The following is a 57,028-nucleotide window of genomic DNA, read 5'->3' on the forward strand; positions in this document are numbered from 1 at the left end:
AGAATTTCGAGAAGCTTTCTTGAAAAGTCACTTGTATTCAAAGGGATTGACGCCATTGATGTTCCCGCCGTTAACGGGTCATTAATCATATCTGGGCGCGCAAAGAGCAAGAATTATCAAAAATTTTTGACGTATTTGAATTATTAAGGTTAACGGCCGCGGATAAATGACCTTGCTTCGATGGCGCCAATTCCCCTATCAGGCAACCTTGCTGCGGCGGCGCTGGGTGACGCGGCGGCTGAGCGCTTGCGAAAGGATGCCGATCTCCTTTGAGGGGACGGGCGGAGAAAATACATATCCCTGCACGAGATCTGCACTGCGATGCTTGTTGAGCAATGCCAGTTGCTCGACAGTTTCCACACCTTCGATGACGATCTTCAGGCCAAGCTCGCGGGCGAGATTGACAGTACCGCACAAAAGCTTCAGGCGGCGCGTGTCTTCGGCGATATTGCGAACGAAGGAGCGATCGATCTTGACGATGTCGAGCGGCAGCGTGTCGAGGTAGCTAAGGCTGGAGAAGCCCGTGCCGAAGTCGTCGATCGCTATGGTGATGCCGTGGGAGCGCAACTCCGCGAGGATGGCGCGCACCGCCGCAGGCTCGTCGATGAGACAGCTTTCCGTAATTTCCAGATGCAGCCGCGACGCCTTGAGGCCCGATGTCGAAAGCGCTTCCGAAACGACGGCGAGGATATCGTTGTCACGCAGGTCGCGTGCCGAGAGATTGACCGAAATCGCAATGTGGTCGGGCCAGGTCATGCATTCGCTGCAGGCCTTGAAAAGGATGAACCGCGTGATGTCCGATATGATGCCCATCTCTTCGGCGAGGCGGATGAAAACGTCCGGCGGAATGGCGCCTTTTTCCGGGTGGACCCAGCGCGCCAGCGCCTCGGCGCATTCGATGCGTGCCCCATCGGCTTTGAACATCGGTTGAAACGCAACGCTGAGCGCGCCCGCAGCCACCGCCTCGCGCAAGTCCGCCTTCAGCTTCTGCTGCTCGATGTAGCGTCCATCCATTTCGTGCTCGAAGCCGGTGATGCCGCCGCGCAGTCGTGACTTGCTTTCAAAAAGGGCGAGGTCTGCCTTGATGCTCCACTCCTCCATTGCAAATGCATTGCTTTCGAGGATTGCGTAGCCGGCGCTGAGCGACACAAGGAAGGTGACCTCGTCCACTGCGTAATTGCCCTGAACGTCGCCATGCATCCGGCGGATTTCGGCATCGAGCGCTTCGTTGTTCCTGGCATGCGGGAAGAAGATGACGAACTGGTCGCCCATGAGGCGTCCGACGATGGCATTGCCTGCTTCGTCCTTGAGCCGCGCGGCAATTGCGCAGAGCAGGTGATCGCCGGTGATGTGGCCGCGCATGTCGTTGACGTGCTTGAACTCGTCGATGTCGAGGACCATGAAGCCAAGCGGCCCACGCCTTTTCGGATGGCGCTCGATATATTCCTTTACGAGATGACCGAAATATTCGCGGTTCGGCAGTCCGGTCAGCGCATCGAAGCGAACCATATGCAGGATCTTCTGCTCCGCCTTGACGCGGCTCGACACATCCTCGAAGATCAAAACTGCGCCGCCGTCGGCACGACGCTTCGCGGAAAATTCCAGCGACAGGCTCTCAGGAAAATGGATCAGGGTGCGCGACAGGCCCTCCTCGGCAACCTGTGTCAGCTGCCGCAGAATCAATTCCGGCTGCGAGGCATCCATGAAGCTGTAGCGCGCGCCGTAGCGCAGCACGGCACCGAGGTCGCGATCTTTCAAACGGTCCGGTTCGCCGATCTTGAGAAGCTCGCAGGCCTTCCGGTTGATCACCTGGATGCGGTTCGACGCATCGACCATCACGAGACCGTGCGGCATATTGTTGAGCGCTGTATCGAAACGATCGGCAATCAGCGAGATCTGCCGGTGAGCGATGACATTCTCATAAAGAAACTCGCGCACACCGTTCGCCATCGCCCGCGTTGTCAGCCAAAAGGGAATGAGGAAGATGGAGAGGATGCCGCGATAGAAATCCAGCGCCATCAGGCTGCCGACGATCATCGGCAGGCAGCAGGAGAAAGTCTGCAGGTCAACTGCCAGCCGCGAGCCGTAATTGCGGCCGACGACGGAAACCATGGTCGCCATGGTGACGGAAATGCAGGCAAGCTCGGCGAAGGAATCATGCACGACGAAGATGGCATAGCCGCTGCCGATGCCGAGGATGGCTGTCGTGCAGGCGGCGCCGGCAACCAGGACCCGCTCCCAGCGCTCGATTCCGGCGCGCGACAGTTTCTCTTTCTCCACGCGGTCGAAGCGCCGGAAGGTGATCATGCGCACGCAAAAGACCAGCAGGGCGGCTGCCGACAGCAGAACATAGACAAAAGACTGTGTTTTGGCTGCAACCGCCAGGAAAGTTGCGACATGCACGACGACGCCGGCGAGCAGCGTCATGCGGTTCCCCGAAAGAGAACTCACAAACGACAGATACACGTCGATAGGGACCCTGTTCGGGTTATGTGGTTTCATCCATACTTTCCCTGTGCGCCGGGATGATACGGGGAACCTTTTAAAATTTGATTGCCTGGAGCCTATCTATTTGGTTGTTTTTTCTAAAACCCAAGAGAGAGTTTGAAGATCAATGCGGAATTTCACAGCCAATAAGTGAAGTTTGTGGAAAAATGATCCACGCCTAAGTTGCTTATTGTACAGGATGCATCTTAACCGTCGCATCCGAAGTCTACGACTAAAATCCTAAACGGCCGTTTATTCTTTCAATTTCGCGGACCGTAGTTTAGACAAATTTCAAAAGGGAGAATTTGCCGCAAAGGCAGAGTAAGGGGAAAGGCATGCCGGCGTTCCTAAGCGTCAGCCGGCTGATCGACAGCGTCAGCCAATTCATCGGGAGAATCGCGGATTACATGGTGCTTGTGTGCTGCTTCATCAGCGCCGGCAATGCAATCGTCCGCTATCTTTTCAATTACAGCTCGAATGGTTGGCTGGAGATCCAATGGTATCTCTTCGCCTACGTCGTCGTGCTCGGGGCAGCTCATACGCTGCGCAACAATGAGCACGTGCGCGTCGACCTCATATACGGTTCGGTTTCCGACAGGGCCAGAATCTGGATCGATATCATCGGTTTGATCGTCTTCCTGATTCCGGCCTGCTCCTTCCTGGCTTACCTTTGCTGGCCCTATTTCGTGATCGCCTTCCAGCAGGGCGAGGTATCCGCCAATGCCGGAGGGCTCATCCGCTGGCCGGTCAAGCTTGTTCTTTTTGCAGGTTTCGCACTCCTGGTGCTGCAGGGTATTTCGGAACTCATCAAGAGGATCGCCGCGGTGAGCGGCTACATCCAGCTCGAAACGAAATACGAAAAGCCCCTGCAATAAGGCTCTCCGGGAGGAACGGACTTGTTTGACTTCGGTATCATTCCGCCGGCGATGTTTCTGGGCATGGTCATCTTCATGCTCTACGGCTTTCCGGTGGCCTTTTCACTCGCCTCCGTCGGCCTGTTCTTCGGCGTCATCGGCATAGCAACCGGCCATTTCAGCGAGGCCTTCCTGCAGGCCCTGCCCCTTCGCATCTTCGGCATCGTTTCCAACGACCTGCTGCTCGCCATACCCTTCTTCACCTTCATGGGCGCCATTCTGGAAAGATGTGGTCTGGCTGAGGATCTTCTCGAGGGAACCGGCAAGCTCTTCGGCGCCGTTCCTGGCGGTCTTGCCTATGCCGTCATCCTCGTCGGCGCTGTTCTCGGCGCCATCACCGGGACGGTTGCGGCATCGGTCATCACCATGGGCGTGATTTCGCTGCCGATCATGCTGCGCTACGGCTACAACCCGCGCCTGGCGACCGGCGTCATCGCCGCGTCGGGCACGATCACCCAGGTCATCCCGCCCTCCCTCGTGCTCGTCGTTCTCGCCGACCAGCTCGGCAGATCGGTCGGTGACATGTATCTCGGCGCCATCGGCCCTTCGATCCTGCAGGTCGCGATCTTCCTTGGCTTCATCCTGTTCCTGTCCATCGTCCGGCCAGGCTTGATGCCGCCGCTGCCGAAGGATGTGCGCGGCGAGTTCAACTGGGCACTGCTGATGAAGGTGCTGGCCGGCATGGTGCCCTCCATTATCCTCATCTTCCTCGTGCTCGGCACGATCTTCATGGGGCTTGCAACGCCAACGGAAGCCGGCGCCCTGGGCGTCGTGGGCGCGATGATGCTTGCAGCGCTCCACCGCCGCCTGACCTGGCCGCTGGTTCGCGAAGCCATGACTTCGACGATGCATATCACCTCGATGGTGGTGATGATCCTGATCGGCTCGACCTGCTTCAGCCTCGTTTTTCAAGGAATGGATGGTTCGCGCTGGATCGAGCACATGTTGTCGGGCATCCCGGGCGGGCCGGTCGGATTCCTGATCTTCGTCAACCTCTTCATCTTCGTCCTCGCCTTCTTCCTCGATTTCTTCGAAATCGCCTTCATCGTCATCCCGATGCTGGCGCCCGTCGCTTCGGCGCTCGGTATCGATCTGATCTGGTTTGGCGTGCTGATCTGCGTGAACATGCAGACGAGCTTCATGCACCCGCCCTTCGGCTTCGCACTGTTCTATCTGCGCTCCATCGCCAGCCGTGACGTGAAGACACGGGATATCTACATGGGCGCGATCCCATGGGTCGTCATGCAGCTCATCCTCGTCGCGATCGTGATATTCTGGCCGCAATCGGTGACCTACTGGCTGAACAAGGGTCCGGCCGTGGACCTCAACACGATCAAGATCGAAATACCCGGCTTTGGAGGCAACCAGCTTTCGTTGCCGCCCGCGGGCGCACCCGGCGGCAACGGCTCGCCGCAGATCCCAGGCCTCACCCTGCCCTCCCTGAACGGTCTGCCAGGCCAGCAGCCAGCGCCTCCTGCCAAGCCTGCGCCCGGTAATCCGGCGCAACCGACGGCACCACCAGCCGATCTTAGCCAACCGCCGCAGATAAAATAATTGAATAAAAACAAGAAACCCCGGATGAAAATCCGAGGTTTCTTGTTTGCACATGCATATGGAAGCTTGCCGGCAGCTGCTCAGAGCTTGCCCGAGCGCTGCTGGATCATCATGAAGGTATCGAAGGTGTATTCGGAAAGCTGCATCCAGAGGTAAGCGTCGCGCTTGAACGCAGTCTGGTCGTCGTAGATCTTCTTGAAATACGGGTTTGAAGCCGAAAGCTCACCATAGAGACCCATCGAAGCTTGGAATGCTGCTTCCAGAATTTCCTGGCTGAAGGGACGCAGCGTTGCACCTTCCGCGACGAGTTGCTTCAGCGCCCTCGGATTCTTCATGTCGTACTTCGCCAGCATGTTCGTGTTGGCGAAGGCACAGGCATCGGTCAGAGCCGCCTGATAGTGCTTGGGCAGGCTGCTCCACTTTTCAAGATTGAACAAGCCGTGCACCGTCGGGCCGCCTTCCCACCAACCCGGATAGTAGTAGTACTTCGCCACCTTATGGAAGCCGAGCTTCAGGTCGTCATAAGGACCGACGAATTCCGCGGCATCGATCGTACCCTTCTCGAGCGCGGGGTAAATATCGCCGCCGCCAATCTGCTGCGGAATGACGCCGAGCTTAGACATGACCTGCCCCGCAATGCCCGCAATGCGCATCTTAACGCCCTTCAGGTCGTCCAGAGTATTGATTTCCTTGCGGAACCAGCCGCCCATCTGCGCGCCGGTATTGCCGGCTGGCAGGCCGTACATACCCTGCGTGGCAAAGAATTCGTTCATCAGCGCATTGCCATTGCCCTGATAATACCAAGCATTCGTCAGGCGGCTGTTGAGGCCGAACGGAATGGCCGTACCGATGGCATAGGTCGGATCCTTACCGACGAAATAATAGGCAGTGGTGTGAGCTGCCTCGACCGTTCCTGAGGTCACAGCATCGGCGGCCTGCAGCGCCGGGACGATCTCGCCGGCCGCGAAAGGCTGGATCGTGAAATTGCCGCCGGTGGCATCGGAAACATGCTTGGCGATATCTTCCGCGCCGCCGAAGATCGTGTCCAGGCTCTTCGGGAACGAAGAGGTCATGCGCCAGGAAATTTTCGGATTCTCCTGCGCGATCGCCGGGGCGGCGAGTGCGCTCGCGGCAACGGCACCTGCCCCCGCGGTTCCGGCCTTCTTAATAAACGAACGACGATCCATCAAAAACCTCCCGTATAGATGGCATGCGCGGAAATTACATCCTTGCCCGCGGCAATGAGGCGAGCTAAGCATGTGGCAGTCCGGGTTTCAAGCTTTTGTCGATCAGACTTTGGCATCAGGGCAGCAATTTGGCGAATGTCGCGTTTCCATCGAAAATCAGGAGTTTAGCATGGTCTTGATGCTTGAATGGAGCAGATCGGCCGCAATTTGGCCCGCCATTGCGCCGAGAAGTTGACTTGAGACCGATCTCGGTTCTCACAATAGAAAAAACGAGAGCTTACCGGACGAAAAATGATGAAGCCGATCGTCGCCGTTCCTGCCGATACCCGCACCCTCGATGGCGCCGACTGGCATGCCGTCCAGCATCAATATGTACGCGCGGCGCTCAACGCTGCAGGCGTCATGGCCTTCATCATTCCTGCCTTCGAGAAGGGCTATGAAACGGACCAGATCCTTGACCGAGTGGATGGCCTGCTGGTTTCCGGTTCTGCGAGCAACGTCCACCCATCGCTCTACGGTGCCGAGGCTCGCGAGAGCGATGGCCCCTTCGACCCCGCCCGTGACGCAACGGCCATACCCCTCATCCGCCGTGCAATCGACCGAGCCATCCCGCTCCTGGCGATCTGCCGCGGCATACAGGAGCTGAACGTCGCGCTCGGCGGTTCCCTTGCCAGTGAAATCCACGAGCAGGATGGCATCTGGGACCACAGAAAGCCGGCCGATGTCGATCGCGACGGCATGTACGCTATCCGCCAAAGCGTTTTCGTCAAGGAGGGCTCCTGCATCGCCCGCATCATCGGTCCAGGCGAAGTCCTGGTGAACTCGCTGCACCGTCAGGCAATCGCCAAGACGGCGCCCCGCCTACAGGTGGAGGCGATCGCGGAAGACGGGACGATCGAAGCCGTTTCCGTCATCGACGCCAAAGCCTTTGCCGTCGGCGTGCAGTGGCATCCGGAATACTGGGCCGAAACCGACAAGCCGTCGAACCAGATCTTTGCCGCCTTCGGTGATGCGGCACGGCAATATGCGGAGACCAAGAATGTCTCCATGACGGTTAAGGCTTAGGCGCTTCGGTTGCACGACAAACGACAGGTATCGACAGCAGCTCACGGCGGGCAGATCAACCTACGGCTTCTCGGCCCTGAGGAAATCGAGGCTTTCGGCAATGCAGGCCGAGCCCGCGTCATATGCGAGCACCGCCGCCGATCGGGAGAGCCTGACAAACGATGGATGGCGTCACCGCCTCGCGCGAACAATGCCGTGTTCGTCGCATTTTAGCGAGGAAAACCGGTTGGCATGTGGGCCTGATGCGACAGCAATCAAGCAAGATGGCCCACCGCGCCACGATCAATGGTTTGCCGTAAGCGCGCAGAACTCCGCTTCTACGAGCGAGAGGGATCCAGCCAAATCTTGCAAATTCCGGGCGGGATTGACGACGGCGAGGAAATCCATGACGTCGTTATGGCGCGGCACGATCGTTGACTGAGCCTTTTACCTTGCCAAAGGCGTCTCCGGCACCGGGGTTAGCGGCCTGCCCTCCTCGAACCAACCGATGAGATTGCCGGCAACGAGATCGGCCATCGCGTTGCGCGTCGGGATCGAGGCGGAGGCGACGTGCGGCAGCAGCACCGCATTCGGCAAGGCGAAGAGTTCCGCCGGGACCACCGGCTCACCGTAGAAGACATCGAGGCCAGCAGCACCGAGTGCGCCGCTCTTCAGCGCCGAAACGAGCGCTGCTTCATCCACCGTCCAGCCCCGGCCGACATTGATCAGGATGCCGTCGGGGCCAAGTGCAGAAAGGATCTCCGCATCGATCGTCTTGTGGGTGTGAGGCGTCTTCGGAACGATCGCAATCAGCGTATCGACAGCGTCGGCGAGACCTTTCAGCGTCGGGTGGTAATCATAGGCGATATCGGGATGGATCGTGCGCGTGTGATAACTGATTTTCACCTTGAACGGTTCGAGGCGCTTGGCGATCTCTTGGCCGATACGGCCGAGACCGTAAAGACCGACATGCCGTCCCTTCAAGGAAAAGCGCGACAATGGATAGGCCGAACCCATCGTCCAGTGGCCCTCACGCAGCCAGTTCTCGGCTCGCGGCAGCTCGCGGACGGTATTGAGCAAAAGGCCGATCGCCGTATCGGCGACCTCGTCGTTCAATACATCCGGCGTGTTGGTAACGACGATTCCTTTTTCCGCAGCATGCCTGACGTCCACGGCGTCATAGCCGACGCCGAAGCTCGCGATCACCTCAAGGTTGGGCAGTTGATCCATCCACTTTGCGGCAAACGCGCCGCTAACAGCTGCGCCGCGAATACGGTTTGCGGTTGTAGCGTCGAGTTTCAACGTCTCGTCTTTGTCGACCGCGACAACATCGAAACGGTCATTCAAGGTCGCAAGAACACGCTCGTGTATCTTCCCGGGCACGAGAATGGCAATGCGGGACATGGCTTTTCCTCTTGTCTTACTGGCGGGGTCTGTAAGGGCTTGTCGACTGGCGGATGCGCATCTCGGGCTTGATCAAGTGGATGCCGTCCGGCTCGTGACTGCCGGCCAAGCGATCGAGAAGGGCCCGGGCGGCAAGGCGGCCGACTTCAGCCTGCCCATTCCAGACCGTGGTCAGCGCCGGTGTCGAGAGCGAGGCTTCCTCGAGATCGTCATAACCGGTCACCGAAATGTCCTTGCCCGGCACAAGACCGGCACGGGCAATGCCGTTCATGAGGCCGATGGCAACGAGATCGTTCCAGCAGACGGCGGCCGAAGGCTTTTGTGGCAGCGACAGGAAATGCACAGCCGCTTCGAACCCGCCCTGCATCGAGCGCGGACCGGGAATGCGCAGGTTGGGATCGACTTCGATCTCCGCCTTGCGCAGCGCATTGACATAGCCTTGATAGCGGTCGCGGCCGGTCGAGGTCTGATCCGTTCCGCCGATCATGGCGATCGAACGGTGCCCGAGCCCGATCAGGTGATTGGTGGCAAGCGAGATGCCATAGCTGTCGTCGCCGCGATAGGTCGGCAGGTCCATCCCCTCCATCGAGCGAGCGACAAGGATTGCCGGCATGCCGTTGGCCTCGGCAAGCTGCATGTCTTCCGGCGGCGTGCCGATTGCGGGCGACATGATGACGCCATCGCCGCCGAGCTGCAGCAGCGTCTCGATGAAGGTGCGCTGCTTCTCGACCGAATCATAGTGGTTGGACAGGATGAATGTATGACGGCTGCGATCGAGCTCGCTCTCGATCGCCTTCAGGATTTCGCCGTAGAACGGGTTCATGATGTCGTGCACGACGACGCCGACGATGCCCGAGCGAGACGTGCGCAGGCTTGCGGCCCGGCGGTTATAGATATAGCCGAGCGCGCGCGCCTGTTCCTTGATTTTTTCTCGCGTATTGCCCGCAACGAGAGGGCTGTCGCGCAAGGCAAGCGATACCGTTGCCGTTGAAATGCCGAGTGTTTCGGCAATTGTCGAAAGTTTTATCTTTTGAGCCACGCATCCTCCCCAGGCAACGCGCGAGATGGTGGAGCGCATCGCAAACCGTAAGAGAGCGCCCCTTAAAATGTTTAATTAAAAGATTAAACGCAGGGAGGCAAACCGAATTTTAATCGCCCGTCAAATTTCGTCGGCTTCTTCGAACGGCACTGCTTCGGCCTGGAGGTTGTTGTCGATCGCCTTTAGAAGGCGCACGAGGTTGCGGATATCTTTCTCCGAAAAATCGAGCGTAGCCGTCCGATCGCAGGCCGATGCCGCCATCTCGATCGCCTTCACGCTGCCGCGTCCGAGTTCGGTAAGGTAGACCTTCGTCAGCCGCGCATCTTCCGCATCCGGCTTGCGCTCCAAAAAGCCCTGGGCTTCCATGCGGCCGATGGTACGGGTCATGGTCGGTGCCTTGACGCCAAGTTTCTGCGCAAGCCCGCCTGCCGTCATCCCGTCGGTTTCAGCAAGCGAAAGAATGACGCCGTCCTGGCCGGCGTAAAGCCCGCTTTCAAGCAGATTACGGGAAAGCACCGTGCGCATGGAACGCGCAGCCTGCGTCAAAGCCGGCGACAGATCGGCAAGCGTATATTCGGTCTGGTCCTTTTTCCTGGACTTGTTCTTCTTGCCGTCTTTGTGCTTCTTCCCCATCGCCATCCCTTTGATCTTTAAGCCGTGACAACGCTGCGTTATGACATTGCGCAGGTTCACGTCATAAACAAGGGGCATTGAAACCGGATGACAGCGCCTGCCCGGAACTTCGCAGACAACGATGCCGCACTTTCGGCCGAAGACCGCCGCAACTGGATCGCCGTTCTGCCGCTCGGCGCGCATGAGCAGCACGGCCCGCATCTTCCTTTCGAAACCGACACCTTGATTGCCGAAGGCATCGTCGAACGGCTAAAGGCTGCCCTGCCCCCCACATTGCCGGTCACCTTCTTGCCCACAGAACCGGTCGGTTATTCGATCGAACACAGCGACGTCGAAGGTACGAAGACGCTGACCTATAACGAAGCGATCGACCGCTGGCTCGCAATCGCCCGGATGCTTAGCGATATCGGCTGCCGAAAACTGGTGATGTTGAACGCCCACGGCGGCAATTCACCGCTGATGACAATCGTCGCGACCGAGGCGCGGGTGAAGTTCAACATGTTGGCCGTTGCGACCGGTTGGACCCGCTTTGGCGTGCCGGATGAGGTGATTTCAGCTGAAAACAAGGCGATCGACATCCACGGCGGCGATATCGAAACCTCGGTCATGCTGGCGCTGCATCCCGGTAGGGTCGCCATGTCCAGGGCTCAGAACTTCGCTTCACGGCAGCTGGAATTTGCCAGGCGATTCAAACATCTACGGGCCTACGGGCAGCACGCCTTCGGCTGGAAGATGTTCGATCTGAACATCCAGGGCGCGGCCGGAAACGCCGCGGCCGCAACCGTCGAGAAGGGCGAGGCGCTGGTCGGCCATGCGGTGAAGGGGCTGATGGAACTGCTGCAGGATGTGGATGCGTTCGACACATCCGAATTCACATAGGCAAATCCGACGGCGATGTGATCTTATAACATTATAAAAACCTTTGAACTGACGCGTCCAAATCCTTATATGGAACCGACCGTTGAAAGCCCCCTCGGCGGCAAGCCCATTCTTCGAGGTTCTCATGACCGACGCAATTTTGACTCAGCAGAAGCCCATCCCCGTCACCGTGCTCACCGGCTATCTCGGCGCCGGCAAGACGACGCTGCTTAACCGCATCCTGACCGAAAACCACGGCAAGAAATACGCGGTCATCGTCAACGAATTCGGCGAGATCGGCATCGACAACGACCTGATCGTCGAGTCGGATGAGGAGATCTACGAGATGAACAACGGCTGCGTCTGCTGTACCGTGCGCGGCGACCTGATCCGCGTCGTCGAGGGCCTGATGCGCCGCCCCGGACGCTTCGACGGCATCATCGTCGAGACGACCGGACTTGCCGATCCGGTGCCGGTCGCCCAGACCTTCTTCATGGACGACGACGTGCGCGCCAAGACGGAACTCGACGCCGTCGTCGCCCTTGTGGATGCCAAGCACCTGCCGCTTCGCCTCAAGGACAGCCGCGAGGCCGAAGATCAGATCGCCTTTGCCGATGTCGTCCTCATCAACAAGACTGATCTCGTCTCGCCGGAAGAACTGGCGCAGATCGAGGACATCGTCCGCGCTATCAATCCGTCGGCTCGCGTCTACAAGACGAGCCGCTCCGGCGTCGATCTCGCCCGCGTGCTTGATCAGGGCGCTTTCAACCTTGAACGCGCGCTGGAAAACGACCCGCACTTCCTGGAGCAGGATCACGACGATCACGTCTGTGGCCCCGATTGTGATCACGACCACCATCACCATGCGCATGACCACGACCATGACCACCACCACCATGATCACGACCATGGCCATCATCATCACGGCCGGGTGTCGCCGATCCACGACGTGACGGTGCAGTCAGTGTCGCTCCGCGGCGGCGAGATGAACCCCGAGCGCTTCTTCCCCTGGATCCAGAAGATCACCCAGACGCAGGGTCCAAACATCCTGCGCCTTAAGGGCATCATCGCCTTCAAGGACGATGCCGAGCGTTATGTCGTCCAGGGCGTGCACATGATCGTCGAAGGCGATCACCAGCGTCCTTGGAAGGATGGCGAAAAGCACGAGACGCGCCTGGTCTTCATCGGCCGCGAACTCGACCGCGAAAAGCTTGAAGCCTCCTTCAAGGCGTGCGAGGCCGCGGCCTGATGCCGACAGTTGCCCCGCTTGATCTCGACGGCCACATCCTGGCCGTCGAATTTTTAGGTGATGTCCCCTTTTTCGCGAATGCCGCCGGCACGCTACACCGGCTGGATGGCGGCGAGAAGGTTTGCGAAGCCCATCAGGGCATGCTCACCTGCATCCGCGATCCCTATAGCGAAAGCCTGATTTCGAGCGGCGAAGACGGCAAGGTGTTGCGCATTGCAGCCGACGCCAGCGTCAGCGAGATCGCCAGCGCGCCGCGCAAATGGATTTCGCAAGTGGCCGCCGGCCCGCAAGGTGCCGTCGCCTATGCCTATGGAAAGAGCGCCTTCGTTCGTCTTTCGACTGGCGACGCCAAGGAATTCACCGAGGAGCGGACTGTCGAAGGCCTTGCCTTTGCACCGAAGGGACTGCGCATCGCTGCAGCGCGCTACAACGGCGTGTCGCTGCACTGGGTTGGCATGAACGCAAAGCCGGTCGATCTGGAGTGGAAGGGCGCACATACCGGCGTCACATTCTCGCCCGACGGCAATTTTCTGGTGACGACCATGCAGGAAAACGCCCTGCACGGCTGGAAGCTTGACGCCAAGCCTGGCGCTGAGGCGCGTCACATGCGCATGACCGGCTATCCGGCCAAGGTGAAGTCGCTCTCCTGGTCGGCCAAGGGCAAGTGGCTTGCCTCATCTGGCGCGCCGGCAGCGATCGTCTGGCCTTTCCAGGGCAAGGACGGTCCGATGGGCAAGGCGCCGTTGGAGCTCGGCACGCGCGCCAACATCATGGCGACCTCGGTCAAGTTCCATCCGGCTGAAGACATCCTTGCAATCGGCTTCATCGACGGCATGATTCTTGCTGTGCGTATTGCAGACAGTAAAGAGGCGCTGATCCGCCGCCCCGGAAAGGGCGCTATCACCGCGATGAGCTGGAACAAGAACGGCAAGCTACTCGCCTTCGCCTCGGAAGCAGGTGACTGCGGCGTCGTCGATATCTCGGCCTGACCGCTCAAATTCCTTCGATGGTGATGGCCAAGTGCCTTCGCCATCCCTTCCGGTCACGATATCCGGGCTTTTTCGATAATCTCGCCGAGGACGCCATGCAAGGCGTCGCGATAGCCGTTGCGGGCGGATGGCCCGCTTTCCTGCGAGGTCATCACCACGGTCAGATTGAGCGACGGCACGATGTAGAGCATCTGCCCACCGTAGCCCCACGCGAAATGCACGTCCTCGCCGCCCACATTGCGTTCAAACCATCCGTAGCCATAGGCATCGCCCGAGAAGCGCGAGGTGGTGCGCGGCTGCCAGGACGCGGCAATCCACTCTCGAGGAACGACCTGTCGCCCCTTTGGCGTCCTGCCGCCGTTGCGATAGAGCTCGCCGAACGCAAGCAACGAGCGGGCGCTCATGGCCATCTGGTTTCCGCCGAGATAGATGCCCTGTGGGTCGCGCTCCCAGGCGCCTATCCGAAACCCTTCGACTGGCCCGAGCCATTCCCGTGCCAGGGCAAGGGTTGTCTTGCCGGATTCCTTCGTCAGGATTGCTGACAGGAGATGGGTCGAGGCGGTCGAGTACAGCATTCGGCCACCAGGCTCGTCGTCGAAGGGTTGCGAGAGTGCAAAACGCACCCAGTTTCGGCTCGCAACCCAGCGTCCGTAGTTTGCTCCCGACATGCGGCCCAGACCTGCCTGCATCGACAGCAGGTTTCCGACGGTGATCTCGTTCAGCCGCGGATCGGGCGATTGCGGCAGATCCGCCTTCAGGATCGGCGCAATCTTCTGATCGGGTCCTGCAAGCACACCCTTGCTGACGGCGATGCCGACCAGGGCGGAGATGATCGCTTTCGAGGCAGACTTGATATTGGTCGATTCCGACGCTGTATGTCCGCGATAGCCTCGCTCGGCCAGGATCTTTCCGTCACGTGAGATGATGATGGTTTTCAGCGATTTCAGTTCCTCTCGGGAAGCGATATCGTCGAGCAGCGACGCAAGGCGATCATTTTCCTGCTGGGCTGGGGCCGGCGCGGCGGAAAGAAGAAGCACCAAGAATATGAAGAAGGCTCTGGTCATCGCCATGAGCTAGCGCAAACCGGGGCAGAATTCATCCGTCCGAAGAGCCGATTCACGCGGACGTGAAAGTTTATGATCCTTGCTTGCCCAATCGGCCGGCCGCCCAACATTTGGCCCGACCAGCTCAACACACGGCCAGGAGCGTAAGACGATGGCACGCGTAATCGTGATCGGAGCAACCGGCCACGTCGGCACATATCTCGTCCCGCGTCTCGTCGAGGCGGGGCATGACGTGGTTGCAATCAGCCGCGGCAAAGGAAAGCCATACTGTTCCCACGCAACATGGCAGTGTGTCGAACGCCAGCAGATGGATAGGGCGCAGATGGAGGAGGAAGGCAGCTTCGGCTCCGCCGTCCGCGCACTGAGGCCCGACATCGTCATCGACATGATCTGTTTCACGTTGGAGAGCGCTCGCCATCTGGCGGAAGTGTTGGACGGCCATGTCGGCCATTTTCTGCACACAGGCACCATCTGGACGCACGGCCATTCCATTTTGGTTCCGACGCGTGAGGATGCGCCCAAGACGCCCTTTGGAAACTACGGCGAGCAGAAGAAGGCAATCGAGGACTATCTTCTGGGCGCGGCACGCAGGCGGGCCTTTCCTGCAACCCTCATCCATCCCGGCCATATCGTTGGACCGGGCTGGCCTCCACTCAACCCCGCCGGACATTTCAACATTTCTGTGTTTTCGACGATTGCGCGCGGCGAGATGCTGAGATTGCCGAACCTCGGACTGGAGACCGTTCATCACGTTCACGCCGACGATGTGGCAGCCATGTTCATGGCAGCAATCAGCAATTGGCACGCCTCGACCGGAGAAAGCTTCCACGCGGTTTCGGACCAGGCACTGACGTTGAGAGGGTATGCCGAAGCGATGTTTCGCTGGTTCGGGCATGAACCGAAGCTTGCCTTCTTCCCCTATGACGACTGGTCGAAGACGGAAAGCGCCGAGGACGCAAGGGCGACATTCGAGCACATCGCCCGAAGCCCGAATTGCTCAATGGAGAAGGCAAGGCGCCTGCTGGAGTTCACGCCGCGCCACAGTTCCCTCCAGGCTGTGCAGGAATCGGTCCAGTGGCTCATCGCGCAAGGGCGCATCAGCGCCTAAAGGATAAACCCCTCTGGTTTCAGCGAGAGGCTTGATCCGTCAGGCCGCCTTCCAAAGAGGCGTTTTTGCAAGCATGCGCCCCGAGGGAACAACCATGCCGGCTGCACCGTCAAGCCAGCCTTCCGTCAACTCGAGCGCCAGGAAGCGCGAACGTTCGAACGGGCCTGGCATGACGAGATGGCAAGCCTTCTCGGCAAAGAAGCCGAAGCGCTCGTAATAGGCAGCGTCGCCGACGAGCAGGATCGCGCCATGTCCTTTGTTCTTGGCTTCGAGAATCGCCGCGCGCATCAGCGCCGAACCTACGCCCTTGCTTTCAAAGGTCGGATCGACGGCCAAAGGGCCGAGCAGCAGCGCATTGACCGGGCTTGCCTCGGCGTTGACGCCAGCTTCGATGTTCCAGAGGCGGACGGTGCCGATGACATGGCCGTCACGGTCACGCGCGACCAGTGCCAAGCCTTCTGCCGGGATGCGGCCACGCCGGATCTTCTCCGACGACTTCTTGCGGCGGTTCGGACCCATGGCACGATCGAGCAGGTTCTCGCGCGCTACGACATCCGACGGGTTTTCGGAGTCGATGGTGAAGACGGAGGGCGCAAAGAATGCGCGGACAGAATCAAGAACAGCGGCCATCTTGGCCTCCCGCACTCAAAACCGTTTCAGACGGTGTCGAAAGGAAATTGTGAAGGTGCCGCCCCGATTGGCTGCGGGGCCGGCTGGATCAGATGACGTAGGCCTTCAGCGGCTCAAAGCCATTAAAGGCAACCGCCGAATAGGTCGTCGTATAGGCACCGGTGCCTTCGATCAGAACCTCGTCGCCGATGGTAAGGCTCACCGGCAGCGGGTAGAGGTTCTTCTCGTAGAGCACGTCGGCCGAATCGCAGGTCGGGCCGGCGATGACGCAGGGCTCCATCTTGTCGCCGTCGCGTTCGGTGCGGATCGGGTAGCGGATGGCCTCGTCCATCGTTTCGGCGAGCCCGCCGAACTTGCCGATGTCGAGGAAAACCCAGCGGGCCGTGTCGTTGTCCGACTTCTTCGAGACAAGCACCACTTCAGCCTTGATGACGCCGGCATTGCCGACCATGCCGCGGCCCGGCTCGATGATCGTCTTCGGGATCTGGTTGCCGAAATGATCGCGCAGGCTCTGGTAGATCGAACGGCCATATGCCTCGGCCGTGGGAACGTCACGGAGGTATTTCGTCGGGAAGCCGCCGCCCATGTTGACCATCTGCAGATGGATGCCCTGCTTGGCAAGCTGCACGAAAACGCGCTTGGCATCGGCAAGAGCCGAATCCCAGGCATCGACCTTGGTCATCTGCGAACCGACATGGAACGAGACGCCATAGGATTCGAGGCCAAGCTGATGGGCATAGACAAGTACATCGACAGCCATTTGCGGGACGCAGCCGAACTTGCGCGACAGCGGCCATTCAGCGCCTTCACCATCCGTGAGAACGCGGCAGAACACTCGGGCGCCGGGAGCGGCACGCGAGATCTTCTCGACTTCCTCGTGGCTGTCGACCGCAAAGAGACTGACGCCGAGCGCACAGGCGCGTGCGACATCGCGCTCCTTCTTGATCGTATTGCCGTAGGAAATGCGGGCAGCGGTCGCACCGGCATCGAGTGCCATTTCGATTTCTGCGACAGAGGCGCAATCGAAGTTGGAGCCGAGGGAAGCCAGCAGCTTCAGCACTTCCGGAGCCGGATTCGCCTTGACGGCATAGTAGATGGCGCTGTCCGGCATCGCATGACGGAAGGCGTTGAAATTGTCGCGCACGACGTCGAGGTCGACCACGAGGCAGGGACCGTCGGGACGTCGGGTTGCGAGAAAGTCGCGGATGCGCTGGGTGGTCATATCGATTCCCTCTTCCAATTCCAGAGCTCCGGCAAGAACCGGAGGACAAAGGGCATACGAATGCTCGCACTGGTACCAGCCGGTGGAGACCCCGGAACCATAGCAAGCGCTCGATGCGCAAATATTGAACCAACGCCACGAGAGCGGCATAGTTCGGCTTTGTCTGCCATGGATTGGAGGGAAAATCCCAACCGCACTTCCGGCAATGAAGGTGTGCCTCTTCAGTAACCCCGGCTGATGGAAAGCCGGAAGACACCAGAAAGGCCCGCACCGTCGTTGCTTAGGCGTCCTCGCATTTCCCGGTTGGCCGGAATAGCGACTGGAGGGGTTAGTTCCAGGTACCTTACCGATGACCTCACCTAATCGAGGGTCGGCGGACACCCATGGGCACGTGCGACTTTGGGCTGAGGACGAGATAAGAATATTCGCAGTCATAATCAAGAATTTTTTTGCCGATCGCTAAAAAAATAAATTGAACAACCGCGCGCAATTTGTTCAATCTTTCGCAACAACGGGAGACGGCCATGGACACATTGACGCGCATACGTGCCTTCATCGATGTCGTTGAAGCGGAAGGTTTTTCCGCCGCAGCGCGGCGCACGGGCCGCTCCAAGGCGCTGCTTTCCAAATATGTGCGCGAGCTGGAAGACGAGTTGGGTGCCCTGCTGCTCAATCGCACCACCCGGCAGTTTTCGATGACCGAGGCCGGGCATACTTACTACCGCACCGCCTCCGACATTTTGAAGGAGATCGACAACCTCGCCGATCTGGTCCGCGAGAACAACGCGCAACTCAAGGGCCGGCTGAAGATCTCGGTGCCGCGCACCTTTGTCGATGCCGATGTCGGTCAGTCTCTGATCGATTTTTGCAAGGAGAACCCCGATCTGCAGCTGGAAATCGCCGCAGACGACCGGTTCGTCGATCTGATCGAAGAAGGTTTCGACCTGGCGATTCGCGTCACCAAGCTTGAAGATTCGGGAATGATCGCGCGAAAGATCTCGGATTTCCGCGTCCACGTCTGCGCCACACCGGAGTTTCTCGAGCGCTATCCGAACCTCGAACATCCGACCGACATTTCCAACGTTCCCTTCATCGTCGATACGAACTCGCGCACGCAGGCAAGCGTCCGATTCTACAATCCCGACAGCACGTCATTCGCTGTCGCCGTTTCCGGGCCGATCGAGGTGAACAGCCCGCATGCGACATTGCGCGCGGCATTGTCGGGCATCGGCATTGCGGTCATTCCGGACTTCATCGCTCGTAAGCCGATCGAAGACGGCCGGCTCGTGACCCTGTTCAACGACTACATACCGACCGATCGCGGGATTTATGCCGTCTATCCGCATCGGCGCTACCTGCCGGCAAAGGTCCGCATTTTCGTGGATTACCTTCATGCTTGGTTCAAGAAGCAGGCTTGAAGCCGGCCTGATTCACTTTGCCGCCTTGAGGCCCGTCCCAATTCCGTCCCATTCTCCGGCAAGAAGACACCAACCGATTTGGGCAGAGCGGTACCCGACACATGAAGAATTCCACTTACCTGATGGCCGCGCTGATCTTTCTTGCGCCGGCCGCGGTCACGGCACATCCGCACATTTTCGTGGAAGCTCGGCTCGAAGTCGTGGCAGCGCCCGACGGCAGCGTTCAGGAGTTGCGGAACGTGTGGCGTTTCGACGAGGTGTTCTCCTCCTCCGTCGTCATGGATTTCGACAAGAACACCGATCTGAAGCTGGAGCCGAACGAGCTAGCCGAAGTCGGCAATACCGTGCGCGAGTCGCTCTCGGACTACGGCTACTACATGAATCTGACGATCGACGGAAAGAACGTGACCGTGGAGAAGCCGGACATCATTCACGTCGACTACAAGGAAGGACAGCTCCTGATGTTCTTCGCTGTAAAGCCCGCGCAGAAGATGCCGCTTAAGGGCACGCTCACCTTCGGCGTCTACGACCCCACGCTCTACACCTCGATCGACTTTCCGACGGACAAGGAGCTTTCAACGGTCGGGGACGGCTTCAAGAACTGCAAGCATGATGTGCTGCGGCCGGACGCCGATCAGGTGATATCTCAAAACAAGCAGTCGCTGACCGACGCCTTCTTCAACGATCCGACCGGCACCGACATGTCCAAGCTCTTTGCCACCAAGCTGGAGGTTTCATGCTGAAACGGAACGCTTTGCTGTTCCTTTCGATGGCCGCACTCGCACTGCTTGCGCTGATGAACGTGGCCCATGCCCAATCGCCGCTCGGGATTGGCACTGCCGAGCCGAGTTTCCAGCCGACAGGCGGACCGCTGGCGCCGTTGCTCGCCTACATCAATTACGAACAGCAGGCCTTCTACCGCGCGCTGACGGACACCCTGAAGGCAATGCGTGAAGACCCGTGGCAGCTTGCGTCGCTGATCGGTCTTTCCTTCGCCTATGGCGTCTTCCATGCGGCCGGTCCCGGGCATGGCAAGGCGGTGATCTCCTCCTACATGATCGCCAACGAAATCGAGCTGAAGCGCGGCGTAGTGATCTCCTTCATCTCGGCATTCATTCAAGGTGCAATGGCAGTGGCGCTGGTGGGCGGTGCCTGGCTCATTCTGCGTGGGAGCGGCATTACGCTGACGCAGGCGACGAATGCGATGGAGATCACAAGCTTCATCATGGTCATCGCCTTCGGTAGCTCGCTTCTCTTGCGCAAACTTCGTTCGATGATCGGCGGCCTGCCAGAGCGTGAAGTCGTGGAAACATCGGCCGGCCCGGTCAGCATGATGCTCGACTGGAAGGACAATGAAAGCCGCAGGCAAGCCTATGCCTTCGGCGAGAAGCAGGCACGCAAGGCGGGGCACAACTTCATCTCCGGCATGGCCTGCGAAACCTGCGGCCGCTCTCATGCACCTGACCCGTCGCTTTTGGGCGGCGACAAATTCAGCATCCGCGAAGCCTGGTCAGCGATCGTTGCCGTCGGTCTTCGCCCCTGCTCCGGCGCGTTGCTCGTCATGACCTTTTCGCTGCTGAACGGCCTTTATCTCGGCGGCATTCTTTCCGTGCTCGCCATGTCGCTTGGCACGGCCATCACGGTCTCAATCCTCGCGATCCTTACGGTTGCCGCCAAGGGCACCGCCGTCGGCATCTGCGGCCGTGGCTCAGCGAGATCGATCTGGATTGGCAACGCGATCGAAATCCTGGGCGCCGTCCTGGTGATTTGCATGGGCGTGCTTTTGCTGGGCGCCTCGCTTCAGGGGTAGGCTCTTACTTCCCCCTGCCTCGCTGATACTGCGCCCTCAACCAGAATATCGCGAAGAAGCCGAGCAGAAGCGCCGCGCCGGCAATGACGGCAAGCACGGGAGAATAGTTGCCGATCCAAAGGACGAGCGTCGGCAGGAAATAGATGGCCAGTCCCACGCAAATGAGGATGGTGGCGGCGGCGATCGCCTGTGAGCGGCTTTCGGGGCTCATGCGAGCCTTTCCTTTTCAAGATCGGAACGGATATCCTGCAGGCGCCGGCGCTGCTTGCCTTCGGCATCGAAGTTCTCCGGCGAAAGCCAGGTCTCGAAAGCCTCGCTGATCAGCGGCCACTCGCTGTCGATCATCGAGAACCAGGCCGTGTCGCGGTTGCGGCGCTTGGAGATCATATGCTGCCGAAAGACACCTTCGAACTTGAAGCCGTAGCGCGCGGCCGTCGTCTTGCTGGCTTCGTTGTTGTTGTCGCACTTCCATTCGTAGCGGCGGTATCCGAGATCTTCGAAGACATGCTTGGCCAAAAGGTAATGGGCCTCGGTGGAAAGCGGCGAACGCTTCATATCCGGCCCGTGCGCCACCCCGCCGATCTCGACGACGCCGTTGGCTGGGTCGGCACGCATATAATTGGCCATGCCGACGATCCTGCCGGTGGCGTTGTCGCGGAAGATGTGAGTGAGCCAGCCGGACTTGCAGGCGTTATCGAGCCAGTTGGCAAAATCGGCGATGCCGGTGAAGTCGTCCTGCGCGAAATACAGAAGCAGCGGATTGATGCGCATGCCGCCCAGTCCGTCCCAGAGCGCCTGAAGATGCTCGGCCCGGACATAGGGCTCGACGGTCACGTAGCGCCCCTTCAGTGTCACGTAACCAGGTGCCGGCACCTTGAAATTCGATAGATCGCGCATGCTCACTCCTCTCATCGGAAGAGTGGATAGGCCAGCCGCCCGGGAAAGGCAACCAGCCTGCATGTCACCGTGACAAGGAAACCTTGGCGGAGGAAACCGTTGCCTCGATATGGTCCACAAGCGCATCGGCAAGGCTAAGACGCCCCGCAAGGAGATCGAGATAGCCGCGCTCGGCCCGCGAGTCCGGCTCGATCGTCAGGCGCGATGCCGTATAGAGCTCGACCCTCTGTTCCTCCGTAGTGGCGGCTGCGACCAGCGCGTCGAGATCGGTTGGCGAGGCGAGCTCGCGCTCGATGAATGACGCAGCTTCACCGCTGACGTCGGCGGCCCTCATCTTGTCCATGACATGCGCTCGCTCGGCGTCGTCGATATGGCCGTCGGCTTTGGCCGCCGCGATCATGGCGCGGATCAGCACCAGGGCAAATTCGTTGCTGCCAGCAGGCGAAGCCGGACCGAAACCGGAATCGGCGGGTGCCGGCAGGAGAACCGGCGTCGACGGCGGAGGGGCATCCGAAGGCGTGGCAGGTGCCTGGCCCGCCTGGTAGTTCTTGTAGGCCTGGTATCCGAGGCCGGCGATCGCTGCGAGCCCGCCGATTGCTATCGCGTTGCCGGCAATGTTGCGGCCCGTCTTCGTCCCAAGAAGCACAGTCGCCAGCGCTCCGGCCTTCCACGGATTATCCTTGGCCAACTGGACGGCATCGCCGGCCCGGTTGCGGACACTTCCGCCGACGCCCGGTATTTGAGATCCCAGGAACTGGTCAAGAAGCTTCTTCGCGTCGAACATCCTTCATCGTCTCCCTGTTGAGGCAGAACTGAAGATAGGAACCAGATTGGCAAATACAAATGCCGGCGAAGCCGCCGGCACCTTGTTGCGATCAGGAAAATGTCAGCCTTTCAGCGCAGCCGCTTCCGAGGCGAGTTTGGTGATGCCTTCCCAATCGCCCGCAGCGACGAGTTCCTTCGGCGCCACCCAGGATCCGCCAACGCAGATGACGTTTGGCAAAGACAGGTAATCATTGGCGTTTTTGAGCGAAATGCCACCGGTCGGGCAGAAGAGCGTGCCGGCGAGCGGCGAGGAAAGCGCCTTGAGATATGCGGCTCCGCCTGCCTGTTCGGCGGGAAAGAATTTCAATACCTTGTAGCCTTCTTCGCGAAGCGCCATGACCTCGCTTGCCGTAGCAGCGCCCGGCAGCAGCGGAACCGGCGATGCCGAAGCGGCATCGAGCAGTTCCTGCGTGGCCCCCGGGCTGACGACGAACTTCGAGCCGGCAGCAATGGCCGCATCCCACTGCTTTGCATCCAGGATCGTGCCTGCGCCGACTTCCGCACCTTCGACCTCCTGGGCAACGGCACGGACCGTATCGAGTGCTGCAGGCGTGCGCATGGTGATCTCAATCGCCTTCAGGCCGCCTGCGACCAGCGCACGCGCCAGCAAAACGCCGGACTTCACGTCATCGACGATAAGCACCGGAACAACTGGCTGGAGTTTGAGGATGGAAAGGAGCTTTTCTGTCTTCTCGCCCATGGCCGCACGGTTCCTTAAACGATTGAATTGGGCTCCCGAATACCCCTATGGACCCTGTTTGTCGAGACAAAACAGATGCGGCAAGAAGATGGGTATCCCTTCCGGGAGATTTACGCTACGGTGCGGCGATCGTCACAAAAGGTTCACTGAAATGGCGAAAGAGATCGAGCGGAAATTTCTGGTACGCAACGACGGCTGGCGCGCCAAGGCCGTGACGAAATCGATCCTCAGACAAGGTTACATCGCCTCGATGGACGACCGGTCCGTGCGTGTGCGCATCCTTGACGGAAAGAGCGCGCGGCTGACGATCAAGATCGGCCGCAGCAGCGTGACCCGCGACGAATTCGAATACGAAATTCCCGTTTCTGACGCCGAAGAGCTGATGCAAAGCGCCATTGGCCTGGTGATCGAAAAAACGCGCTACCGCGTGCCGCATGACAGCTTCGTGTGGGAAGTCGATGTCTTTGCCGGTGCGCATCGCGGCCTGGTGATCGCTGAGGTGGAGATGACGTCCGAAAATGACGATCCCTCCCGCCCGGCCTGGCTTGGCCGCGAAGTGACCGGCGATTTCCGCTATTCCAACCAAGCGCTGGCGACCGAATTCGAGTACGATCAGGATGCCCTTTCGCATACGGCCTGATTTCGATTTCACCGATGAGTTTCGAAGAGTGGCAACGGAACAGCTGGAACGTGCCATTGCTGTTCTCGAGGAGCGGCCGGGCGGCGCGCATGAGGCGGTCCATGCTTTTCGCAAGAACGTCAAGCGGCTGCGCTCTCTTTACCGGCTCGTGGCCAAGGAGGTTCCGGACTTTCAGAAGCGACAAAATGCCAGGCTGCGCGAGACGGCAAAATCGCTTTCATCGATCCGGGACGCCACAGCCCTGATCGGTACTGCCGAATATTTGCAAAAAGGCGCCCGCGGCAACGCAGAGAGCGAGGCGCTCATGCGCATCGTCACAATTTTGCAAGCACGGCGTGACTGGATGGCGGAGGCCGAAAGCGGGCTTGAGCAGAAGCTTCACGAGACGGCCGTCTCGCTGAAGGACGCGATCGGCGAAGTCGAGAGGGTTTCTTTCAAGAACAAGCGCAGCAGGAACGCCCGCATGCTCGCCAACAGCTGGAAGCGCACTTCGCAAAGAGCGCGCACGGCGTTCGATGCATGCCGCGATACGGCAGCGACCGAGGATTTTCATGAACTGCGCAAGCGAACCTACGACTACCGGCTCTATCACGCGCTGCTGCGAAATTTGTGGCCCGCCGCGATGAAGGCGAAGCAGGATGCAGCCACGGATCTCGCAGAACGGCTCGGCCGCGTCAACGATCTCTCGGTGCTGTCGCAACTGGTTGAGGCGGAGCCGCAGCTCTTTACCCGCAATGAAGATCTCGCCCACCTGCTCGATGCCATCATCTTCCGCCAACAGGAAGAGCGGCAAACCGCGCTCCAAGAGGCCGGCCGCATCTTTGCCGACAAACCGCAACATGAGGCCAGCCGGATCGAGGCACTCTGGCTGTTGAGCCGGAACTGAATTCGAAAAGCGCCAACACTTGGCGCGCGCGCCCGCAATGGCAAAGCTTGCGCAAAAACGCTTCAGACTGTATTTCAGCGCCATGACCGACAGCATCAATCACACCAGCCCGTTCCTCGTGGCGGCGCTTTATCATTTTGTTTCCGTGCCGCGCTTTGAAAGCCTGTGCGTGCCCCTGCAGACGCTTTGCGAAGAAAACGGCGTGAAGGGGACGCTGCTGTTGGCGCATGAAGGTATCAACGGGACGATCGCCGGACCGGATGCCGGCATCGAAACGGTGCTCGCCTACCTGCGGGCGCAGCCGGAATTCATCGCCCTGGAGCACAAGGAAAGCCGCGCATCCAAAATGCCTTTCCTGCGCATGAAGGTGAAACTCAAAAAAGAGATCGTCACGATGGGGGTCGACAATATCGACCCCAACAAGGTGGTTGGGACCTATGTGATGCCGCAGGATTGGAACGCGTTGATTTCCGATCCCGACACGGTTGTCATCGACACGCGCAACGACTACGAAACGGCGATCGGCACCTTTCGGGGCGCCGTCGATCCGAAAACCAGGACCTTCCGCGAATTTCCGGAATGGGTGCGCCAGAACACCGGCCTGCACAACAAGCCGAAGATCGCCATGTACTGCACCGGTGGTATCCGCTGCGAAAAGGCGACGGCCTTCATGAAGGAGCAGGGTTTCGAGGAGGTCTACCACCTCAAGGGCGGTATCTTGAAGTATCTGGAGGAGGTTCCAAGGGAGGAAAGCCTGTGGGACGGCGCCTGCTTCGTGTTCGACGAGCGGGTGTCGGTCGAGCACGGACTGAAGGAAGGCGAGCACAAGCTCTGCCATGCCTGCCGCAATCCGATCACCGCAAAGGAAACCACCTCGCCGCTTTACGAGGAAGGCGTTTCCTGCAGCTACTGCTACCATACGCGCACTGAAGACGACCGGCTTCGCTATCGCCAGCGGCAGCTGCAGATCGCGCTTGCCAAGAAACGCGGTCTCAAGCACATCGGGACTTAGGTTCAGGCAGCGGTTATCTGGCGCGGCATCGCGTCCAGGGCACGGCGTGCTTCAAGCATTTCGGTGATCCTGTCTGCCGGCACCGGCTTGCTGAAGAAATAACCCTGCAGGCAATCGCAACCAAAGAGACGAACGGCCAGTGCCTGCTCTTCCGTCTCGATGCCCTCGGCCGTCACCGGAATATCCAGTGAGCGGGCAAGCGCGACGGTTGCCTGCAACATCTCGCGCTGGCTGTCGCTTTCGGTCACGCCCTCGACCAGCGAACGATCGATCTTGATGCGGTCGAAACCGAATTGGCGGAGATAACCGATCGACGAAAAGCCCGAGCCGAAATCGTCGAGCGCGATCTTGACGCCGAGCGTCTTCAGCCGCTCGATCGATTGACGGGTGCGCTGCGGATTCTGGATCATGTATCCTTCGGTGATCTCCAGCGTTACGCGTTCCGCCTCGATCGCCGTATGTTTCAGGACATAGCGAACATAGTCGGTAAAGGCCGGATTGCGGAACTGGCCGGGGGAAACGTTTACGGCAACGCGCAGCTCCGGCCATTGCTTGGCGGTCTCACAGGCCTTGCGCAGCACAAACAGACCAAGCGCCTCGATAAGCCCGCTGGTCTCAGCGATGGGGATGAATACGTCCGGTGAGACTGGTCCGTGGCCGGGACGATTCCAGCGTACCAGCGCTTCGACGCCGTTCATCTCATGTGTAGCGGCATCGATCAGCGGCTGATAGGCAAGCGTCAGATCGCCACTTTCGATCGCAACGCGCAGATCGAGTTCAAGCGCATTGCGCTCCTCGCGGTCGGCATCCATGGCGGGATCGTAAAGCGTCATGCGGGCCCGGCCCGCTTCCTTGGCCTTGTACATCGCAAGATCGGCCCGGCGGACCAATTCTTCGCGGCCGATCGTCCCGCCAGCAGCCATCGCGATGCCGATGCTGGCGCCGATGACGACGACGCGCCGGCCGATCTCCAGCGGCTCCGCCAAAAAATCCAGGATCTGTTCCGAAAGCTGCAGCGCATCGGCGCTGCCGCCTTCAGACAGGAAAGCAATCGCAAATTCGTCGCCGCCAATGCGCGCCAGAACCGCGCCATCTGGAACCAGCACCTTGAGGCCGGCAGCAACTGCGCGGATCAACTGATCACCGGTGCCATGCCCGTAGGCATCGTTGACCTCCTTGAAACCGTCGAGGTCGAGATAGAGGAGCAGTACGTTCTTGCCGGTCTGCCTCGCCTTGGCAACGACGTCATCGACAGCAATCCCAAGGCCTTCGCGGTTCGACAGACCGCTGAGGCGATCGCGGAGCGCATCCTCGCGGGCAGTGTTTTCCTCCGCCTTCAGCCGGCGTCCGGCAAGCCAGCCGATGACGAGCAGGCCGGCGAAGAACAGCCCGACGAGGCTGAGTGCCTTCACAATCGTCGGGCGCACCTGTGCGTAGCTGATGTCGCCCGGCGAACGCGAAATCCATACGAGTTTTCCGAGTGCCTTGCCGGCGGCGTCATCGATGGCCACGGAATAGTGCGCGTCGTAAGCGGCCGGCACCAGCTTCAATCCCTGGATGACATAGGTCTCGCCGAGGCCCTTGATGGTCTGCCCGTTCAGATGGCGGGCAAAAATCAGGTAGCGGCGCTGCCCTTGAGGTGCATTCAGCGTGCCGGATTTTTCACGCACGAGCGCAACGCCGACTGCCGCAATGCCGCTCTTGGTGCCGACGAAACCCACGGCTTCCGGTGATGAGAGCCCGGCGGCCTTCACTTTGTCGAACAACGTCCACAGCGACGGCGCAAAGAAATCGTCGATCGCGTCGTTTGACGGCTGGCCGTCGCGATAGACCATCAGCGGCTTCTTGTCGTCATCTATGACGATCGCCACGTCGAAGAGCGCGCTATTGGAGGACATTTCGCCGTAGTTGCTGATCGTCCAAGCCATGCCATCCGGGGCATAGACATTGACGGCCGCGTCGTCCCAGGCGGCGTAGTCGTTCAGCGTCGCGCCGAGTTGCGCTTCGAACGTCTTGATCGCCCCGGCCGTGGTTTCGCGCGAACGTTCCTCGTCGAGAATATTGGCGTTATCGGTGACGCGCGACAAAGCCGTCAGCACCATGACGGTAACGACCGCGACCATAGCCGCAAAGGAAAAAAGCACACCCGCAACAGTTGCGTGGCGGCCGATCCCCGATGCCTGATTTTTTTGCCTAAAGAACGCAGGCATACATGACTCCCCGATAACGGGGACTTTGCCAGTCAAGGCTTCAAAAACGGTTAAAGCGAAAGGCTACAAGGCTTCATCCAGGGTGATTTTTCTGAATGAAGATCACCGCGCATCGAAATGCCCTCCCCTCGGAACGGGAGGGCTTGATTTCATACCGGTTGGGTCGCTTACCAGCCTGCGATAACCGAACCCTTGAAAGTATCGGCGATGAACTGCTTCACGTCATCGCTGTGATAGGCTTCGACCAGCGTCTTCACCCAAGGCTGATCCTTGTCCTTCTCGTTGACCGCAAGGATATTGACATAGGGTGCCTTTTCGCCTTCGCGGGCAATCGGATCCTTGGAAGGATCAAGACCGGCTTCCAACGCATAGTTGGTGTTGATAACGGCAGCATCTACATCGTCGAGGGAACGCGGCAGCTGGGCGGCATCGAGTTCGGCGAACTTCAGATTCCTGGCATTTTCCGTGACATCGGCAGGTCCGACCTTCAGGCTCGCGCCGTCCTTGAGCTTGATCAATCCCTTATCGGCGAGGATCAGCAGAGCACGGCCGCCATTGGTGGGGTCGTTGGGGATCGCAACAGTGGCACCATCGGCGAGGTCGTCCAGGCTCTTCACCTTCTTGGAATAGATGCCCATCGGGAAGTTGACCGTATAGGCGACGTCAACGATCGCGAAGCCGCGATCGGCGACCTGGTTGTCGAGATAAGGCTTGTGCTGGAAGGAGTTGGCGTTCAGCTCACCATCGGCAAGCGCCTGGTTCGGCACGACATAGTCGGAAAATTCAAGGATCTCGATGTCGAGGCCCTTGGGCGCTGCAACTTCCTTCACCTTCTCCATGATCTGTGCATGCGGACCTGGCGTGACGCCAATCTTGATGCTTTCGGCCGCGGCAGCAGTCGCAAAGGCCGCTGCAAGGGCGGCCGCGAGGATGATTTTCTTCATCGATCTTCTCCTTGGGTTAATGGCAATTCGATCAATTCTTGCGCGATCGCTTGTCGAAACGGCGGGCAAGTGCATCGCCGGCGCTCTGCACCGCCTGGACGAGCAGGATCAGGACGATGACGACGACCAGCATCACGTCCGGCATGAAACGCTGGTAGCCATAGCGAATGCCGAGATCGCCGAGCCCGCCGCCGCCCACGGCGCCGACCATCGCCGAATAGCCGATGAGGCTGACCAGCGTCATCGTGAGCGCCAGTGTCAGCGCCGGACGCGCTTCGGCAAGAAGCACCTTGCGCACGATCTGCATCGGGGTCGCACCCATGGCGCGGGCGGCTTCGATCAAGCCCTTGTCGACGTCGCGGATGGCAGCCTCGACGAGCCGCGCGAAGAACGGGATGGTTGCGATCGTCAACGGTACGATCGCGGCCTTGGTGCCGATCGACGTGCCGGTAACCAGGCGCGTGAATGGAATGATCGCAACGACGAGGATGATGAAAGGCGTCGAGCGCGTTGCGTTGACGAGCAGTCCAACGACTCTGTTGAAAGAAGGCGCCGGAAAGAGCTCGCCGCGACCGCTTGTGGCCAGGAACACGCCGATCGGCAACCCGATCAGGGAGCCGATGAGGCCGGCGATCGCCACCATGCGCAGCGTGTCGAGCGTTGCCTTGGCTATGAGAAGCAGAAGATCAGGAGACATAGCCGAGCACCTCCGCAACGAGACCGTTCGCGTTGAAGAATTCATCCGCTTTCGCAAAAGTCGCATCATCCGCGGCATAGGTGATGATAAGCGAGCCGTAGGGTTCGCCGCCGATCTCGTCGACCGTTCCGGCGATAATGTTGATATCCGAACCCAACGTCTGGATAAGCTGCGAGATCAGCGGCTGTTCAGCAGTTCGCCCGAAGAACGTGATGCGCACGGCAACGCGACCGCCTTGTGTCTTGTGCGGCCGCAGGCCGGATGCCAGCGCTGCCGGAAGCTTCGAACCCGGCAACCCGGCAAGCAGAGCGCGCGTCGTTGGATGTTGCGGCCGGGTGAAGACCTCGAAGGTGCGGCCGCGCTCGACGATGATGCCCTTGTCGATCACCGCAACGTCGCTGGTGACGGCTTTGACGACCTCCATCTCGTGGGTGATCAGAAGCACCGTAAGCCCCAACTCTGCATTGATCCGCTTTAAGAGCTCTAGGATCGACTGGGTGGTCTCCGGATCGAGCGCGGAGGTCGCTTCATCGGAAAGCAAGAGCTTCGGCTGCGTGGCAAGTGCGCGGGCAATGCCGACGCGCTGTTTCTGCCCACCGGACAGTTCTGCCGGATAGCGGTCTCGTTTGTCCGAAAGCCCGACGAGATTAAGCAGCGGCTCGACGCGTGCACGAATGGCGTTTTTGTCGAAACCGGCGATTTCCAGGGGCAGTGCCACATTGCCGAAGGCGGTGCGCGAGGACAACAGGTTGAAATGCTGGAAGATCATGCCGACCGAACGGCGCAGCACACGCAGGCCAGCCTCGTCCAGATCGGGCACGTTGACGCCATCGACGATGATCTTGCCGCTTGTTGGACGTTCCAGGCCGTTGACAAGACGGATCAGCGTCGACTTGCCGGCCCCGGAACGCCCGATGATGCCAGTAATGGAGCTGCGTGCGACGGCAAAATCGACCGCTTCAAGGGCGGTAAACGATTTGTTCTCGGCGCCGAAGCGTTTCGATACGGCTTCGAAGAGGACGCTGTTTGCGGCATTGGCCGCGCTGGAAGGGTCGGAAGGCATGGATGCTCTCGATGTTCAACTAGTCGGCAATCGCTGAATGGCTGGCGACGCGGCGCGTCTGATCAGGCCGGCATTCGGCAACGCATTCGGAACAGAGAGGCAGTCTTTATCATCACACAACCGGAAGATTCAATTTGATCGGCGCATGGCTGCCATGCGCAGGGATGTAATGCTTTATGGCGGAGTTCCAGTCGCGATTGACAGAGAGATTTTTTCTTTGAATCGGTCAGGGCGGCAAAAAACCACCCATTGTGCAATCGCCTGAGTGACGAAGCAGCACCGCCTGCTTCTTCCCCGGCGGGTGAAGTGTCGGATGGGGGTGAACGATGAAAGGAGCGAACGATCGAACAACAAGAGGTCGGGTCTTCCAGAAGGCCCAACCGGCTTTCGGGTCTTCTCGCCAGAAGCGGCGGAAGGTTCAACCCGCCTTGTGATTGCCCGCCGGAAACTGGCTTGCCAGCTCCCGGTACCATTTGCCGCTCTTCTTGAGCGTGCGGACCTGGGTGTCGTAATCGACATGCACGAGGCCGAAACGCATCTTGTAGCCTTCCGCCCATTCGAAGTTGTCCATCAGGCTCCAGGCGAAGTAACCGCGCATGGGGAAGCCGTCCTTGATGAGATCGGCGACGACCGCCAGGTGATCGCTGTAATAATCCAGTCGCGGCTGGTCATCGACCTCGCCGTTGACCACATCCATGTTGTAGCAGGCGCCATTCTCGGTGATGTAGCATTCCGGCAGTTCATAGCGACGATAGAGGTCTTCGACGACATGCTTGAGGCCGGGCGCATAGACCTCCCAGCCGATATCTGTCTTCACGTCGCTGGCACGCGGCGCTTCGGCCGTCCACGGGAAATCGCCGTTTTTTGCCGGGTCGTCGGCAACACGCAAAGGCGTATAGTAGTTCAGCCCCCACCAATCGAGCGTCTGGCCGATGATCTTCAGGTCCCCATCTTCGACGGCGGGCATGTTGCCGCCGAGTGCTTCCACGAACTCGCTCGGATACTCGCCCTTGAAGACCGGATCGAAGAAGGCGCCGTTGTGGAACTGATGCGCGCGTTCGCCGGCCGCAATATCCGCCTTGCTCTGTGATCTTGGAATGACGGGCATCGCATTCAGCACCAGGCCGGCTGGCACCTTCGGCGCCTCGGCGCGGATGGCCTCGACACCAAGCCCGTGCGCAAGGTTGATGTAGTGCATGGCGTGAAGGGCTGCCTGCATGTTGCGCTCGCCCGGTGCGTGGATGCCGTAGAGGTGGCTGAGCCAGACGATGCACCATGGTTCGTTGAAGGTCGCGACGCTGTCGAGCCGGTCGCCGAGACGCGCCATGACGGTCTTTGCGTAGCGTTGATAGGCGTAGGCCGTGGAGCGCGCCGTCCAGCCGCCGTCGCCTGCCAACAGCAGCGGCAGGTCCCAGTGATAAAGCGTCGCGAAGGTCTTGATGCCTCGCGCCTTGCAACCGTCTACGAGGCGGTCGTAGAAATCGAGGCCGGCTTCGTTCACAGGCCCTGTTCCATCTGGAATGATGCGCGGCCAGGCGATCGAGAAGCGATAGGCCTCGACCCCCATGTCCTTGATCAGGTCAAGGTCCTGCTCGAGCCGATTGTAGTGATCGCAGGCAATATCGCCGTTATCGCGGTTATGGACACGGCCCGGCATGTTGCAGAAGGCATCCCAGATCGACGGTTTGCGCCCATCCGCTTTACTGGCACCTTCGATCTGGAAGGCAGCCGTCGCGACGCCGAAGGTGAAATCGCCCGGAAAGCGGGCGGCGAGTGTCTTGGGATCTAGCATCAAAAAACCCCGTCTGGTTATGGACTGGTCGGTCAAGCGGCGGTGTAGCCAAAGGAACCGGCGTTGTACAGAGTGGAAACGTCAATCCTGCAACGGTGCAGGCCGATAGCGAACCTGCCGGGTAGGTGTCGCACTCACGCTGACGTCTCCGGAAAAACGAGGCGATGGACCTCCCCCGTTCGCGGGGAGAAGGTGGCTGCAGCCGGACGAGGGGCTCGCCCAAGATCCGGTCATCAAAGCTTGACCCAAGCCCCATTCCGCTTCGACGAAGCAACGCAGGCCTCGACGAAGGCAACGCCCTTCACGCCGTCATCGACGGTCGGATAGACCACGGCCTTTTCGACCGCTTTGCCCTTCTTGTGCGCATTGATCGCATGGGCCGCTTCCGTATAGATCGTCGCGAAGGCTTCGAGGTAGCCTTCCGGATGGCCGGAGGGAATGCGTGAGACGCGGGCAGCGGCAGCACCCGAACCCGCGCCGTTGCGGGTAATCAGGCGCTTCGGCTCGCCGAACGGCGTGTACCAGAGATAGTTGGGGTCTGCCTGCACCCACTCGAAGCCGCCCTTGGTGCCGTAGACGCGAATCTTCAGCCCATTTTCATGGCCGGGAGCCACCTGGCTGCACCAGAGCATGCCCTTGGCCGGCCTCTCCTTGCCTTTTGCCTTGAAGCGCAGAAGCACGTGAGCGTTGTCGTCCAGGCGACGGCCTTCGACGAAACTATCGAGATCGGCCGCAAGACTGTCGAGTTCGAGGCCGGTGATGAAGGAGGCAAGGTTATAGGCATGCGTGCCGATATCGCCGGTCGAACCGCCCGCGCCCGACTGTGCCGGGTCGGTGCGCCAGACGGCCTGCTTGGCACCGCTCTGCTCGACAGGCTCAGTCAGCCAGTCCTGCGGATATTCGGCCTGCACGATGCGGATATCGCCGAGTTCACCATTGGCAATCATCTCGCGCGCCTGACGGACCATCGGATAGCCGGTGTAATTGTGCGTCAGGATGAATAGCGCGCCGCTCTCGTCGGCGACCTTCTTCAGCCTCTTGGCGTCGGCAAGATTGGAGGTCAGCGGCTTGTCGCAGATGACGTGGATGCCCCGACGCAGGAATTCCTTGGCGGCATTGTAGTGAACATGGTTCGGCGTGACGATCGAGACCGCCTCGATGCCGTTCTTAAGCTTCGCCTCACGGATCGCCATTTCGCGGTAGCTTGCGTAGGTGCGCGACGGGGCAAGGCCGAGATCGCGGCCCGATGCGATCGCCTTTTCCGGCGTCGACGACAGCGCACCTGCGATGAGTTCGTATTGATCGTCGATGCGGGCGGCTATGCGATGCACGGCGCCGATGAACGCACCCGCTCCGCCGCCGACCATGCCGAGGCGGATGCGCGGCTCGCGCGCCTGTTCACTTGATCCTTCAATTGCCATAGGTTCCTCCAAAGAAATGAGTGTTTGCCGACGGTCTCGCGACTCCCTCTCCTCAGGGGGAAAAGGTGGCGATAGCCGGATGGGGGTGCGGCTGATGCAGTCTTTCGCCGTTTGCTCAAGACGTCGCTCGGCTGCGCCCCCTCATCCGTCCTTCGGGACATCTTCTCCCCGAGGGGAGAAGTAAAAAAGCAAGGCTCAGAGCCCGAGCATCCTGCGGTTCGCCGCTTGGTCCGTACCGCTGCCGGCGAAATCGTCGAAGGCCTTCTCGGTAACGCGGATGATGTGTGCCTTGACGAACTCAGCACCCTCCCGCGCACCGTCTTCGGGATGCTTCAGCGCGCATTCCCATTCGACAACGGCCCAGCCGTCGAAATTGTTGGCCGTCATTTTCGAGAAGACGGCGCCGAAATCCACCTGACCGTCGCCGAGCGAGCGGAAGCGGCCAGCGCGCTCGACCCAGCCCTGATAACCGCCATAGACGCCCTGGCGACCGGTCGGATTGAACTCCGCATCCTTGACGTGGAACATCTTGATGCGATCCTTGTAGATGTCGATGTTGTCGAGATAGTCGAGGCACTGCAGGACGTAATGCGAAGGATCGTAGAGCATGTTGGCGCGCGGATGGTTGCCGACCCGCTCGAGAAACATCTCGTAGGTGACGCCATCATGCAAATCCTCGCCGGGATGGATCTCATAGCAGACGTCGACGCCGCACGCCTCGGCATGGTCGAGGATCGGCTTCCAGCGGCGGGCAAGCTCGTCAAAGGCTGTTTCGACAAGACCGGCCGGACGCTGCGGCCACGGGTAAATGAAGGGCCAGGCAAGCGCACCTGAAAAGGTCGCATGTGCCTTGATGCCAAGGTGCTTGGAGGCCGTCAGCGCCATCTTCACCTGCTCCACCGCCCATTCCTGCCGGGCCTTCGCATTGCCGCGCACTTCCGGTGCGGCAAAGCCGTCGAAGGCTTCGTCATAGGCAGGGTGAACGGCAACCAGCTGGCCTTGCAGGTGGGTCGAAAGCTCGGTGATCTCGATACCGTTTTCACGCGCCTTGCCGGCGAATTCGTCGCAATAATCCTTGGAGCTGGCAGCCTTCTTCAGATCGATCAACTGACCGGCCCAGGTCGGGACTTGCACGCCCTTATAGCCGATATCAGCCGCCCATTTGGTGATCGCATCCCATGAATTGAAAGGCGCGGCATCTCCCGCAAACTGCCCGAGGAACAGGCCGGGCCCTTTGATCGTCTTCATGTCAGAATCCTCCCTGATGATCGATCGTAAACGTTTATGATAACTTCTGGCACGCATTTCGGCTGGGGCAAGGCGCCGCACGCCTTTGGGCAGATGCAGTTGAAATGCCGAAAGTCAAACCGAAGCGAGCTAATCATGCCTGTCTGGAGGCTGCAAGAGGTACGTGCCGCATTCTTGGCCGCAGCGCGTGTGCAAGCAGAGAAAATGCGCCCATCCTTGCGAATGGGCGCATTGCAGTTGGAACATCAGAATGGAGAATCGGGGAAGTAGAAGTCCTTGGCGTTATCCTTGGTGATGAGCGTCGCGTCGAGGATATAGGTGCCACGCACCGGAACCTGATCGTAGAAATTGGCTGCCGTCATTTCCATCGCCGTGCCGACCATCGCCGGAGGATAGAGAACGTCGACGGGGATCAGCTTGTCGCCGTCGATGACCTTCTTGACCATGTCCTTGGAGCCGGCGCCGGCGACGACATACTGGATGTCGGTACGCTTGGCCTGCTCGATGGCCTGCAGCACGCCGACGGCCATGTCGTCGTCCTGGCACCATACGACGTCGATTTTCTGGTACTTCGTCAGATAGTCCTGCATGACCTTGAAGGCGTCGTCGCGGTTCCAGTTGCCGTACTGGCGATCGAGAACCTTGACGTTCGAACCAGCGATGCCCTTGTCGAAGCCATCCTGGCGCTGCTGGTCGATCGGGATCGGCAGGCCGCGGATGACGACCACCTCTGCATCCGGCGTGTTTTCCTTGATATACTTGCCGGCGACTTCGCCGAGCGCCGGGTTGTTGCCGGCCACATAGAGATCGCGAACGGAATCATCGTTGTTGCTCGGGGCACGGTCGACGAGCGCCACGAACTTGCCGGCATCCTTGATTTCCTTGATGGCGTTGACGAGCGGATCCGGATCCGACGGCAGGATGACCAAGGCATCGATGCCTTGGGTCGCGAGATCCTGCACGGCGTTTGCCTGACTTGCAGCATCTGGCGAGGTCTTGACAATGACGTTCAGGCCCGGATGTTCGGCCATGAGCAGCTTTGCCACGCGCTCTGCGTGGAAGACGACGCCGGCCGTCCAGCCGTGGTCGGCTGCCGGAATGGAAACGCCGATCGTTACCTTCTTGTCCTGGGCATACGAGACGCCCGTGAGGACTGCCATGGCAACCACCAGCCCCAGAATTTTTCTTCGCATTTTTTCTCTCTCCCAAATAATGAAGGGCCTAGTCGATCGAGGACCGGGCGACCCATAGACCCGGCTATTCACGATTTACGCACCAGCGACCGCTGAACCAGCATGGCGATGATGATGATCGCCCCCTGGATGGCGCCGATCAGGTATTCGCTGATGAAATTCGAAAGCAGCATGATGTTGCCGACGAGTTCGAGAATGAAGGCGCCGCAAATCGTGCCCCAGACCCGGCCCGCGCCACCCTTGAGCGCCGTGCCGCCGACGACCACGGCGGTGATCGCCTGCAGTTCCCAAAGGATGCCCGTCGTCGCCGAGGTCGAGCCAAGCCGCGGCACGTAGAGAAGCACGGCGATGGCGACGCACAGGCCCTGGATGACGAAGGCGATCGTGCGTACGCGATTGACGGCGATACCGGAGTAACGCGCCACGTCGCTGCTGGAGCCGACCGCCACGACATGCCGCCCATAGCGGGTGCGGTAGAGGACGAAGGCTGCAACGCCGGTGACGGCAAGGATCACGGCGATCGGGACCGGCACGCCGAGGATGGAGCCGAAATAGGCCGGGCGGTAGAGTGCCTGCAGTTCGGGCTCGCGCAGCGTGATGGCGCCGCCCTGCGAAAGCCATGTGGTCAAGCCGCGGTAAACGCCCATGGTGCCGAGCGTGGCGATGAAGGGCTCGATCTTGCCGACGGTGGTGATGAGACCGTTTGCAAGGCCGCATGACGCGCCGATCACGACCGTGAGCACGATGGCAGTCGTCAGCATCAGCGCCGGATCGGCGATCGCGCCGGAATTCATGAACAGGATCATCAGGCTGGCGACGAAAGCGACCATCGAGCCCACGGAAAGGTCCAAGTCACCCGCCGATATCACGAAGGTCGCGCCCACAGCGATGATGGCAATGAAAGCGCTTCTCGTTGCAACATTGGCAAGGTTCGTGATGCCGATGAAATTCGGATTGACCAGCGCCCCGACAACGAGAAGCAATGCCAGTGCCGCAAAGGGCGCGACCGCCCGAAGATCGACATCGCGCCAGGATCGGCGCCGGCTTTCCTTTTGGCTGCTTTCCTCGCTTACACTCATGTTCAAATCCAACCTCCCGTCCCATTATCCCTGGGAATTCGCCGTCACGCCTCGACCGATCGTTTCGCCTGGTCAGGCTGCAATCTTTTTCTTCAGTCCCGCCGCGTAGCGCATGATTTCCTGTTCGGAGATCTCATCGCCCTCCAAAATGCCGACGATTCGCCCCTCGCGCATCACGGCGATACGCGTGCAAAGTCCGATCACCTCCGGCATCTCCGAAGACACCACGATGATCGAATGACCATCGCGGGCCAGTGCCGAAATGAAATGATAGATCTGCTGTTTGGTGCCGACGTCGATGCCGCGCGTCGGCTCGTCGATGATGATGATCTGCGGCTCGATCTCCATGACTTTCGCCAGCAGCAATTTCTGCTGGTTGCCGCCGGACATGCGGCCGGCAACGATATTGCCGTCCCTGACGCGGATGTCGAAGCGGCGGCGGGCCCTTGCCATCGCAGCGGCTTCGCTCGCAGCGCTCAGATAGCCAAACCGGCCATGCTTGTCCAAGGATTGCAGCGTTAGGTTGGCGATCATGCCGGAGTTGAGAAGCAGTCCCTTGGACTTACGGTCCTTGGTCATGTAGGCCAGGCCTGCGCGATTTGCGGCATGAACGTCGTGCGGAGGCACGGCCTGCCCGTTGACCGTGACCTCACCCGATGCGCGCGGGCGCAGACCGATGATGGCCTCCATAAGCTCGGTACGGCCGGATCCGATCAAGCCGGAAAAGCCGAGGATCTCGCCTCTGCGGACCTCGAAACTGGCATCACGGACATAGTGGGTCGATACGGAATGGACGCTGAGCACGACCTCTTCGTCGACATCGGGTTCGTTTTTGGCGGGATACAGGCTGGAGAGCTCCCGCCCGACCATCAATTGAGCAATGGATTCGCCGTCCAGGATGGCGGTGGGCGAGGTCTTCACCCATTGGCCGTCGCGCAGGACCGTCACCCGGTCGGTCAGTTCCATGACTTCGTCGAGCTTGTGGGAAACAAAGACGAAGCTCGTTCCCTGGTCGCGAAGCTTGCGCACCTGCTTGAAGAGGAAATTGATCTCCTCGCGCGAGAGCACGGCGGTCGGTTCGTCCATGAAGACGATCCGCGCATTGCGGCTGATCGCCTTGGCGATTTCCACCATCTGCTTGTCGGCGATCGACAGCGTGCTGATCTGCGCGTTCACGTCGACATGCGAGCCGAGGAGATCGAGGACGCGCCGCGCTTCGGCGCGCATATACTTGCGGTCGAGAACGCCGTAACGGGTGACTTCGCGGCCGAGAAACAGGCTTTCGGTCACGGTCAGGTGTTCGGCGAGATTGAATTCCTGGTGAATGATGACAATGCCGAGCGCCTCTGCGGCACCATTGGGCGGCAGCTTTACAGGCTTGCCGTCGAGCAGGATTTCGCCGGAGCTTGGCTCTTCGAAACCGGAAAGGATCTTGACGAGTGTGGATTTGCCGGCACCGTTTTCGCCCATCAGCGCGTGAATTTCGCCGGCGCGGAGATCGAAATTGACGCTGAAGAGCACCTGAACGCCGCTGAACGACTTGCTAATTCGCCTCGCGGACAGCAGCACCGCGCCTTCGACGGTCTCCGGATCCATTCTTCCCTCCCCTTACGGCTCCCGTCCGCTTTAGCGACTGTGTAAACCTTTACATTGGCGATGTAAAGGTTTACATCATTGCATAGATGAGAATTTTTCAGCGTCGCCTTTGACCTTCTGGGAAGTCTGTGTAGTGTCCCGGTCAAGACGAGACCCAAGGCAGAGCGCAGTGTCGAATTCCAGCCCCGCAACAATCGAAGACGTCGCCCGAATTGCCCAGGTTTCGATTGCAACGGTCTCCCGCGCGATCCATATGCCCGAGAAGGTCGCGAACTCGACACGCCTCAAGGTCAACCAGGCAATCGCCATCACCGGTTACACGACGAATGCGATGGCGCGCAGCCTGCGGCTCGGGCGCTCGAACATGATTCTCGTCGTCGCGCCCGACATCGGCGACCCGAATTTCTCCAACATCCTGGTCGGCTTGGAGAATGAAGCCCGCGCGCACGGCTACGGCATTCTCATCGGCCATACGCAGAATGATGCCCAACGCGGCCTCGAATATCTGAAGTTCCTGAATTCCAATCAGGCGGCCGGGCTGATCCTGTTCACCGGCATCCTGCCCTTCGGACACCAGACCATGACGGCGCGCCTGCCGCCCAGTGTCGGCGTCTTCGAGCCGGTCTTCAACGGCGGCATCCCCTATGTCGGCGTGGACGACATCGCAGGCGCCCGCAAGGCCGTCGACCTGCTGATTGCCGAGGGCCATCGAAATATTGCCTTCATTGGCGATTCGCGCACCCGCCTCGCCTATAGCCGGCGGCGCATGGGTTATGACGCCGGACTGGATGCCGCAGGCGTCAGTCCAGGCCTTCGAATTGTCTTCGAAGGCGACGGCACGATCGAAAGCGGCCGGCTGGCGGTCGAACAGCTTTTTATGCGCGATACGCTGCCAACGGCCTTCATGTGCGTCAATGACCAGACCGCCATCGGCGTGATGATCGGCCTTGGCGCGCGCGGCTACGATATTCCTCGGGATTTTTCCGTGACCGGCTTCGACGACGTGCCTCAAGCCGTCTTTATGTCACCCTCGCTGACGACGATCCGCCAGCCGCGCACCGCCATCGGCAAGCATGCCATGGCGCTGCTGCTCGAACTGCTGTCGGACCGTCAGCCCGCCGAGACGGAAATCCTGCTCAGACCCGACCTGGTGGTCCGCAACTCAGTCTCGGCGCCCTCGCGGAACTGGATCAGGAAGTAAGAAGGAGACGGCGGCAGCCGGTAACGAGAGCTGCCGCCGGTCCGCATTGCTCAAACGTATCGGTTGACGACGTTTTCCAGCAGTTCCTGCTTGCCCGATTTCGGCTGCGGGTTGATGTTGCGCGTTTCAACCCACTCTGCGATCTGCTCGAGCGAATATTCGCCGCGCAAGAGCTTCTGGCCTTCGGGGCCGTTCCAGCCGGCATAGCGATCCTCGAGCGGTTTGGAGAGTGCCTTATCCTCTATCATCCTGGCCGCCGCCTTAAGCCCGCGAGCGCAGCAGTCCATGCCGCCGATATGGCCGATCAGCAGGTCTTCCGGGTCGAGCGACTGACGCCGCAACTTCGAATCGAAGTTCGTGCCGCCGGTCTTGAAGCCGCCGCCTGCCAGGACGTGGTAATAGGCGAGCGCCATTTCCGGGACGTTGTTCGGGAACTGGTCGGTATCCCAGCCGGACTGGTAATCGTTACGGTTCATGTCGATCGAGCCGAAGATGCCGAGTGCGTTGGCAAGCGCCAGCTCGTGCTCGAAGGAATGGCCGGCAAGAATCGCGTGGCCCTGCTCGATATTGACCTTCACCTCATTTTCCAGGCCATTCCTCTTCAGGAAGCCGTAGACGGTCGCGACATCGTAGTCGTACTGATGCTTGGTGGGCTCCTGCGGCTTTGGCTCGATCAGGATCGTGCCCTTGAAGCCGATCTTGTGCTTGTATTCGACGACAAGGTTGAGGAAGCGGCCGAGCTGATCGAGCTCGCGCTTGAGGTCGGTGTTGAGCAGCGTCTCATAGCCTTCGCGGCCACCCCAAAGCACGTAGTTTTCGCCGCCGAGCTTGTGCGTCGCATCCATGCAGGTCTTCACCGTCGCAGCCGAAAATGCAAAGACATCCGGATCCGGATTGGTCGCGGCACCCGACATGAAGCGGCGGTTCGAGAACAGGTTCGCCGTGCCCCAAAGCAGCTTGACGCCGGTCGCAGCCTGCTTTTCGGCAAAGTAATCGACGATATCGTTGAGGTTCTTCGTGTTCTCGGCAAAGCTGTTGCCTTCCGGGCGAACATCGGCGTCATGGAAGCAATAAAAGGGTGCGCCGAGCAGCTGGAAGAATTCGAAGGCGACATCGGCCTTCAGCCTTGCTGCCTTCATCGTGTCTTCGAACCAGGGCCGCAGGAAGGTCTGGCCGCCGAAGGGATCGCCGCCTGGCCAGGTGAATGTGTGCCAGTAGGCAACCGCAAAGCGCAGGTGATCTTCCATACGCTTGCCCATGACAATTTCGTCGGGCTGGTAGTGGCGGAAGGCCAGCGGATTGGTGCTGTTGGGGCCTTCATATTTCACTTTCTGGATATCGCCGAAAAATCCGGTGCTCATGGTGTTGTCTCCTTGGGTTTCACTCTTGTTGTTTATGAAGGCACGCGCCCCTTAACCCCTGCCTTTGCCCACCGGAAAAAGGGGAACAGGGCGCCGCTGCAAGTACGGGCAGGCGGATGAGGGGTAGCCACCATCTCAATGCGCCAGCGATCTGATCGCCGGATAAAGCGCCCGGTAGCGCCTGTAGGCATCCTCATAGGCACCGCTCAAAGCCGCCACCGGCTCGATCGTATTTGCCGTCTTCGGCGGCGTGCAGACCGAAACCGGCTCGGCGCCCGTCGCCGCGATCAGCCCAAGCCGCGCCGCGCCGAAGGCGGCGCCGAAATCGCCGTCTGCGGGCAGATCAACCGGAATGTCGAGCGCCGTTGCGATTGCCGCCAGCCAGTAGCGCGAGCGCGAGCCGCCGCCGATGGCGGTGACGCGGGATATATCGGTACCTGCCGAACGCAGCGCTTCGAGGTTGTCGCGGATGGCGAACGACACGCCCTCGAGCACGGCCTGCGTCAGCACAACCCGACTGCTCTCATGCTCGAGGCCGATGAAGGCGCCACGGATGACGGCATCATTGTGCGGCGTGCGTTCGCCGGAAAGATAAGGAAGGAAGGTGACCCCAGAGGGTGCCTTTGGCGTCTCGCCGAGTTCGTTCGTGAGATCGGCAGCGGATTTGCCAGTAACGCTTGCATGCCAGTTCAAGGCATCGGTGGCCGAGAGGATGACACCCATCTGATGCCAGGTGTCGGGTAGGGCGTGGCAGAAGGCATGGACTGCACTGTCTGGCTTCGGCAGGTAGGCGGCATTCGCCGCGAAGAGAACGCCCGACGTGCCGAGCGAGACGAAGGCCGCGCCATCGCTGACGGTGCCCATGCCGCAGGCAGACGCTGCATTGTCGCCTGCCCCGCCGGCAACGACAGCATCGCCCGCAATGCCCCACTTGGCAGCGAGTTCGCCGCGCAGCTTTCCTGCCTGCGCCGTGCCTTCCACCAGCGCCGGCATCTGCTTTTCGTCGAGACCGGTCGCGGCGAGAAGCTCCGACGACCATTTGCGTTTGCCGGTATCGAGCCAGGACGTACCGGCAGAATCCGACATTTCGGAAATGTGCTCGCCTGTCAGCCAGAGCCGCAGGTAGTCCTTCGGCAGCAGCACCTTGGCGACCTTGGCGAAAATGCCCGGCTCATGCTTGGCGACCCAGGCGAGTTTCGGCGCGGTAAACCCGGGAAAGACGATGTTGCCCGTCAGCTTGCGGAATTTGGGATCGGCATCCAGCGCCGCCGCCTCGAGATAGGAACGCGTATCGTTCCAGAGAATACAAGGACGCAGCACCCTGTCGCCGGCATCGAGCAGTGTTGCGCCATGCATCTGGCCGGAAAGGCCGACACCCCTGACAGCCCCGAGCTCTTTCGGATGGTTCGCTTTCAGGCCCGCAACAGCCTCCTCGGTTGCGCGAATCCAATCCGACGGTTCCTGTTGCGACCAACCGGAATGCGGCCGCGAAACATCGAGCGAGCCATTCGCCGAGCCGATGATCTTCTGATCGCCGTCGATGAGCATCGCCTTGACGCCCGAGGTTCCGAGATCGAGACCCAGATACATGTCATTCTCCTTGCCCTTACGGCAGATTGTCCTTCAGGAATATGTCGAGCCGGATCCGCTCCTGCGCATCGATGACGGCAAGCCCGTCGGCTTTTGCTTTGAGAACGCGGATCGCACTGCGGACCTCGTGTCCGGCGTTCTGATTGAGGATCGCATCGATCGTGCCGTCGATGAGGGCAGCGCGCGTATGAACGGTCAATTCATGGGCAACGACTGTCAGCGGGCGGCTCGAGGCTCTCGCCTTCAGCGCCCTGACAAGACCACGATTGCCGGCGCCCAGGCTGTAGACGCCAATCACCCGCTCATGCTTGGACAAGACGTCGGCGACCAGCTTGTGCGCCAGTTCCGGATCGTCGCGGCCTTCGAGGACCGGCAGGATGGAGAGCTTCGGAAATTCCTGCGCCATCAGAGCGGCAAAACCTTGAAGGCGCTCGCGATGATCGCGCACCAGCATGGAGCCGGCAAGCACCGCAACCTCGCCCTTGGCATCGCCAAGAAAGCGTCCGAGAAGACGCGCTGCCGTTCTGCCGGCGGCGATATTGTCGACGCCCGCGTAATGATGCCGGCGCGAACCGGTGAGGTCTGAAACCAGCGTGACGACAGGAATGCCGTCGGACACCAGCTTGTCGACTGCAGCGACGACCTCAGGCGCGTCGGTGGCGACGAGCGCTATCCCGGCGGGACGTTCATCGGCGAGCTTTTCGAGCGCCGTAACCAGAGCGGCCGGATCGAAGGCGGCAACTTCCACCGTGCGAATACTCGTCCTTTCGGACGGAGAACGGATCATCGCTTCGCCGATCTCGGCGTGCAGCCCGTGCATGAATGAATTGTCCGAGGCAGGCAGGATGAAAACCAGCGGATAAATGCGGCCCTTGGCGAGGTTGGCGGCGGCAACGTCGCGCACATAGCCGATCTCGCGGATTGCCGTTTCCACTTTTTCGCGCGTGATGCGGCGCACACCGGGGCGCTGGTTCAGCACGCGGTCGACGGTGGCCAGGCTGACCCCGGCCGCAGCGGCGATATCATGAACTGTTGGCCTCATCGCTCCTCCTGATGAAACCATTATCGCCAAATCTGATGTACGTAAATCAAAAATTTCAATCGGCTGTCGAGCACGAAAAAAAGGCCGGCATATCCCAAGCCGGCTTTCGACCGCTCAGTGGCCTCCGCTGCCACCGCCGCCGCCCTGGGGCGCCGGTTTCTTGATCATCGCGACCCCGAGGATCATGGCCATGAAAAGAACGGTCAGGATCAGGAAAACGTCGCTGAAGGAGAGAATGATCGCCTGCTGGGTGGCAAGCCCGACCATCTGCTTGATGGCGGCCGAAGCACCGTCCAAGCCATAGGAGTTGAAGTTGGCAGTCAGGTTGTTCATCTGGTCGATGGCGGCCGGATTACCCCAATCCATGTTTTCCCGCAGCCGCTCGTAGTGCACGTCCTGGCGGTTGGAGAGAACGGTATTGATCACCGCAAGGCCGACTGCCCCGCCGAGATTACGAGTGAGGTTGAACAGACCTGAAGCACCACGGATACGTGAAGGCGGCATCGTGCCGAGCGCGATGTTGTTGATCGGCACCATGCACATCATCAGCCCGAACCCGCGCAGGACCTGCGGGATGAAGAGCTCGTAGAAATCCCAGTCGTCCGTCAGGTGGGTCATGACGAAGGTGCCGGCCGCAAAGCTGGTAAAGCCGATCACCATCATCAGGCGAAGGTCCATCTTCGTCGACAGCCGGCCGGCAATTGGCGCAGTGAAGAACATCGCAAGGCCGGAGACAAACATGGTCTCGCCGATCATCAGCGAATCGTAACCGCGGATGCGCCCCAGATAGACCGGATAGATATAGGTGAGGCCGTATAGCCCGATCCCCATGACGAACGAGAACACCGAACCGAAGGAGAAATTCCTGTTGGTAAAGGCCCTGAGGTCGACGACGGGGAAGTCCACGGTGAAAGCGCGATAGAAGAAGACGATCGCACCTGCCGCCGAAGCCACAGCACCGGCGACGATATAGCTGTCGTTGAACCAGTCGTTCGAATTGCCTTCCTCAAGCACATATTCCAGCGCACCGAGGAAAATGCCCATGGAGATGAGGCCCCACCAGTCGAACTTCTTCAGGAGCGACAGTTCCGGCTTGTCGAAATCGATGAAATTCCAGGTGATGGTGGCGACCAGGATACCGGGAATGACGTTGACGAGGAACAGCCAGTGCCACGAGAAGGCATGGCTGAGGTAACCGCCGACGGTCGGGCCGATGGTCGGCGCAAGGGTGGCGATCAGGCCGATGATAGGCGATACGATGCTGCGCTTCGACGGTGGGAAGATGGTGAAAGCGGCCGCGAAGACGGACGGAATCATACCGCCGCCGATGAAGCCCTGGATGGCGCGGTAAACGATCATCTGATCGATATTCGTTGCCGTTGCGCAGAGCACGCTCGACAGCGTGAAACCAGCAGCCGAAATAGCGAAAAGATAGCGTGTCGAGATGATGCGAGCCAGCGTTCCCGACAGCGGAATCATGATGACTTCCGCAATCAGGTATGACGTCTGCACCCAACCGATCTCGTCCGAGCCGGCAGAAAGGCCGGCCTGGATTTCCGCAAGCGATGCGGAGACGATCTGGATGTCGAGGATCGACATGAACATGCCGAGCACCATCGCAAAGAATGCGATGAGCTTGCGCGGGTCCATTCGCTCCTCGGAACCGGCGACCGCAATGGCGCCTGTTGTAGCGGTGGTAGCCATTGGCCTACTCCGGCTGGCTGATCACTTTGCTGCCTGCCCTGTAGCGGGCGCCGTGCGGGTATCGACATCGACGACGACGCTCAGGCCGGCGCGCAAGCGGCCGCTGTCAAGCGCATCTTGAGGCAGCGCAATTCGGACCGGGACGCGCTGGATGATCTTTGTGAAATTGCCCGTCGCATTTTCCGGCGGCAGTAGCGAGAAGACGGAGCCGGAGGCCGGCGAAATCGACTCGACGGTGCCGACGATTGGATGGTCGTCATAAGCATCGACGTGCACGTTGACCTTCGAGCCCGGAACCAGGTGCTGGATCTGCGTTTCCTTGAAGTTGGCGTCGATGAACAGCTGACGCACCGGAACGAGCGCCATCAGGCGCTGGCCGGGCGAAACGAGATCGCCTTCCTGAACGGAGCGGTTGCCGACGACGCCATCATACGGTGCCTTGAGGATCGTGAAGGACAGATCGCGGGCTGCCTTGTCCCGCTGAAGCTCGAGCGTTTGGACCGAACCTTCGGCTTCCCTGCGCTGCGCCTGGAGGATGGTGACGTTTGCTTCGGCCGACTTGATGTTGGCGTCGCCGCCGACAAGATTGGCCTTGGCCTGGTCGAGAGCAATATTGGCAGTGTCGAGATCGGCCGTAGTGCCGACCGACTTCGCCTGGAGGTCAGCCTGGCGCTTCTGTGTGATCTCGGCGCCACGGACTGCCGCCTCGAGAGCCACTTTGGAGGCCTGGGCCTGAGCAAGCGCTGCCTTGGCTCCTTCGATCTGCGCGTCGATGCGGCTCAGCGACAGCTTCTCCGTGGCGATCTGGGCCTCGGCCTGATCGAGGGCGTTTTGATAGTCGCCGTTGTCGAGCGTGGCGAGCACGTCCCCGGCCTTCACCTGCTGGTTGGCGACAACGTTCACCTTCGCGACATAGCCGGTGACCTTTGGCGAGATCGTTGCGATGTCGCCTTCGATATAGGCGTCGTCCGTCGAGACCATGAAACGGCCGTTCGTCCACCACTCGTAGCCGTATGATGCACCGCCGGCCAGAATAGCGAGCGCCACGACCGGTAGCACCAGGCTGCGGCGCTTCTTCTTTTCAGCTGGAGCGGTCTGCGTATCGGGAGCAGCCTGAGGGGCACGCGGAGCTTCGGCGCTCGCCGGTTCGGCAGGGACAACGGCGTCTGACACCGGCTCGTCTCTTGCGGAATCGCTGACGATGCGGGCGACATTCGTTTTCTGGTTAGACGACATGAGCAAAGACCGGTAAATCGAGTGACATTGATCGAACTGAACGGTTCGGTTCAGTTGACATAGGGCCTTTTAGAAGTCATATCAAGCTATATCGAACCAGGCGGTTCGATTTTATGAAAGAATGTTCGCACTGCGGACGTGGTTAAGGAGACAATGACAGAGACCTTCAAGGATACGGTCGAAGCCCCGGCCGCAAGCGGCAGATGGGCGGCAGGAGAGGATCCGGCAAAGCGCAGGCAGATTCTCGAAGGGGCGAAGCGTGTCTTCATGAAACTCGGCTTCGATGCCGCCAGCATGAACGACGTGACGCGCGAGGCTGGTGTCTCGAAAGGAACGCTTTACGTCTACTTCGCCAACAAGGAAGAGCTTTTTACCGCGATGATGGAGACCGAGCGCGCCGCCTTTGTCGCCAGCGTGCGTGCGGCCCTCAATGCCAATCCCGATCCGGACACGGCTCTTTATGATTTCGGCATGACCTTCGTCCGGCACACAACCGAAGAAAAGGTCATCAATGCCATACGCACCGTCATCGGAGTGCGCGACCGCATGCCGCACCTCTGTCAACGCTTCTTTACCGGCCCCGAAAACATCCGGACCGTTCTCACCGACTATCTGAAGACGCAGGTCGGCGCCGGGCATTTCGTGATCGAGGATGTCGAGCTTGCCGCTCGCCAGTTCCTGGAACTCTGCGGCGGAGGCTTCTTCAAGCTGCGCCTCCTGGGCGACATGGCAGGCCCTCCGAGCGAGGAGGAGATGAGCCGCATCATCCGCGGTGCGATCCGCGTCTTCCTTGCTGCATATGGCGTTAACCAGAACCGGCCGGCCTGAATGTTTTCGATTTCTTTCTGCGTGGCACCGGAATCCAGCAATAGCGATCAAACCTGCTTGCCAGTTTTGCTCTATTCAGGAGACCGCAACCAAGGAAGAGCGCATGAGTGCCATTGGACGGGCAATTTGGTTTATTGAAAGCCATTCCGCCAGCGATATATCGCTGGACGATATCTCGGATGCCGCAGGTCTGTCGCGCTATCATCTGTCGCGCGTCTTCGGACTCGTCACCGGCCACTCGATCAGCGGCTATCTCCGCGGCCGTCGGCTGAGCACCGCCGCATTGGCCCTGATCGGCAGTTCATCGAGCATCCTCGAGGTTGCCCTCGGCGCGAGTTACGGCTCGCACGAGGCTTTCACCCGTGCCTTTCGCGACCAGTTCGGCATTACGCCCGACGCGATTCGCAAGCAGGGGCACCTCCGCAACCTCGCTTTAGTGGAGCCGATCAAAATGGACCCCGCACGCCTCAACGAACTTGAAGAACCCCGCTTCGAAACCCTGCCGCCAATGCTTTTTGCCGGACTGCAAGAGGCCTATGACTACGGCGACAATGCCGCGATTCCCTCGCTTTGGCAGAAATTCAACTCTTACTTCGGCAATATTTCCGGCCAGCGCGGCAATGTCGCCTATGGGATCTGCACACATATCGAAGGAGAAACCGAAACGTTCCGTTATATGGCAGGTGCCGAAGTCACGGATGCCGGCGACCTGCCGGAAGGATTTACGACGCTGAAAGTGCCCGCTCAGCGCTACGTTGTCTTCACCCATCGCGGTCACGTCTCCGCTATTGCGTCAACGATGCATCATATCTTCGGGACATGGTTCCCCTCCTCGGCTCTGCAGCACGGCGAGATGCCAGACATGTTCGAACGTTACGACGAGCGTTTCGATCCTGATACCGGCATGGGCATCGTGGAAATCTGGATACCGGTCAAGGAATAAAAGCCTTCCCGCTTTCGTATATTCCCCTGCGCGCTTGTTTCTTGGCGCCTTCACCTTAAATTGCGGGCGTCAGATTCTATGGCGCGAGGGAAAATAGCTTATGCAAGATATCGTCATGCTCGTTCAGGATCCGGCAGCCTGGGTGGCTCTGGTGACCCTGGTTGTCATGGAAGTCGTCCTCGGCATCGACAACCTGATCTTCATTTCCATTCTCACCAACAAGCTGCCGGTCGAGCATCGTGATAAAGCTCGTAAAGTGGGTATCAGCCTCGCCCTCATCATGCGTCTTGCATTGCTTGGTACCGTGGCCTGGATCGTCCAGCTCACCACACCTGTCTTCGAGGCTTTCGGTCATGGCTTCTCTTGGAAGGACATGATCTTGATCGCCGGCGGTCTGTTCCTCGTATGGAAGGCCACCAAGGAAATTCACCACAGTGTCGATCCGGAGGATCACGAGCAGGATTTCATCGCGAGTTCGGCGACGACGGGCTTTGCGGCGGCGATTGGCCAGATCCTGCTGCTCGACCTTGTCTTTTCGGTGGACAGCATCATCACCGCCGTCGGCATGACCCCGCACCTGCCGATCATGATCATCGCCGTCGTCGCCGCCGTCACGGTCATGCTGGTCGCCGCGACGCCGCTTGCAAATTTCATCGAGAAAAATCCGACGATCGTCATGCTGGCGCTGGCCTTCCTGCTGATGATCGGCACCACACTCATCGCCGACGGCATGGGCTTCCATGTACCGAAGGGTTATGTCTATGCCGCCATGGCCTTCTCTGCGCTCGTTGAAGTACTGAACATGTTTGCAAGAAATGCCCGAATGCGGAAGAAAGCCAGCGGGCATTGAAAAGTCTTAAAAAGGGGGGCGCGACAAACCGCGCCATTTGCGTCAGCCGGCCCCCCTCGATTTGCCTGTGATTGCCGAAACCAGCGGCTGATGGTCTGCCGTGACGCTTGGCGCGAAGCGCCCTGTCCGGAAAGATGCCGGATACGATCATTTGCGCCCGGCCAGGCGAAGGATAGGAACTTTGCGGCCTGCGTGACATTGATTGGTCCAGGAAAAGCGCAAAAGTATCATCCGGCAATCAGCCCAACTCCGGAGCGGTATGACAACCCAACAGATCCTTTCCTTCGGCGTGATCGGCCTGATGATGGCAATCTTCATCTGGGATCGGTTTCGTTACGACATTGTGGCCTGTTGTGCCCTCGTTCTTGCGGTTGCAGCCGGTCTCGTTCCCTTCGACAGGGCTTTTTCCGGCTTCGGAGACGACATCGTCATCATCGTCGGCAGCGCGCTCGTCGTCAGCACCGGGGTCGCACGCTCGGGGATCGTCGACATGGCGATCAAGCGCTTCTTTCCAAATCTCGACAAGCCGCATCTCCAACTCGCGCTGTTGCTTATCGTAGTTGCCGTGCTTTCCGCCTTCATCAAGAATATCGGCGCTTTGGCGATCATGATTCCGGTCGCCTTCCAGTTCGCGAGGAAAACCGGCAATTCACCATCGCTCTATCTGATGCCCATGAGTTTTGCTGCACTGCTCGGCGGCTTGATGACGCAGATCGGCACCTCGCCCAACATCGTCGTATCGCGATTGCGCGAGGAGATCACCGGTGCGCCCTTCACCATGTTCGACTTCACGCCTGTCGGCGCGACCCTGACCCTTGTCGGCGTCGTCTTCTTGATCTTCTTCCACTGGCTGGTGCCGGAACGGCAAAACGAGAATCCCTCGCTGGAGGAAGCGCTCGACCTCAAGACCTATTTTTCGGAGGCGACGGTTGTCGAAGGGTCGAGCTTCGACGGCAAGAAGCTGAACGAAATCCTTCAACTCGGCGACGGCGAAGTCGTGGCCACGGCGATCCTGCGCGGCCACTCCCGCATGTCACCTTTTCCCGACGTGATGCTGAAGACCGGCGATACGATATTGCTGGAAGGCGTGCCGGATGCACTCGATCGCGTGGTGACCCACGCGAAGCTGAAGCTTTCGGGAAAGCCCATCCCGGAGGCGAGGGCGGAAGGCGATCTCGTGTCGATCGAGGCCGTCATCACCGCAGAATCGATGCTGATCGGCCTTTCCGCGCGCCAGCTCTCGCTGTGGAACCGGCGGCGGGTCAACCTGCTCGCCGTCAGTCGCCAGGGTCACAAGCTCACCGAGCGGCTGAGCGAAGTGACGCTTCGCGCCGGCGACGTTCTCCTGCTTCAGGGAAGCCGCAGGAACCTGCCTGCCTTCCTGCAGGAATTTTCCTGCCTTCCGCTTGCCCAGCGTGACATCATGCTTGGCACGCCACGCCGAGGCTATGTGCCGCTTCTGATCCTCGCCGCCGCCATGGGAGTGACGGCCGCTGGCCTCACGCCGGTTTCGGTCGCCTTTTTCTGTGCAGCGCTGGCCATGGTCGTCTTTCGCGTGATCCCGCTCGTCGATGTCTACAAATCACTCGATGCGCCGATCCTGATCATGCTTGCAGCGCTGATCCCGGTATCCGATACGCTCCGCACCACGGGCGGCAGCGATCTGATTGCCGGATGGCTCGGCGATTTCGCTGCCGAGATGCCGCCGTTCGGCGCGCTGGCGTTGATGCTGGTGACCGCCATGGCAGTGACGCCGTTCCTCAACAATGCCGCAACGGTCCTCGTGATGGGACCGATCGCGGCGAGCTTCGCCGAGGCCCTTCATTACAAGCCGGAAGCCTTCCTGATGGCCGTTGCCATTGGCGCCGGCTGCGACTTCCTCACGCCAATCGGCCATCAGTGCAACACGCTGGTTTTCGGCCCCGGCGGCTACCGCTTCAGTGATTACCCTCGCCTGGGCCTGCCGCTATCCTTCATCATCATCGTGGTGAGCGTGCCCGTGCTTCTTTATGTTTGGCCTGCCCTTTGAGTGCCCGGCGCCCATTTTCCTTGACGTGCGCGGTCGAATATGGCCTTAAGGCCAGCCAAACGGACAATCGGTGGATGAATGGGGCACGACGCCCTTATCCGGCCGGTTTCCTGATCCAGTGATCTGCATTCTTCCCGCCGAACGTCGCTTTCGCAGGAAAGCCGTCCGGCATTCATTTGACGGGCACAAAAAATGACAGCTTCCGGCGTCCGCGTCCGAATCGCTCCCTCGCCGACTGGCGAGCCGCATGTCGGGACCGCTTATATCGCTCTCTTCAATTACCTTTTCGCCAAGAAGCACGGCGGCGAGTTCATTCTGCGCATCGAAGATACCGATGCTACGCGCTCGACCCCGGAATTCGAAAAGAAGGTGCTGGATGCGCTGAAATGGTGCGGCCTGAAATGGTCGGAAGGCCCCGACATCGGCGGGCCCTATGGGCCTTACCGCCAGAGCGACCGCAAGCATATCTACGGCGAGTATGTCGAAAAGATCGTTTCTGCCGGCCACGGTTTCCGCTGTTTCTGCACGCCCGAGCGTCTGGAAAAGATGCGCGAGGCGCAACGCGCAGCAAACCTGCCCCCGAAATATGACGGACGCTGCCTGAACCTGTCGGCAGAAGAGGTCACCTCGCGCATGGCGGCAGGCGAATCCACTGTCGTGCGCATGAAGATCCCGGTCGAAGGCTCCTGCAGGTTCACCGACGGGGTCTACGGCGAGGTGGAGATCCCGTGGGATGCGGTCGACATGCAGGTCCTCTTGAAGGCCGACGGCATGCCGACCTATCACATGGCAAATGTGGTTGACGACCACCTGATGAAGATCACCCATGTCGCCCGCGGCGAGGAATGGCTGGCTTCGGTTCCCAAGCACATCCTGATCTACCGGTATCTCGGCCTCGAGCCACCGGTATTCATGCACCTGTCGCTCATGCGCAATGCCGACAAGTCAAAGCTGTCGAAGCGCAAGAACCCGACCTCGATCTCCTATTACACCGCGCTCGGCTATATCCCCGAGGCGCTGATGAACTTCCTCGGCCTCTTCTTCGTCCAGATCGCTGAAGGCGAAGAGCTGATGACGATGGACGAGCTCGCGGAAAAGTTCGACCCGGAGAACCTCTCCAAGGCGGGCGCGATCTTCGATATCCAGAAGCTGGATTGGCTGAACGGCCGCTGGATCCGCGAAAAGCTTTCGCAAGAGGAGTTCCAGCACCGCGTCCTGCAATGGGCGATGGAAAACGACCGCCTGAGGGCCGGTCTTGCGCTTGCGCAGTCGCGCATCTCCAAGCTTGGCGAACTGCCGGACCTGACGGGTTTCCTGTTCAAGTCGGACCTGAACCTTGATCCATCCGCCTTTGTCAAGATCAAGTCGCCGCCGGAGGAGATTCTGGAAATCCTCAACACGGTACAGCCGGATCTCGAGAAGATCCTTGAATGGAACGTCGAGTCGATCGAAGCCGAGCTGCGCGCCGTTGCCGACCGCATGGGCAAGAAGCTGAAAGTGGTCGTCGCCCCGCTTTTCGTCGCAGTCTCCGGCTCGTCGCGCTCGCTGCCGCTCTTCGATTCCATGGCGATCCTCGGCCGCGCGGTCGTACGCCAGCGCCTGAAACTGGCGTCCCAGGCGGTCGCCTCCCTCGTCGGCCCGAAGAACTGAACCGGACGTTAGCATCATGAATGAAAAGACCGAAACAGCGACCCTTTCCTCCGACGCAACGGAAGTCCGCGCCCAGAAGCTGAAACTTTTGCGCGAACAGGTCGGCGACGTTTATCCGGCGCATTTCCACCGGACGATCACCAATGGCGAACTCGCCGCGAAATACGAGGGCCTGGATCCGGACACGGAGACAAAGGATGTCGTCACGGTCGCAGGCCGAGTCTATTCCTCGCGCAACTCCGGCATGTTCATGGACATCCATGACGCTTCGGCCAAGATCCAGATCTTCAGCCACAAGGACACGACGCCGGAAGAGGCTCGCGCCCTGCTGCCGATGATCGACATCGGCGATATCATCGGTGTGACCGGCGTGGTGCGCCGCACCAAGCGCGGCGAGCTGACGATCAACGCGCAGCAGATCACCATGCTGACCAAGTCGCTACTGCCGATGCCCGAGAAATGGCATGGCCTCTCCGACATAGAGCTGCGATACCGCAAGCGTCACCTCGACATCATGACCAACGAGGATTCGAAGCTCCGTTTCCAGCAGCGTTCGAAGATCGTCTCCGGCATCCGCCGCTTCATGGAGAACGACGGCTTCATGGAAGTCGAGACGCCGATGCTGCAGTCGGTCTACGGCGGTGCGACGGCCGAACCCTTCAAGACGCATCACAATACGTTGAAGCTCGACATGTACCTGCGCATCGCGCCGGAACTGTTCTTGAAGCGCACGCTGGTTTCGGGCCTCACCGACAAGGTCTTCGAGATCAACCGCAACTTCCGCAACGAAGGCGTCTCGACAAGGCACAATCCCGAATTCACCATGATGGAGTGCTACTGGGCCTATGCCGACTACGAGGACATGATGGACCTCGTCGAACGGATGTTCGCCGAGCTTGCCATGTCGGTCCATGGCAGCACGGAATTCACCTTCGTCGACAAGCAGATCTCCTTCAAGGGCCCGTTCCGCCGTGTCCCGATGCCTGACGCGGTCAAGGAAGCGACCGGCATCGATTTCCTGTCGATCAAGACCGACGAGGAAGCCCGCGCCGCCACCAAGGCGGCCGGTTTCGAAATCGAGAAGGACGCGACCTGGGGCGAATGCCTCGCCTTCATCTTCGAAGAGAAGGTCGAAAGCACGCTCATTCAGCCCGCGCACGTCACACATTTCCCGAAGGACATCTCCCCGTTCGCCAAGGAAGTGCCGGGCGAGCCGCGCCTTGTCGAGCGTTTCGAGACCTATTGCAACGCCTGGGAACTTGGCAACGCCTTTTCGGAACTCAACGATCCGCAAGAGCAGCGAAAGCGCATGGTCGAACAGCTGGAGCAGGCTCACGCACGCGGCGAAAAGGAAAAACAGCTGGACGAGGAATTTCTGGACGCAATCGACCAGGGCATGCCTCCCGCCGGCGGTCTCGGCATCGGCGTCGATCGCCTGATCATGCTGCTTACGAATTCCCCCTCTATTCGCGACGTCATCCTCTTCCCGGCCCGCCGCAGCAAGGCGGACTGAGCGGCGGGATGAGCAGTTTCAGAGGGTGGACGGCCAATGGTCGCCCTTCGCATGCCCGGTGATCAATGGCCGGAGGCAGGAGCAGCCTTGCCGCCTTCTGGCGCAGAAACGGCTTCGCCTTCCGGGGATGCGTCCTCTTCGCCGCCTTTTTCGTTACCCTTGCCTGCGGTTGCAGCGACAGCCGTCGGATCAATGCAATCGGAGCGTTGCTTGAACGATGCGCTCAGCGCCTGGATCTCTTCGTCCGGCAAATCGATGCGTTCGCCGAAAAACAGGCCGTTGTCGCTCGCCTGACCGTCGTAATAGCGGGCAGTGTAGGGTTTGCCTTTCAGCCCTTCGGCCAACTGGTCGGGATTCGGGATATAAACCACATCGGCGCCGATGGCCCTGCCACGGATGTCCGAACGCAGTTTGGGACCGTTTTCGTCGAGGACCACGACCTGTACCAGATCCGGCCTTTCTTGCGCGTAAACGGCTTGCGCCACGCGAAGGGCCGTCTTGACCCGTGTCAGGCCGTCCGTCGGCTCCGTCTTGATGTATTTGCGAATCCAGACGCGATCCTGCTTCTTGATGGTTACCAGGTTCACATCGGTGCAGGCGACGCCGTTGGCCTCTTCCAAGGCCTGGCCGATGAGGTTGTCCCGGCCGATATAAAGGGCAACACCGCCGGAAGCGCCTGTAAACAAGGCCATCCCGCCGATCGTGATCACCAATTTCCGGGAGGGCCGGAAGATGCGCAGTAGGGCCTTCACGCCAACTGCTCCGCCATCGAAAGAACTCCAACGCAATACATGCACGTAAAACTAGTCAAACGACGTTTCGGAATGCTTAAGTGGTCTTTCGAGAAAGATACCAATTCGGCTAAAGACCAAAAAAGGTCCACCGCCCGTTGGCTTGCCATGATCGGTTTGGGCATGCTCTAAAAATACGCATGGCCTTCACTCTTCGCCAGATCCAGTATTTCGTCGCCGTTGCCGAGCAGGGCTCGGTGACACGCGCCGCGCAGAATCTTTCGATCTCGCAATCCTCGGTCACAGAAGCGCTGAAGGAGCTGGAAAACGACCTCGGCGTCGAACTCTTCGAACGCCACCCGCGCGGCCTGACGATCACGCACAACGGCCACCAGTTCCTCCGGCACGCGACAAAAATCCTAGCCAGCGTCTCCGATGCCCGCGCCAGTTTTTCCGGCGTGCAAAGCGCTCTTTCCGGCACATTGAATATCGGTGTCACCTCGCTGGTCGCAGGCTATGTTCTATCCGATCTTCTGGCGCGATACCGCCGCGCATGTCCGGGTGTGGAGGTGAGTGCAATCGAAGACAATGGCGGCTATCTTGAGCATCTATTGGTCGGCGGTGAACTCGATGTCGCGGTCATGGTGATCTCCAACCTGCGCGACCGCATGGCCCTGCAGGCGGAGATCCTCGAAACCTCGCCCTATCGTCTCTGGCTGCCGATGGGCCACCCGTTGGTTTCTGCCGATATCATCTCGGTCGCCGATATCGCCCGCGAACCGCTGATCATGCTGACGGTCGATGAGATCGAGGAAAACACCGGCAAGCTCCTGTCGGCGCTCGGTGCCCGCCCCCATGTCGCCTTTCGCACCCGGTCGGTGGAGGCCGTTCGCAGTCTCGTTGCAACAGGCGCCGGCGTCGCGCTGCTTCCCGATCTCGTCTACCGCCCCTGGTCGCTTGAAGGCGACCGGATCGAAAGCCGCGATGTCTCCGGTTCGTTGCCGGTCGTCCAGGTCGGCATGGTCTGGCGCAAGGGTTCGAGCCTGCCGCAGGCAGCGCGAGATTTCGTCGGTATTGCCGAAGCTATGCGATCGGGCCGGGCGCGATGACGGTATCGGAATTTCCGATATCGGCTTTCTGATAAATGAATTTGCGAAACCGGAGTTTTCAGCGCAGCTTTCACCTGGGAACAATATGCCGCAGCAAGCGGCACAAACCGGGAGACAGACGATGAAGCACCTTCTGAAATCGTGCACTGCTGCCCTCGCAAGCTTGAGCTTCGTGACGCAGGTTGCTGCTGGCGAACCGTTGAAGGCCTTGGACAAGGGCGAGGGTGCAGTCAGCATCGTCGCCTGGGCCGGCTATATCGAGCGCGGCGAAACCGACAAGAATTACGACTGGGTTACCGATTTTGAAAAAAAGACCGGCTGCAAGGTATCCGTAAAGACCGCGGCGACCTCGGATGAAATGGTGGCGCTGATGAACGAAGGCGGCTTCGACCTCGTCACCGCTTCGGGCGATGCTTCGCTGCGCCTGG

At 60.0% G+C, this 57,028-nt stretch carries 51 protein-coding genes (2 of these 51 cut by a window edge); 22 read left to right on the forward strand and 29 right to left on the reverse strand.

The window, feature by feature from the left end:
• Both AM571_RS17565 and AM571_RS17570 read right to left on the reverse strand, forming a co-directional pair.
• Positions 1-56, reverse strand: the beginning of a protein-coding gene (locus AM571_RS17565; RefSeq protein WP_074062506.1) for an N-acyl amino acid synthase FeeM domain-containing protein. 697 nt of this gene lie to the left of the window's left edge; only the first 56 of its 753 coding nucleotides appear in the window; the start codon lies at positions 54-56; its stop codon lies beyond the left edge, outside the window.
• Positions 57-198: 142 nt separating this feature from the next.
• Complete coding sequence (locus tag AM571_RS17570) at positions 199-2,502, reverse strand: putative bifunctional diguanylate cyclase/phosphodiesterase (protein ID WP_074062507.1); 2,304 nt, start codon at positions 2,500-2,502, stop codon at positions 199-201.
• Positions 2,503-2,822: 320 nt separating this feature from the next.
• On the opposite strand from AM571_RS17570, the gene AM571_RS17575 reads away from it, so the two are divergent.
• The gene (locus AM571_RS17575) at positions 2,823-3,362 is read left to right on the forward strand and encodes a TRAP transporter small permease subunit (RefSeq protein WP_074062508.1); all 540 of its coding nucleotides are present in this window, start codon (positions 2,823-2,825) and stop codon (positions 3,360-3,362) included.
• A gap of 21 nt (positions 3,363-3,383) precedes the next feature.
• Positions 3,384-4,955, forward strand: a complete 1,572-nt coding sequence (locus AM571_RS17580; RefSeq protein WP_074062509.1) for a TRAP transporter large permease — start codon at positions 3,384-3,386, stop codon at positions 4,953-4,955.
• A gap of 80 nt (positions 4,956-5,035) precedes the next feature.
• On the opposite strand, the gene AM571_RS17585 is transcribed toward AM571_RS17580, so the two are convergent.
• Positions 5,036-6,142 carry a TRAP transporter substrate-binding protein gene (locus tag AM571_RS17585; RefSeq protein WP_074062510.1) on the reverse strand — a complete coding sequence of 369 codons (1,107 nt, stop codon included), beginning with the start codon at positions 6,140-6,142 and terminating at the stop codon, positions 5,036-5,038.
• A gap of 291 nt (positions 6,143-6,433) precedes the next feature.
• Here AM571_RS17585 and AM571_RS17590 point away from each other — a divergent pair, with 291 nt between their 5' ends.
• Entirely contained in the window at positions 6,434-7,207 is a 774-nt protein-coding gene (locus tag AM571_RS17590; RefSeq protein ID WP_074062511.1) for a gamma-glutamyl-gamma-aminobutyrate hydrolase family protein, read from the forward strand.
• Positions 7,208-7,633: 426 nt separating this feature from the next.
• On the opposite strand, the gene AM571_RS17600 is transcribed toward AM571_RS17590, so the two are convergent.
• The 3 genes from AM571_RS17600 to AM571_RS17610 form a co-directional block, all read right to left on the reverse strand.
• Positions 7,634-8,590 (reverse strand): 2-hydroxyacid dehydrogenase, encoded by a 957-nt coding sequence (locus AM571_RS17600; RefSeq protein WP_074062512.1) that lies wholly within the window; start codon positions 8,588-8,590, stop codon positions 7,634-7,636.
• A 16-nt stretch (positions 8,591-8,606) separates the two neighbouring features.
• Positions 8,607-9,629, reverse strand: coding sequence for a LacI family DNA-binding transcriptional regulator (locus tag AM571_RS17605; RefSeq protein ID WP_022715909.1), 1,023 nt, complete (start codon positions 9,627-9,629; stop codon positions 8,607-8,609).
• Positions 9,630-9,749: 120 nt separating this feature from the next.
• Positions 9,750-10,262, reverse strand: a complete 513-nt coding sequence (locus AM571_RS17610; protein WP_074063329.1) for a MarR family winged helix-turn-helix transcriptional regulator — start codon at positions 10,260-10,262, stop codon at positions 9,750-9,752.
• Between the two features lie 87 nt (positions 10,263-10,349).
• On the opposite strand from AM571_RS17610, the gene AM571_RS17615 reads away from it, so the two are divergent.
• From AM571_RS17615 to AM571_RS17625, 3 genes are all read left to right on the forward strand, one after another.
• Positions 10,350-11,141: a creatininase family protein gene (locus AM571_RS17615; protein WP_074062513.1), complete on the forward strand. Its 792-nt coding sequence runs from the start codon at positions 10,350-10,352 to the stop codon at positions 11,139-11,141.
• A 124-nt stretch (positions 11,142-11,265) separates the two neighbouring features.
• Positions 11,266-12,369, forward strand: coding sequence for a CobW family GTP-binding protein (locus AM571_RS17620; protein ID WP_074063331.1), 1,104 nt, complete (start codon positions 11,266-11,268; stop codon positions 12,367-12,369).
• Complete coding sequence (locus tag AM571_RS17625; protein WP_074063330.1) at positions 12,369-13,358, forward strand: WD40 repeat domain-containing protein; 990 nt, start codon at positions 12,369-12,371, stop codon at positions 13,356-13,358. The genes AM571_RS17620 and AM571_RS17625 overlap by 1 nt, the downstream gene beginning before the upstream one ends.
• A 53-nt stretch (positions 13,359-13,411) precedes the next feature.
• Here the strand turns inward: AM571_RS17625 and AM571_RS17630 are convergent, their stop codons facing one another.
• On the reverse strand, positions 13,412-14,422 hold the full coding sequence (locus tag AM571_RS17630) for a serine hydrolase domain-containing protein (protein WP_074063332.1): 1,011 nt from the start codon (positions 14,420-14,422) through the stop codon (positions 13,412-13,414).
• 151 nt (positions 14,423-14,573) lie between these two features.
• On the opposite strand from AM571_RS17630, the gene AM571_RS17635 reads away from it, so the two are divergent.
• Complete coding sequence (locus AM571_RS17635; RefSeq protein WP_074062514.1) at positions 14,574-15,530, forward strand: NAD-dependent epimerase/dehydratase family protein; 957 nt, start codon at positions 14,574-14,576, stop codon at positions 15,528-15,530.
• 39 nt (positions 15,531-15,569) lie between these two features.
• Here AM571_RS17635 and AM571_RS17640 read toward each other — a convergent pair whose 3' ends face one another.
• Positions 15,570-16,160: a GNAT family N-acetyltransferase gene (locus AM571_RS17640; RefSeq protein ID WP_074062515.1), complete on the reverse strand. Its 591-nt coding sequence runs from the start codon at positions 16,158-16,160 to the stop codon at positions 15,570-15,572.
• Positions 16,161-16,248: 88 nt separating this feature from the next.
• Positions 16,249-17,382 carry an ornithine/lysine decarboxylase gene (gene odc2, locus AM571_RS17645; RefSeq protein ID WP_074062516.1) on the reverse strand — a complete coding sequence of 378 codons (1,134 nt, stop codon included), beginning with the start codon at positions 17,380-17,382 and terminating at the stop codon, positions 16,249-16,251.
• A 524-nt stretch (positions 17,383-17,906) separates the two neighbouring features.
• Here odc2 and AM571_RS17650 point away from each other — a divergent pair.
• The 3 genes from AM571_RS17650 to AM571_RS17660 all read left to right on the forward strand — a co-directional run bounded on the left by AM571_RS17650 (position 17,907) and on the right by AM571_RS17660 (position 20,610).
• The gene (locus AM571_RS17650) at positions 17,907-18,800 is read left to right on the forward strand and encodes a LysR family transcriptional regulator (protein WP_074062517.1); all 894 of its coding nucleotides are present in this window, start codon (positions 17,907-17,909) and stop codon (positions 18,798-18,800) included.
• Between the two features lie 101 nt (positions 18,801-18,901).
• Positions 18,902-19,543 carry a DUF1007 family protein gene (locus AM571_RS17655; protein ID WP_074062518.1) on the forward strand — a complete coding sequence of 214 codons (642 nt, stop codon included), beginning with the start codon at positions 18,902-18,904 and terminating at the stop codon, positions 19,541-19,543.
• Positions 19,537-20,610: a nickel/cobalt transporter gene (locus tag AM571_RS17660; RefSeq protein WP_074062519.1), complete on the forward strand. Its 1,074-nt coding sequence runs from the start codon at positions 19,537-19,539 to the stop codon at positions 20,608-20,610. The genes AM571_RS17655 and AM571_RS17660 overlap by 7 nt, the downstream gene beginning before the upstream one ends.
• Positions 20,611-20,614: 4 nt before the next feature.
• Here the strand turns inward: AM571_RS17660 and AM571_RS17665 are convergent, their stop codons facing one another.
• The 4 genes from AM571_RS17665 to AM571_RS17680 all read right to left on the reverse strand — a co-directional run bounded on the left by AM571_RS17665 (position 20,615) and on the right by AM571_RS17680 (position 23,032).
• A complete protein-coding gene (locus AM571_RS17665) occupies positions 20,615-20,821 on the reverse strand; it encodes a hypothetical protein (protein ID WP_074062520.1) in 207 nt (68 codons plus the stop codon).
• Positions 20,818-21,507 (reverse strand): GNAT family N-acetyltransferase, encoded by a 690-nt coding sequence (locus AM571_RS17670; protein ID WP_074062521.1) that lies wholly within the window; start codon positions 21,505-21,507, stop codon positions 20,818-20,820. The genes AM571_RS17665 and AM571_RS17670 overlap by 4 nt, the downstream gene beginning before the upstream one ends.
• A 64-nt stretch (positions 21,508-21,571) precedes the next feature.
• Positions 21,572-22,291 carry a tellurite resistance TerB family protein gene (locus AM571_RS17675; RefSeq protein ID WP_074062522.1) on the reverse strand — a complete coding sequence of 240 codons (720 nt, stop codon included), beginning with the start codon at positions 22,289-22,291 and terminating at the stop codon, positions 21,572-21,574.
• Positions 22,292-22,393: 102 nt separating this feature from the next.
• The gene (locus AM571_RS17680) at positions 22,394-23,032 is read right to left on the reverse strand and encodes a 2-dehydro-3-deoxy-phosphogluconate aldolase (protein WP_074062523.1); all 639 of its coding nucleotides are present in this window, start codon (positions 23,030-23,032) and stop codon (positions 22,394-22,396) included.
• A gap of 151 nt (positions 23,033-23,183) precedes the next feature.
• Here AM571_RS17680 and AM571_RS17685 point away from each other — a divergent pair, with 151 nt between their 5' ends.
• From AM571_RS17685 to AM571_RS17695, 3 genes are all read left to right on the forward strand, one after another.
• Positions 23,184-23,672 carry a CYTH domain-containing protein gene (locus tag AM571_RS17685; RefSeq protein WP_074062524.1) on the forward strand — a complete coding sequence of 163 codons (489 nt, stop codon included), beginning with the start codon at positions 23,184-23,186 and terminating at the stop codon, positions 23,670-23,672.
• Entirely contained in the window at positions 23,650-24,558 is a 909-nt protein-coding gene (locus AM571_RS17690) for a CHAD domain-containing protein (protein WP_074062525.1), read from the forward strand. The genes AM571_RS17685 and AM571_RS17690 overlap by 23 nt, the downstream gene beginning before the upstream one ends.
• An 82-nt stretch (positions 24,559-24,640) precedes the next feature.
• Positions 24,641-25,570: a rhodanese-related sulfurtransferase gene (locus AM571_RS17695; RefSeq protein ID WP_074063333.1), complete on the forward strand. Its 930-nt coding sequence runs from the start codon at positions 24,641-24,643 to the stop codon at positions 25,568-25,570.
• Positions 25,571-25,572: 2 nt separating this feature from the next.
• Here the strand turns inward: AM571_RS17695 and AM571_RS17700 are convergent, their stop codons facing one another.
• From AM571_RS17700 to AM571_RS17745, 10 genes are all read right to left on the reverse strand, one after another.
• Complete coding sequence (locus tag AM571_RS17700) at positions 25,573-27,780, reverse strand: EAL domain-containing protein (RefSeq protein WP_074062526.1); 2,208 nt, start codon at positions 27,778-27,780, stop codon at positions 25,573-25,575.
• Positions 27,781-27,947: 167 nt separating this feature from the next.
• Positions 27,948-28,724: a MetQ/NlpA family ABC transporter substrate-binding protein gene (locus tag AM571_RS17705; RefSeq protein WP_074062527.1), complete on the reverse strand. Its 777-nt coding sequence runs from the start codon at positions 28,722-28,724 to the stop codon at positions 27,948-27,950.
• 31 nt (positions 28,725-28,755) lie between these two features.
• Positions 28,756-29,421 (reverse strand): methionine ABC transporter permease, encoded by a 666-nt coding sequence (locus tag AM571_RS17710; RefSeq protein WP_074062528.1) that lies wholly within the window; start codon positions 29,419-29,421, stop codon positions 28,756-28,758.
• A complete protein-coding gene (locus tag AM571_RS17715; protein WP_074062529.1) occupies positions 29,411-30,484 on the reverse strand; it encodes a methionine ABC transporter ATP-binding protein in 1,074 nt (357 codons plus the stop codon). Before AM571_RS17715 ends, AM571_RS17710 begins: the two co-directional genes overlap by 11 nt.
• Before the next feature lie 418 nt (positions 30,485-30,902).
• Positions 30,903-32,276 carry a GH1 family beta-glucosidase gene (locus AM571_RS17720; RefSeq protein ID WP_074062530.1) on the reverse strand — a complete coding sequence of 458 codons (1,374 nt, stop codon included), beginning with the start codon at positions 32,274-32,276 and terminating at the stop codon, positions 30,903-30,905.
• A 233-nt stretch (positions 32,277-32,509) separates the two neighbouring features.
• Positions 32,510-33,697, reverse strand: a complete 1,188-nt coding sequence (locus AM571_RS17725; RefSeq protein ID WP_074062531.1) for a Gfo/Idh/MocA family protein — start codon at positions 33,695-33,697, stop codon at positions 32,510-32,512.
• Between the two features lie 195 nt (positions 33,698-33,892).
• Positions 33,893-34,945, reverse strand: coding sequence for a sugar phosphate isomerase/epimerase family protein (locus AM571_RS17730; RefSeq protein ID WP_074062532.1), 1,053 nt, complete (start codon positions 34,943-34,945; stop codon positions 33,893-33,895).
• 245 nt (positions 34,946-35,190) lie between these two features.
• The gene (locus AM571_RS17735) at positions 35,191-36,138 is read right to left on the reverse strand and encodes a substrate-binding domain-containing protein (protein WP_074062533.1); all 948 of its coding nucleotides are present in this window, start codon (positions 36,136-36,138) and stop codon (positions 35,191-35,193) included.
• Between the two features lie 68 nt (positions 36,139-36,206).
• On the reverse strand, positions 36,207-37,217 hold the full coding sequence (locus tag AM571_RS17740) for an ABC transporter permease (RefSeq protein ID WP_074062534.1): 1,011 nt from the start codon (positions 37,215-37,217) through the stop codon (positions 36,207-36,209).
• A gap of 72 nt (positions 37,218-37,289) precedes the next feature.
• Complete coding sequence (locus tag AM571_RS17745) at positions 37,290-38,813, reverse strand: sugar ABC transporter ATP-binding protein (protein WP_074062535.1); 1,524 nt, start codon at positions 38,811-38,813, stop codon at positions 37,290-37,292.
• A gap of 169 nt (positions 38,814-38,982) precedes the next feature.
• Here AM571_RS17745 and AM571_RS17750 point away from each other — a divergent pair, with 169 nt between their 5' ends.
• On the forward strand, positions 38,983-40,014 hold the full coding sequence (locus AM571_RS17750) for a LacI family DNA-binding transcriptional regulator (protein WP_074062536.1): 1,032 nt from the start codon (positions 38,983-38,985) through the stop codon (positions 40,012-40,014).
• A gap of 50 nt (positions 40,015-40,064) precedes the next feature.
• On the opposite strand, the gene xylA is transcribed toward AM571_RS17750, so the two are convergent.
• From xylA to AM571_RS17775, 5 genes are all read right to left on the reverse strand, one after another.
• Positions 40,065-41,375, reverse strand: coding sequence for a xylose isomerase (gene xylA, locus AM571_RS17755; RefSeq protein WP_074062537.1), 1,311 nt, complete (start codon positions 41,373-41,375; stop codon positions 40,065-40,067).
• Positions 41,376-41,510: 135 nt separating this feature from the next.
• A complete protein-coding gene (gene xylB / locus AM571_RS17760; RefSeq protein WP_074062538.1) occupies positions 41,511-42,965 on the reverse strand; it encodes a xylulokinase in 1,455 nt (484 codons plus the stop codon).
• Positions 42,966-42,981: 16 nt separating this feature from the next.
• Entirely contained in the window at positions 42,982-44,007 is a 1,026-nt protein-coding gene (locus AM571_RS17765) for a LacI family DNA-binding transcriptional regulator (RefSeq protein ID WP_074062539.1), read from the reverse strand.
• Between the two features lie 114 nt (positions 44,008-44,121).
• Entirely contained in the window at positions 44,122-45,711 is a 1,590-nt protein-coding gene (locus AM571_RS17770) for a DHA2 family efflux MFS transporter permease subunit (RefSeq protein WP_074062540.1), read from the reverse strand.
• A gap of 21 nt (positions 45,712-45,732) precedes the next feature.
• Positions 45,733-46,947: an HlyD family secretion protein gene (locus AM571_RS17775; protein ID WP_074062541.1), complete on the reverse strand. Its 1,215-nt coding sequence runs from the start codon at positions 46,945-46,947 to the stop codon at positions 45,733-45,735.
• Positions 46,948-47,100: 153 nt separating this feature from the next.
• Between AM571_RS17775 and AM571_RS17780 the strand changes: the two genes are divergently transcribed.
• The 6 genes from AM571_RS17780 (at position 47,101) to lysS (ending at position 54,760) form a co-directional block, all read left to right on the forward strand.
• The gene (locus AM571_RS17780; RefSeq protein ID WP_074062542.1) at positions 47,101-47,775 is read left to right on the forward strand and encodes a TetR/AcrR family transcriptional regulator; all 675 of its coding nucleotides are present in this window, start codon (positions 47,101-47,103) and stop codon (positions 47,773-47,775) included.
• Positions 47,776-47,878: 103 nt separating this feature from the next.
• Complete coding sequence (locus AM571_RS17785) at positions 47,879-48,718, forward strand: GyrI-like domain-containing protein (RefSeq protein WP_074062543.1); 840 nt, start codon at positions 47,879-47,881, stop codon at positions 48,716-48,718.
• 100 nt (positions 48,719-48,818) lie between these two features.
• Positions 48,819-49,568 carry a TerC family protein gene (locus AM571_RS17790; protein WP_074062544.1) on the forward strand — a complete coding sequence of 250 codons (750 nt, stop codon included), beginning with the start codon at positions 48,819-48,821 and terminating at the stop codon, positions 49,566-49,568.
• A gap of 259 nt (positions 49,569-49,827) precedes the next feature.
• A complete protein-coding gene (locus tag AM571_RS17795) occupies positions 49,828-51,597 on the forward strand; it encodes an SLC13 family permease (RefSeq protein WP_074062545.1) in 1,770 nt (589 codons plus the stop codon).
• 192 nt (positions 51,598-51,789) lie between these two features.
• Complete coding sequence (gene gltX / locus AM571_RS17800) at positions 51,790-53,247, forward strand: glutamate--tRNA ligase (RefSeq protein WP_074062546.1); 1,458 nt, start codon at positions 51,790-51,792, stop codon at positions 53,245-53,247.
• 16 nt (positions 53,248-53,263) lie between these two features.
• On the forward strand, positions 53,264-54,760 hold the full coding sequence (gene lysS / locus AM571_RS17805; RefSeq protein ID WP_074062547.1) for a lysine--tRNA ligase: 1,497 nt from the start codon (positions 53,264-53,266) through the stop codon (positions 54,758-54,760).
• A gap of 62 nt (positions 54,761-54,822) precedes the next feature.
• Here lysS and AM571_RS17810 read toward each other — a convergent pair whose 3' ends face one another.
• Positions 54,823-55,512, reverse strand: coding sequence for a hypothetical protein (locus tag AM571_RS17810; protein ID WP_074062548.1), 690 nt, complete (start codon positions 55,510-55,512; stop codon positions 54,823-54,825).
• Between the two features lie 179 nt (positions 55,513-55,691).
• Here AM571_RS17810 and AM571_RS17815 point away from each other — a divergent pair, with 179 nt between their 5' ends.
• The gene (locus tag AM571_RS17815) at positions 55,692-56,600 is read left to right on the forward strand and encodes a LysR family transcriptional regulator (protein WP_074062549.1); all 909 of its coding nucleotides are present in this window, start codon (positions 55,692-55,694) and stop codon (positions 56,598-56,600) included.
• 121 nt (positions 56,601-56,721) lie between these two features.
• Positions 56,722-57,028: the 5' end (the start) of an ABC transporter substrate-binding protein gene (locus AM571_RS17820; protein WP_074063334.1), read on the forward strand. 854 nt of this gene lie beyond the right edge of the window; only the first 307 of its 1,161 coding nucleotides appear in the window; its start codon is at positions 56,722-56,724; its stop codon lies beyond the right edge, outside the window.

Source organism: Rhizobium etli 8C-3 (assembly GCF_001908375.1).
Lineage (GTDB): Bacteria > Pseudomonadota > Alphaproteobacteria > Rhizobiales > Rhizobiaceae > Rhizobium > Rhizobium etli_B.

What these genes read in the sequence shown, in the direction of transcription:
- AM571_RS17795 (WP_074062545.1), top strand. Translation starts at nt 49,828, where the DNA reads ATGACAACCCAACAGATCCTTTCCTTCGGCGTGATCGGCCTGATGATG.
- AM571_RS17710 (WP_074062528.1), bottom strand. Translation starts at nt 29,421, where the DNA reads ATGTCTCCTGATCTTCTGCTTCTCATAGCCAAGGCAACGCTCGACACG.
- lysS (WP_074062547.1), top strand. Translation starts at nt 53,264, where the DNA reads ATGAATGAAAAGACCGAAACAGCGACCCTTTCCTCCGACGCAACGGAA.
- AM571_RS17775 (WP_074062541.1), bottom strand. Translation starts at nt 46,947, where the DNA reads ATGTCGTCTAACCAGAAAACGAATGTCGCCCGCATCGTCAGCGATTCC.
- AM571_RS17675 (WP_074062522.1), bottom strand. Translation starts at nt 22,291, where the DNA reads ATGTTCGACGCGAAGAAGCTTCTTGACCAGTTCCTGGGATCTCAAATA.
- AM571_RS17620 (WP_074063331.1), top strand. Translation starts at nt 11,266, where the DNA reads ATGACCGACGCAATTTTGACTCAGCAGAAGCCCATCCCCGTCACCGTG.
- AM571_RS17680 (WP_074062523.1), bottom strand. Translation starts at nt 23,032, where the DNA reads ATGGGCGAGAAGACAGAAAAGCTCCTTTCCATCCTCAAACTCCAGCCA.
- AM571_RS17625 (WP_074063330.1), top strand. Translation starts at nt 12,369, where the DNA reads ATGCCGACAGTTGCCCCGCTTGATCTCGACGGCCACATCCTGGCCGTC.
- AM571_RS17690 (WP_074062525.1), top strand. Translation starts at nt 23,650, where the DNA reads ATGCCCTTTCGCATACGGCCTGATTTCGATTTCACCGATGAGTTTCGA.
- AM571_RS17660 (WP_074062519.1), top strand. Translation starts at nt 19,537, where the DNA reads ATGCTGAAACGGAACGCTTTGCTGTTCCTTTCGATGGCCGCACTCGCA.
- AM571_RS17635 (WP_074062514.1), top strand. Translation starts at nt 14,574, where the DNA reads ATGGCACGCGTAATCGTGATCGGAGCAACCGGCCACGTCGGCACATAT.
- AM571_RS17585 (WP_074062510.1), bottom strand. Translation starts at nt 6,142, where the DNA reads ATGGATCGTCGTTCGTTTATTAAGAAGGCCGGAACCGCGGGGGCAGGT.
- AM571_RS17630 (WP_074063332.1), bottom strand. Translation starts at nt 14,422, where the DNA reads ATGACCAGAGCCTTCTTCATATTCTTGGTGCTTCTTCTTTCCGCCGCG.
- AM571_RS17735 (WP_074062533.1), bottom strand. Translation starts at nt 36,138, where the DNA reads ATGCGAAGAAAAATTCTGGGGCTGGTGGTTGCCATGGCAGTCCTCACG.
- xylB (WP_074062538.1), bottom strand. Translation starts at nt 42,965, where the DNA reads ATGTATCTGGGTCTCGATCTCGGAACCTCGGGCGTCAAGGCGATGCTC.
- AM571_RS17575 (WP_074062508.1), top strand. Translation starts at nt 2,823, where the DNA reads ATGCCGGCGTTCCTAAGCGTCAGCCGGCTGATCGACAGCGTCAGCCAA.
- xylA (WP_074062537.1), bottom strand. Translation starts at nt 41,375, where the DNA reads ATGAGCACCGGATTTTTCGGCGATATCCAGAAAGTGAAATATGAAGGC.
- AM571_RS17685 (WP_074062524.1), top strand. Translation starts at nt 23,184, where the DNA reads ATGGCGAAAGAGATCGAGCGGAAATTTCTGGTACGCAACGACGGCTGG.
- AM571_RS17815 (WP_074062549.1), top strand. Translation starts at nt 55,692, where the DNA reads ATGGCCTTCACTCTTCGCCAGATCCAGTATTTCGTCGCCGTTGCCGAG.
- AM571_RS17730 (WP_074062532.1), bottom strand. Translation starts at nt 34,945, where the DNA reads ATGAAGACGATCAAAGGGCCCGGCCTGTTCCTCGGGCAGTTTGCGGGA.
- AM571_RS17700 (WP_074062526.1), bottom strand. Translation starts at nt 27,780, where the DNA reads ATGCCTGCGTTCTTTAGGCAAAAAAATCAGGCATCGGGGATCGGCCGC.
- AM571_RS17655 (WP_074062518.1), top strand. Translation starts at nt 18,902, where the DNA reads ATGAAGAATTCCACTTACCTGATGGCCGCGCTGATCTTTCTTGCGCCG.
- AM571_RS17615 (WP_074062513.1), top strand. Translation starts at nt 10,350, where the DNA reads ATGACAGCGCCTGCCCGGAACTTCGCAGACAACGATGCCGCACTTTCG.
- gltX (WP_074062546.1), top strand. Translation starts at nt 51,790, where the DNA reads ATGACAGCTTCCGGCGTCCGCGTCCGAATCGCTCCCTCGCCGACTGGC.
- AM571_RS17665 (WP_074062520.1), bottom strand. Translation starts at nt 20,821, where the DNA reads ATGAGCCCCGAAAGCCGCTCACAGGCGATCGCCGCCGCCACCATCCTC.
- AM571_RS17765 (WP_074062539.1), bottom strand. Translation starts at nt 44,007, where the DNA reads ATGAGGCCAACAGTTCATGATATCGCCGCTGCGGCCGGGGTCAGCCTG.
- AM571_RS17745 (WP_074062535.1), bottom strand. Translation starts at nt 38,813, where the DNA reads ATGGATCCGGAGACCGTCGAAGGCGCGGTGCTGCTGTCCGCGAGGCGA.
- AM571_RS17570 (WP_074062507.1), bottom strand. Translation starts at nt 2,502, where the DNA reads ATGAAACCACATAACCCGAACAGGGTCCCTATCGACGTGTATCTGTCG.
- AM571_RS17715 (WP_074062529.1), bottom strand. Translation starts at nt 30,484, where the DNA reads ATGCCTTCCGACCCTTCCAGCGCGGCCAATGCCGCAAACAGCGTCCTC.
- odc2 (WP_074062516.1), bottom strand. Translation starts at nt 17,382, where the DNA reads ATGACCACCCAGCGCATCCGCGACTTTCTCGCAACCCGACGTCCCGAC.
- AM571_RS17720 (WP_074062530.1), bottom strand. Translation starts at nt 32,276, where the DNA reads ATGCTAGATCCCAAGACACTCGCCGCCCGCTTTCCGGGCGATTTCACC.
- AM571_RS17770 (WP_074062540.1), bottom strand. Translation starts at nt 45,711, where the DNA reads ATGGCTACCACCGCTACAACAGGCGCCATTGCGGTCGCCGGTTCCGAG.
- AM571_RS17670 (WP_074062521.1), bottom strand. Translation starts at nt 21,507, where the DNA reads ATGCGCGATCTATCGAATTTCAAGGTGCCGGCACCTGGTTACGTGACA.
- AM571_RS17610 (WP_074063329.1), bottom strand. Translation starts at nt 10,262, where the DNA reads ATGGGGAAGAAGCACAAAGACGGCAAGAAGAACAAGTCCAGGAAAAAG.
- AM571_RS17785 (WP_074062543.1), top strand. Translation starts at nt 47,879, where the DNA reads ATGAGTGCCATTGGACGGGCAATTTGGTTTATTGAAAGCCATTCCGCC.
- AM571_RS17600 (WP_074062512.1), bottom strand. Translation starts at nt 8,590, where the DNA reads ATGTCCCGCATTGCCATTCTCGTGCCCGGGAAGATACACGAGCGTGTT.
- AM571_RS17740 (WP_074062534.1), bottom strand. Translation starts at nt 37,217, where the DNA reads ATGAGTGTAAGCGAGGAAAGCAGCCAAAAGGAAAGCCGGCGCCGATCC.
- AM571_RS17650 (WP_074062517.1), top strand. Translation starts at nt 17,907, where the DNA reads ATGGACACATTGACGCGCATACGTGCCTTCATCGATGTCGTTGAAGCG.
- AM571_RS17640 (WP_074062515.1), bottom strand. Translation starts at nt 16,160, where the DNA reads ATGGCCGCTGTTCTTGATTCTGTCCGCGCATTCTTTGCGCCCTCCGTC.
- AM571_RS17590 (WP_074062511.1), top strand. Translation starts at nt 6,434, where the DNA reads ATGATGAAGCCGATCGTCGCCGTTCCTGCCGATACCCGCACCCTCGAT.
- AM571_RS17705 (WP_074062527.1), bottom strand. Translation starts at nt 28,724, where the DNA reads ATGAAGAAAATCATCCTCGCGGCCGCCCTTGCAGCGGCCTTTGCGACT.
- AM571_RS17780 (WP_074062542.1), top strand. Translation starts at nt 47,101, where the DNA reads ATGACAGAGACCTTCAAGGATACGGTCGAAGCCCCGGCCGCAAGCGGC.
- AM571_RS17695 (WP_074063333.1), top strand. Translation starts at nt 24,641, where the DNA reads ATGACCGACAGCATCAATCACACCAGCCCGTTCCTCGTGGCGGCGCTT.
- AM571_RS17790 (WP_074062544.1), top strand. Translation starts at nt 48,819, where the DNA reads ATGCAAGATATCGTCATGCTCGTTCAGGATCCGGCAGCCTGGGTGGCT.
- AM571_RS17725 (WP_074062531.1), bottom strand. Translation starts at nt 33,697, where the DNA reads ATGGCAATTGAAGGATCAAGTGAACAGGCGCGCGAGCCGCGCATCCGC.